Genomic DNA, 57,142 nt, shown 5'->3' on the forward strand with positions numbered 1-57,142 from the left:
CCGCCGCCGGCCGCCCGTGCGACCCGTGCCCCCCATGCGCCCCCGGCGCCATCAGGTGCAGCAGCCAGTTCTTCTCGTCCCCGCGACCGCCCTTCGCCCCCGTGTGCAGCAGCGCGTACCGCCGCGGCTCGCCGCCGAGCCCCCCGTCGGGCCGCCCCGTCAGCACCGCGATGACCTCCTCGCCCTCGCGCCACTTCTCGAGCGCGAACGTGCCCTCGTCCCAGATCCGCACCTCTCCGCCGCCGTACTCGCCCGCCGGGATCGTGCCCTCGAAGGTCGCGTACTCGAGCGGATGGTCCTCGGTCTGCACGGCGAGCCGGTTCGGATCGCCCTCGAGGGGCGGCCCCTTCGGCACCGCCCAGCTCACGAGTACGCCGTCGTGCTCGAGCCGGAAGTCGTAGTGGAGGCGCCGCGCGTGGTGCTCCTGGATCACGAAGGAGTCACCGGACGACGTCGCTCCGGTCCCGGGCTCGGGGACGGGCTCGGGCGTCTTCGCGGCGTCGCGCATGCTGCGGTAGGCGGCGAGGCGGTCGGCGGAGGCGTCGGTCGCCGCGAACCCGGCGAGGCGCTCCGGAGTCGGCTCGAGCCCCGCCTCCCGCGCGGCGAGCACGGGGCGCAGCAGGTCGCCGCTCTCGCGCAGGCGCTCGACGACCTCCTCCGGCGCGAGGTGGCGCAGTCCCTCCGCCCCGATCTCCTCCCAGGTGCGCGGTGCCGCGGCGAACGGGCGCAGCCGGCCCCGGAGGGAGTACGGCGCGATCGTGGTCTTCGCCGCGTTGTTCTGACTCCAGTCGACGAGGACCTTGCCTTCGCGCAGGGTCTTCTTCATGTCCGAGACGACGAGGTCGCGGTGGTCGGCCTCGAGCGCCTTCGCGAGCTCGTGCGCGACCGCCGAGATCTGATCGCTCGAGGCGGAGGCGTCGAGCGGGCAGTAGAGGTGGAGTCCCTTGCTGCCGCTGGTCACCGGGTAGGGCTCGAGCCCCATGCCCTCGAGCAGGTCGCGGGCGAGGAACGCGACCTCGGCGCACTCCGCGAGCCCCGCGCCCTCGCCCGGGTCGAGGTCGAGGACGAGGCGGTCGGGCGGGCGGCGCTCGCCGCCGGATCCCACCCGCCACTGCGGCACGTGCAGCTCGAGCGCGGCCTGCTGCGCGAGCCAGGTGAGGCCGGCGACGTCGTCGACGAGCGGGTACTCGACGTCGCGGGAGCTGTGCGCGAGGCGCGTGCGGCTCAGCCAGTACGGGGCGGAGGAGGGCAGGTTCTTCTCGAAGAAGACCTCGCCCGGGTGCTCGGCCGTGCCCACTCCATCGACCCAGCGCTTGCGGGTGACGGGCCGGCGGGCGAGGTGCGGCAGCAGGGCGTCGGCGACGGACGCGTAGTACGCGAGGACGTCGGCCTTGGTGAACCCCGCCTCCGGGTACACGATCTTGTCGAGGTTGGTCAGCTTCAGCCGCCGCCCGCCGACCGAGACGAGCTGCTGCGGGGATGCCATCCCCTCATGGTGGAGCCCCGCACGCACTGAGGGAACCCCGGCCCGCTCACGGAGGCCCCGGCCGCACGCACCGAGGGAACCCCGGACCGTCGAGGGAGCCCGGCGCAACGGGTTCCCTCGACCGTTCGGGATTCCCTCGGCGACGGCGGGTAGCGTCGAGCCACCACTTCGAAGGAGACCCCGTGCTCACCGACATCCCCCTGACCACCATCGACGGAGCCGCGTCGACCCTCGCCGACTACGCGCCCGTCAAGCTCATCGTCAACGTCGCCTCCCGCTGCGGCCTCGCTCCGCAGTACGAGAAGCTCGAGGCGCTGCAGAAGACCTACGGCGACCGCGGATTCACGGTCCTCGGCTTCCCGAGCAACCAGTTCCTGCAGGAGCTCAGCGACGAGGACAAGATCAAGCAGTACTGCTCGACGACGTGGGGCGTAACGTTCCCGATGTTCGAGAAGGTCAAGGTGAACGGCAAGTCCGCGCACCCGCTCTACGCGGAGCTGACGAAGGCCGAGGACGAGGCGGGCAAGGCCGGCAAGGTGAAGTGGAACTTCGAGAAGTTCCTGGTCACGGCCGACGGCACCGTCCACCGCTTCCGCCCGACGGTCGAGCCCGACGACCCGCGGATCGTCGAGCTGATCGAGGCGTCGCTGCCCGCGCAGTAGGCGCTGAAGACCACTGACCGACACGGGGAGGCGACGGCTGACAGTCGCTGCTTCCCCGGTGGATGGTGCGACGAGCGGGACCGGCCGCCCGGACCCCTCAGCCCGCGCGCAGCCCCGCCTCGACGCGCGCGTCGGCGGGCGCCGTGCCCTCGGGGCAGACGATGTCGGTGACTTCGAACGGCGTGCGCCGAGTGATCGGGATCATCTCGATCCCGTCCACGTGGCGCAGCAGCACGAGTCCGCCGTCGCCCGCCCGCAGGCTCCGGCGCACCTGGCGCAGGAAGATGCCGGCCATGTCGAGCTCGACGACGAAGCTGCGTCCGTTGATCGTGATCCGCGAACCGATGACCGGCTGCGACGAGGTCGACACCGAGTCCGGGAGCCGGCGCACGTCCGACGCGCCCTTCCGGGCGAATGGCGCAGGAGTGATCGAGGTGCTGCGTCCGGTCGCCTGTGCGGTGTCGGTCATGATCGTCTCCGTCCGTGACGCGCCCGGTGTGGATCTCGACGGGCGCTGTCGCCTCAGGCTATGATCCGGGTCGCCGCGGCGGGATGGGCTTGACGGATGCGCCGGCGCGAGGCAGCGGCGTCAGCCCCGCGACTCCTGCGGCTCGGGAGTGACGGCGAGCTCGCCGTGCATGCTCGCGGCGCTGAGCATCTGCTCGATCCACGCGCGGTTCAGCTTCTGCTGGTGCGTCTCGCGGAACCGGAAGTGCAGCGGCACCGCGGGGTGCAGCCAGACGGAGCTGCGGCCGTGACCGGTCGAGGCGTCCTCGGTCCAGGACAGGGAGAAGGCCTCGTTGCGCCGCAGCTTCGAGAGCACGGCGACCTTCAGATGGGCGAGGACGCGCTCCTCGAACTCGATCTCGAGGTTCTGCGGTCCGTAGGTGAGAGTGGCCACGGTCCCCCTTCGTGTCTGCGGGCGGCCCGGCGCGGACGGCTCCGCAGGGAAACTAACGTCTCGGGCGCCCGGGGCGGGAATCGGCGGACAGACACGCCGTAGGCCCATTGACGCCTCGCGGGGGATGCTGCAGTCAGCCCTCGTCCCACCCCGTCTGCGGAGTGGCGCAGGTGCCGCGGAACACGTACTGCGACGGCGCCTTCCGCTGATGCGAGGACCAGTCGATGGCGGGGCGCCGCTGCTCCGGAGGCAGGTAGCCGAGCCGGTAGACCGCCATCAGCTCGAGGTCGTCCGGCACCGCCAGGAGCGACTCGATCCTCGCCCAGGCGCCCGGCACCTCCATCGGGAACGAGACGAACTGGATCCCCATGCCGAGCTCGACCGTGCTCAGCCAGACGTTCTCCATCGCCGCGCCCATGCTGAAGACGGAGTAGAAGGACGACAGCTCGCCCGGCCGGTACTCGGCGCGGTCGAGCATCACGCCGAGCAGGAGCGGCGACCCGGCGACGAGCTTCCGGTTCTCCTCGCCGAGGGTCTGCGGCACGCGCAGCGAGTTCATCAGGAACTGCCCGCGCTTGGTGAACACCTGCTTGGTGAACGGGCGCAGCGGAGCCGGCAGCTTGTCGAACAGCATGCCGTCGCGGCGCTGCTCCATCTCCTCCGCGCTGAAGCGGAAGTAGGGCTTGTAGCGCTCGAAGAACGTGCCGTTCGACATGGCGGTGGTCATGCTGGCGCCGCTGATCTCGGCGATCCGCTCGATGGTGTCCCGCTCCTCGATCAGCACGAAGCGCCACGGCTGGCTGTTCAGCTGCGAGGGCGCGCGCCCCGCCACCTCCATCAGGAGGCGCTGGTGCTCCTCCGAGACCGGATCGGGCAGGAAGGGGCCGTTGGTGGTCGCGCGGCGGCGCACGACGTCGAGGAACTCCATGCCCTCATCCTGCCCACTCGTCCCGGGAGGGGGCAGGGGGCTGGACCGGGTACGATTTCGGAGCCCGCGCCTCGGCGGGCCGACAGGAGCGGCGCCCGATGAAGAACTCCCGAGTGGTCTTCTACCTCATCGGAGGCGTCCTCATCCTCGGCTCCGGCATCTCGTCGGCCATGCGGGGCGACGTCTCGGTCCCCGACCTCATCACGATCGTCTGCGGACTGGCGATCCTGGCGCTCGCCGCGTGGGAGTACTTCCGCACGCAGAAGCGCGGGTCGGGCTCGGACGAGCCGAAGGTCGGGCCTCCGCGCTGAGCGGCGTCCTGCGCTGATCTCCGCCTTCCTCCGCGAGTCAGCGCCGCGAGAGCACGACCCCGGCGACCACGAACGGAGCCGCGGCCAGCGCGATCGCCGGGTGCCGGCGTCCGTGCGTCCCCGCGAACGGTATGACCGCGAGCGGCACCACCGCGGGAGCGAGTGCCGCGGCCGCACGCGGATCCGACCGCAGCAGCGCGGCGAGGGCCGCGCCGGTCAGCGCCGACGTCGCGATGTACAGCGCGTGGTGGATCCAGTGCCAGCGCCCCGTCCGCACGGTGCCGGTCGCGACCGCGGTTCCGAGCGCGCAGTTGGCGGAATAACTGACGGCGGCGGCGCTCATCCAGCCGCGGGCGGCGCTCACTCCGCAGGGCCCCGCGTCAGCAGCAGCCGGTACGGAGCCGCCCGCTCGACCCGCCAGCCCTCCGGCACGACGGCGCGCAGCTCCGCCGCCGTGTAGCTGCGGCGCACCGACAGCGAGCCGTCGTAGTGCAGGAACGAGCCGGCGGCGAGCGGGCGCGTGGCGACGGAGTAGGCCGTGTAGGCCAGGCGCGAGCGCTCGATGTCGTTGTGCAGCGCGCGGGGAGCGAGGCGCTCGCTGTCCTCGAGGAGCGACGCGAGCGCCTGGGGAGTCAGGTGGTGCAGCAGGTGGTTCGACACGACCAGGTCGAACTCCTCTCCCTCGCCGACCAGATCGGCGCTGCTCGCCCGGCGGAACTCGACGCCCGGCGTGCCCGGTCGCGCGGTCGCGAAGGCGAAGGCGCGCTCGTCCGGATCGACGGCGGTGATCGCGAGACGGAGCCCGTCCTCGCGCGCCCAGCCCGCGAGGGCGAGAGCGACGTCGCCGCCCCCCGAGCCGATGTCGAGCAGTCTCGTGGGCTCGTGCTCGTCGAGCAGCGGGCGGAGGCGGGAGCGGTACAGCCCCCGCCAGCCCGACACCAGGCGGTTCACGGCGCCGAAGCGCGCGTAGGTCGCGTCCAGGAGCACCCGGTCGCACGCCGGGTCGTCCATCAGCTCCTGCGCCTCGAGCTCGCGGTGGCGGAGGTCCGGGGCGAGCGGCGCCCTCACTCCCCGCCCCGCTTCGTGAGCAGGCCCATCTCGACGGTGAGGCCCGGCCCGAACGCCATGGCGCCGATCCGCTCGCCGTCAGCCGCCTCGCCGTGCAGCAGGCGGCGCAGGATGAACAGCACCGTCGCGCTCGACATGTTGCCGGCCGTGCGCAGCACCTCGCGCGACGGGTGCATCTGCTCGTCGTCGAGCTCGAGCGCGGTCTGCACGCGGTCGAGGATGCTGCGCCCGCCCGGGTGGACGGCCCAGCGCTGCACGCCCTGCGCACCGGCCTCGCCGAGCAGCGGGGCCAGGGCGCCCGTGATGTTCTGGCCGATGATCGCCGGCACGTAGGTGCTCAGGCGCATCGTGAAGCCGTGGTCGCCGATCGTCCAGGCCATCTCGTCCTCGCCCTCGGGGGTGAGGGTGGTGTCGAGCGCGTCGATCTCGAGGACCGCGGTGCCCGGCTCCGGAGGGCGCGCGGTGACGACGGCCGCCGCGCCTCCGTCGGCGAACACCGAGGTGGCGACGATCTGCTCGGGATCGTTGGAGGACGTCAGGTGGATCGTGCAGATCTCGACGGCGACGACGAGCACGACCGCGTCCGGATCCGCGTCGCAGAACGCCTTCGCGGCGCGGAGCCCGGGGAAGGCGCCGTAGCAGCCCATGAAGCCGAGGTGGAAGCGCTGCGTCGACGGCGACAGGCCGAGGGCGCGGACCAGCTGGTAGTCGGGGCCCGGGGCGTAGAAGCCGGTGCACGAGACCGTGACGACGTGGGTCACGTCGTCGGCGGTCAGCGACGCCGCCTCGAGGGCGCGTCGAGCGGAGTCGGCGAAGAGCTCGGGTGCGCGGGCGGCGTAGAGCGCGTTGCGCGCCGCGGTGCCCGGGTTCAGCACGGCGTTCGAGCGGGCGTCGTAGAAGACGCTCGCCCCCTCCCGCACCTCGCGGTCGAGCTCGTCGACCACGGTGTGCCGGGTCTCGATCGCGGACGCGTCGAACGCGGCGCCGAGGAGCCTCGAGCCGAGCCGGCTGATGCCCTCCTGTGCGGCGAAGAGGTCGCGCACGTCCCCCTGGCGCAGCACCGTCGCCGGTACGGCCGTCTCGATGCTGCGGATGTGCACGCTCACCCGCAGGAACCTATCCCAGGAACCTGCGGGCGAGCGCTCCTCGGCGGAATCAGAGGATCGGCTTCCCGCCGGTGACGGCGATCGTGGCCCCGCTCATGTAGCTGCCCTCGTCGGACGCGAGCAGGACGTAGGCGTGCGCGACCTCGGCCGGCTGGCCGGGGCGGCCCAGCGGCACGTTCTCGCCGAACGAGGCGACCGCCTCCGGAGGCATCGTCGACGGGATCAGCGGCGTCCAGATGGGGCCGGGAGCGACCGCGTTCGCGCGGATGCCCTTCTCGCCGAGTGCCTGCGCGAACGAGCCGGTCATGCTGAGCATCGCCGACTTCGTGGCGGCGTAGGGGAGCAGCTGGTACGACGGCTGGTCGGACTGCACCGAGCTCGTCGCGATGATCGACGCGCCGGGCTGGAGGTGCGGGATCGCGGCCTTCACGAGGTGGAAGTAGGCGCTGAGGTTGGTCGCGATCGTGCGGTCCCACTCCTCGTCGGGGATGTCGGTGATCTCCTCGTGGCTCATCTGGAAGGCCGCGTTGCTGACGAGGACCTCGAGGTGGCCGAGGGTCTCGACGGTCTGCGAGACGGCGGCGCGGCACTGGGCGGGGTCGCGCAGGTCGCCGGGGAGCAGGAGCGCCTCCCGGCCGGCCTCGCGGACCCACTTCGCGGTGTCCTCGGCGTCCTCGTGCTCGTCGAGGTACGCGATGGCGACGTCGGCGCCCTCGCGGGCGAAGGCGATGGCGACCGCCTTGCCGATGCCGCTGTCGGCGCCGGTGACGAGGGCGACCTTGCCGCTGAGACGGCCGGTGCCGCGGTAGCTCTTCTCGCCGTGGTCGGCCTTCGGGGTCAGCTCGGCCTCGGTGCCGGGCGGGGTCTGCTCAGGGGATTCCGGAGTCATGACTCTCCCTCTCGTGTCGGTGGGTGGGTCGTTCCATGGAAGCCGACAGCGGGGAGCGAGCGCAGGGGGTTGACGCTCCTCGGCCGCCCCGCGACCGCCGCCGGGGCGGGATCCCGTCCGGCGCAGAACGCCGCGACTCCCCGTCAAGCCCGCGACATCCGAGGGCCGCAGGGCCTTCACTGGTCCTACCGCCGTCCCCTTCGGCGGTGATCCCCCAGGAGGTCGTCATGAGCATCCCCACCGACTCCGGTCGCGACAGCAGCGACCCGCGCCGCGACGACACGACGGCGCACGCCGCCGGAGAGACGCGCCGCTTCGAGACCGCCCCGCAGACCGGGAGCACCTCGAGCACCACCTCGTCGAGCACGTCGGACCGGTCCGACTCGTCGAGCGCCCCCGAGCACCGCGCGGCGGTCGACCCCGACTCCGCCGAGGCCAAGCAGGCCCGCGCGGCCACTCGCAAGGACATCCACGACCGCGAGCGCGAGCGCTTCGGCGGGCTGAAGATCGGCTGCGCCTTCTTCGGCTGGCTCGCCGCGACCGGCCTCGCGGTGATCCTCACCGCCCTGGTCACGGCGATCGGAGCGGCCGTCGTCGGCACGCAGGACGTCACCGCCGATCTCGCCGCCGACCCGGTCGCGTTCGGCTGGGCGGGCGGGATCGCGCTGCTGGTCATCCTCTTCGTCGCGTACTACTGCGGCGGCTACGTCGCCGGCCGCATGGCCCGCTTCAGCGGAGCGAAGCAGGGCGTCGCCGTGTGGGCGTGGGCCGTCGTGGTCACGATCCTCGTGGGCATCGCCTCCGCGATCACCGGAGGCACCCAGGTGCTCTCGGCCGTCAGCAGCTTCCCGCGCATCCCGCTCGACGGGAGCGACGCGACCATCGCCGCGGTCCTGACGGCGCTCGCCGCCCTCGTCGTCGCGCTGATCGCCGCAGTGCTCGGCGGACTCGCCGGCATGCGCTTCCACCGCCGCGTCGACCGCGAGGGACTGGCCGGCCTCACCGTCTGACCCTTCCCGCGAGATGCCACTCCGGTACGGTCCGCCCGGCGTGCCGCGTACCGGAGTGGCATCTCGCCTACGCTCGCGGAGTGATCCCCCGCGCCGCTGCTCTCGCCCACGACCTGCAGGAGTGGGCGGCCCCTGCTCCGCTCGTCGACCTCCGCGACGAGTACCTCGCGTTCCTCGCCGAGCACGGGGAGGCATCGCTCGAGCGCACCCTCGGACCCGAGCACATCACCGCGAGCTGCTTCGTGCTCTCGCCGGAGCTCGACCGGGTACTGCTCTGCTTCCACGGCAAGGGCCGCTTCTGGGTGCAGCTCGGCGGGCATATCGAGCCGGGCGACCCCTCCGTCGCCGACGCGGCTCTGCGCGAGGCGCGTGAGGAGAGCGGAGTCGCGTCGCTCGCTCCGCTCGGATCGCTGCCCCTCGACCTCGACCGGCACGGGTTGGGCGGCGGCTTCGGACGCTGCTCCCGGCACTGGGACATCGGCTACGGCGCGATCGCGGACCCGTCGGCACCCGTCGTGGTGAGCGACGAGAGCGAGGACGTGGCCTGGTTCCCCGTCGACGCCCTGCCCGAGGAGGTTCCGCCCGGGTTCGCCGAGAGGCTGGCGGGTGCGGTGCGGGCCGCTCAGGCCGTGGCGCGTTCGTAACGAAGGAAGGATCGTCGGGACCGCGGGACCGCTCCCACAGCGCTCTCCGACGAAACCGTCCTTCGTTGTGAACGCGCCCGCCCTCCGTTCCGGACGGGGCGCTCGTCGCCGGTGGGGCACGATGGGGCGATGAGCACCCCCCAGCGCCCCGTCGTCGTCGTCGCGGGAGCGAGCGGCTTCCTCGGCACCGACCTCTCCGGCCGCTTCGAGCAGGCGGGCTGGACCGTGCGTCGCATCGGGCGCTCGGGCCCGGACGCGCGTTGGGGCGACTCCGCGGGTCTCGTCAGTGCCGTCGACGGCGCGCGACTGCTCGTGAACCTCGCGGGGAAGAGCGTCGACTGCCGCTACACGCCGGCGAACCGCGCCGAGATCCTCCGCTCGCGCGTCGAGACCACTGCGGAGCTGCACCGCGCGGTCGCCGCGGCCGCGACTCCGCCGCCGGTCTGGATGAACTCGAGCACCGCGACGATCTACCGGCACGAGGAGGAGCGCGCGAACACCGAGCGCGACGGCGTGATCGGCGAGGGCTTCTCGGTCGACGTGGCCAAGGCCTGGGAGGCGGAGTTCTTCTCGGGCGAGACGCCCGGCACGCGCCGCGTCGCGCTCCGGATGGCGATCGTGCTGGGCGACGGACACGCGACCGGCATGCTGCTGCGCCTCGCACGCCTCGGCCTCGGCGGGCCGCAGTACGACTGCCGCTGGCCCGCGACGCGCGGTCGCCGGGCGGCGGGGGTGCACCACGAGTACCGGGCCACGCACGGCCGCCAGCACTTCAGCTGGATCCACGTCGAGGACGTGTTCCGCTCGATCCTGTTCCTGGAGGAGTCGTCGCTCGAGGGCCCGGTGAACCTCGCGTCGCCGAATCCCAGCGACAACACCGAGCTCTCGCGCCTGCTGCGCGCCGCCGTCGGCCGCCGTCTCGGCCTGCCCGCGCCCCGCTTCGTCCTCGAGCCCGCGATGCTGCTGCTGCGCACCGAGCCCGAGCTCCTCCTCAAGAGCCGCTGGGTCGTCCCCGGCCGCCTGGAGGACGCCGGCTTCGCCTTCGCCCACCCGGACCTGGCTGAGGCCCTCCGCGACGTCGCCGCCCCCGCCTGACCCGCCGTCTCCGTCCAAGAGCCTGCACAACGAAGGCCCACCGCCCCGCTCCGACGCTCTTCCCCGCTTCGGAGCCGCCCAGCCTTACTTCTGCACCTCCACCGTCGCGCGAGGCATCGGCCAAACGAGCCACCAGCCTCCGCAGGCACCAGTCCTGGGCTGCAACAGTCCCGGGAACCAGCAGTCCCGGGAGGCTCGGGTTCCGGGCTGCACCGGTCCCGGGAGGCACGCCTCCCGAATCCCCGCACCGCGACGAGGCGAAGCCGAGAACGCGTGCCAAGCGTTGTCGGCAAGCCGAACGCAGGACGCTCCTAGGAACGCAACCGTCTCTGCAAGCCGACTGCGCCGAGCCGCACAGGGGGCGGCTCGGGATGAGCGCCGTGCGCGTGCCAAGCGTTGTCGGCGAGCCGGACGCAAGACGCTCCTAGGAACGCAACCGCCTCGCAAAGCCGACCGCGCCACGCCGCACAGGGGGCGGCGTGGACGACATCGCGCCCCGCGACGCGCTACTGCGCGACGCGAAGCGCGATGTCGCGACGGTACTGCCCGCCGTCGAGGTGGATCAGGTCGAGTGCCTTGTAGGCGCGCGCCCGGGCCTCCGCGAAGTCCGCGCCGCGCGCGACCACGTTGAGCACGCGTCCGCCGGTGGCCACGAAGCGCCCGTCGACCAGCTGCGTCGCGGCGTGGGCGATGGTGACGCCGGGGACGGCCTCGGCCGCCTCGAGTCCACTGATGCCACGGCCGGTGACGGCGTTCTCGGGGTAGCCCTCGCTCGCGAGCACGACGGTCACGGCGACCTCGTCGGTGAAGGCGGGCCAGGGCACGGAGGCGAGCGAACCGGTGGACGCGGCGAGGAGCAGCGCCGAGAGGGGCGAGGCGAGGCGGGGCAGCACGACCTGCGTCTCGGGGTCGCCGAAGCGGGCGTTGAATTCGATCACGCGGATGCCGGCCTCGGTGACGATGAGGCCGCAGTAGAGGAGTCCGACGAAGGGGGTGCGCTCGCGCTCGAGCTGGCGGATGGTCGGGATGGCGACGGTGTCGATGACCTCGTCGACGAACGCGCGCTCGCTCGCCCAGCGGTCGGCGAGCCAGGGGAGGGGGGAGTAGGCGCCCATGCCGCCCGTGTTCGGGCCCTCGTCGCCGTCGCCGAGGCGCTTGTAGTCCTGGGCGGGCGAGAGCGGGACGACGTCGTGGCCGTCGGAGAGGAGGAAGAGCGAGACCTCCTGGCCGTCGAGGAACTCCTCGATGAGGACGTCGCCGGACTGCAGCCAGAACTCGGCGTGCGCGACGGCCGCGCTGCGCGACTCCGTCACGAGGACGCCCTTGCCGGCGGCGAGGCCGTCGGCCTTGACGACGTAGGGGGCGCCGAAGCCGTCGATGACGCGGGTCGCGTCGACCAGGGTCGAGACGCGCGTGGCTCGGCCGGTGGGGACGCGCGCCATGTCCATGACGCGCTTCGCGAAGGTCTTGGAGCCCTCGAGGGCGGCGGCGGCCTTGTCGGGTCCGAAGGTGGGGATGCGGCGCTGGCGCAGGGCGTCGGCGACTCCGGCGACCAGGGGCGCCTCGGGGCCGATGACGACGAGCTCGATGCCCTGCTCGAGGGCGAAGTCGGTGACGAGGCGGGGGCTGTTCGTGTCGAAGTGGATGACCTCGACGTCGCGCGCGATGCCCGCGTTGCCGGGCGCGGCGATGATCTCGTGCTGCTCCTCCTCTGCGAGGAGAGCCGTGATGATGGCGTGCTCACGGGCACCCGAACCGAGGACGAGGATCTTCACCTGAACAGGATAGGCCCGGGTCGTCGCGGGGCGGACTCACTCCGTCACGCCTCCTCCATGCCGGGATCGCACGCCCGCGAGATGCCACTCCGGTACGCCTCCTGCGACGTGTCCCGAGCGCGAGCGGCATCTCGCGGAGCGGGATTCCCGGGCGGTGGGCACGGCAGGATGGACGCATGGCCAAGGGGAAGATCGACGAGGCGTCCGGTCAGGGCGCGGTGCGCGCGGCGCTCGCCGGAGCGACGGACCGCACCACCACCGCGACCGCCGTGCGGTTCCTCCTGCAGATCATCGAGACGCGGGTGCCCGGCCGCAGCGTCGAGGTGCGCGTTCCTCCGTTCGGCGCCGCGCAGTGCGTCGAGGGTCCGGGGCACACCCGCGGCACCCCGCCGAACGTCATCGAGATGGACGCGGCGACCTGGCTGCGCCTCGCGACCGGCGACCTCCCGTGGGCCGAGGGCCTCGCGAGCGGCCGGATCCACGCCTCCGGGGTGCGGGCGGACCTCACGCCGTTCCTCCCCCTCCTCCGCGTCGGCTGACCGCGCCCGCCGGCTCCCTCCGCGTCGGCTGGGAGAACCCCGGCAGTCGTCGGATTAACTTCTCGTAAACGACCCTCGCGGACAGCGGACAGGCGTTTGACCTGCGGCCCACCCTGGGCTTGGCTGGGAAAGTTCCCCTCATGCGGCCGGAGACTCCTCCGAATCGCCGCTCGACGCTTGGAGATCTCGACCAGATGCGAAGCACTACCCCCGGCCGTCGACGCGGCCTGATCAGAACACTCTCGGTGACGGCAGTCGGTGCCGTCGCCGGTGCCGCGATGCTCGGCGCCGCTCCCGCGATGGCCGCCGAGGGCGACATCGCGATCGACGTCCTGTCGATCAACGACTTCCACGGCCGCATCGAGGCCAACGGCACGGTCGCCGGCGCGGCGGTCCTCGCCGGCGCGGTCGACTCCTACCGTGCCGCCAACCCGAACACGCTGTTCGTGTCGGCCGGCGACAACATCGGCGCCTCGACCTTCACCTCCAAGGTGCAGGACGACCAGCCGACCCTCGACGTCCTGAACGAGATGGGCCTGGACGTCAGCACGCTGGGCAACCACGAGTTCGACAAGGGCCGCACGGATGTCGACGGCCGCGTGAGCGACGAGTCCGACTTCCCGTACGTGAACGCGAACCTCTTCGACACCGCCACGGGCGAGCGCGCGTACGACCCCTACTTCCTCGCCGAGCAGGAGGGCGTCTCGGTCGCCTTCATCGGAGCGATGACCGAGGACCTCGGCACGCTCGTCAGCCCCGGCGGCATCTCGACGCTCTCGATCGAGCCGATCGTCGAGAACGTCAACGAGGTCGCGACCGCGCTCCAGGACGGCGACGACGCCAACGGCGAGGCCGACGTGATCGTCCTGCTGCTCCACGAGGGCGCCGACGCCGGTGCGGCCGACGCGGGCACCCCCGCCGCCGACCCCAAGTTCGGCGCGATCGTCACCGGAGTCGCTCCGAACGTCGACGCGATCGTCTCGGGTCACAGCCACCAGGAGTACAACGCGACCGTCGACGCAGGACGCGCGTTCCCGACGATCGTGTCGCAGACCGGCAGCTACGCCGAGAACCTCGGCCACATGGCGCTGACCGTGGACCCGACGACCAAGGAGCTCACCTCGCTCACCAGCGAGGTCGTGCCGCTGACCGTCGAGGTCGACGACCCCGAGTCGGACGACGCCGCCGACACGATCTTCGTCGGAGCCTTCGACGCCGATCCCGCCGTCACCTCGATCGTCGAGGCCGCCCAGGCCGTCGCCGTCGAAGAGGGCAGCGTGAAGGTCGGCACCATCACCGACGACATCTCCCGCGCCTACCGCGAGGACGGCCAGACCAACCGCGGCTCCGAGTCGACGCTGGGCAACCTCGTCGCCGACGCGCAGCTCTGGGCCACCAGCGAGCTGGGCACCCAGATCGCCTTCACCAACGCCGGCGGACTCCGCGACGACCTCCTGTTCGCAGGCGACGCCACCGTGCCCGGTGACGCCGACGGCGTCGTGACCTACGCCGAGGCGTCCGACGCCCAGCCGTTCGCCAACACGCTCGTCACGCTGCAGCTGACGGGCGCGCAGATCGAGGCTCTGCTCGAGGAGCAGTGGGTCGGGAGCGCCGCGCACCCGCAGCTCAAGCTCGCCACCTCGGCCGCGCTGACCTACGTCTTCGACCCGGCCGCCCCGCAGGGCGAGCACATCTCGGAGGTCTTCTTCGAGAACGTGCCCGTCGACCCGGCGCAGACCTTCACCGTCGTGACGAACAACTTCCTCTCGACCGGTGGCGACGGATTCAGCACCTTCACCGAGGGCACCGGCACCGCCGACTCCGGACGCATCGACCTCGACGCGTTCGTCGCCTACATCCAGGACCTCGGCACCGTGAGCCCGGACCCCGTCCAGCGCTCGATCGGCCTCACCGAGAACATCCCGGACTCGGGTGAGTACGCCGTCGGCGACACGATGACGGTCGACCTGTCCTCGCTCCTGTTCAGCACGGGTGCGCCGACCGACACGACGGTCACCGCGAGCGTCGACGGCACCGAGGTCGGCACCGCGCCGATCGACCCGACCCGGGCCGTCACCGACGACTCGACGGGCCGCGCCTCGTTCAGCGTCCCGATCGCCGAGAGCCTGGCGGGCGGCACGCACACCGCGTCCTTCGCCCTCGAGGAGACCGGCGTCACCGTGAGCGTCGACTTCGCGGTCGCCGACGCGGCCGTCGCGCCGGCTCCGGTCCCGGAGCGACCGAGACCACGGTCCCGACGACTCCCGCCGCGCCGACGAAGCCCGTCGCCGGCGGCCCGACCGGCGGTGGCGCGCACCAGCTCGCCGCGACCGGATTCGACACGACCCCGGCCCTGCTGGCCGGTGCCGTCGCCCTCCTGCTCGGAGCGGCGATGAGCGTGGCGCACCTGCGTCGCCGCACCGTCTCGAAGTAGCACCGCAGCGCACGACGAAGGGCCTCCGACTCCGGTCGGGGGCCCTTCGCCGTGCCGGGAACGCGGAAACGCCGCCTCCCCGAGGGGACGGCGGCGTTCGGGCGCGAGTGCTGTCGCGGAGCGCGGGGCTCAGTGCTGGGTCGGGACCTGACGGTAGCCGTCGCGGCGGGTGACGAGCACGGTCGCGACGGCGCCCCAGGCGGAGACTCCGGCGAGGAGGGCGACGATTGCGATGCTCATGACTGTTCTGCCTTTCGTTGCGGCGGAATCTGATCCATCCGCCGGGATGCTGTGTACAACGTCCACTCTGGCCAGTCCTGTTCCTTAGGACAATCGATGGATTCTTGCCCTGACGTGTAGCGTTGCTTCATGGACGTGCGGCGGCTGGAACTGCTCAGAGAGCTCTCGATGCGGCGCTCGATCACCGCGGTCGCGGAGGCGACGCACCGCACTCCCTCCGCCGTCTCGCAGCAGCTCAAGGTGCTCGAGCGCGAGGCCGGCGTGCCCCTGATCGAGCGGTCGGGCCGCGGAGTGGTCCTCACGGGAGCCGGCCGCGAGCTCGCCCGGAGCGCCACCGAGATCGCCATCGCGCTCGAGCGCGCGGACGCCGTGTGGCAGACCTTCAAGAACAACCCGATCGGCGAAGTGACGATCGCCACGTTCCCGACCGCCGGGCAGATGCTCCTGCCCGACGCGCTCGTGGCGCTGCGGAGCGTGGAGGGACTCGTCGTGCAGTGCGAGGACGTGGATCCGGGCACCGACGAGTTCGCCGACCTCACCGCCGACTTCGACATCGTGCTGGGCCACTCGCCCACCGGCCGGAGCGCCTGGGCGGGTCGGGGACTCGCGATGGCCGAGCTGATGGTGGAGCCGCTGGACATCGCGCTGCCGGTCGGCCACCGGCTCGCCGAGCGGGCCACGGTGACGGCCGCCGATCTGGTCGGCGAGACCTGGATCGGCGTGCCGGACGGATTCCCCTTCGAGAGCGTCATGCAGGAGATCGAGACGGCGTCCGGCGAGGCCGTGCGCGTCGAGCAGCGCTTCGCGTCGACCCGCGTGACGGAGGCGTTCGTCGCCGCCGGACTGGGCATCGCGGTGCTGCCGCGCTACACCGCGGGCGGCCCCGGCATCGTCGTGAAGCCCCTCCGCGGGGTCAGCTCGGTGCGGCACATCGTGGCGCTCATGCGTCCGGACCGCGCCGAGCGGCTGTCGGTGCGGACGGTCGTGCGCGAGCTGCGCGCGCAGGCGGGGCGCCTCGTCCACGCGATGTGAACCGCTCCTCCGCGGGTCGCTGCGACGGAGCGCCGGGCTGCGGAACGACCGGCGGACGCCCGGCCGCCGAGGTGCGGAGGTCGCCCGGTCGCCGAGGTACGGAGGGCGACCGGTCCCGGAACGGGGCCTGCAGCTGCGGCGGAGCCCGTTCGGCGTCCACTCGCAGAGTCGGCCACCGCTGAACGGTCGCGCAACGGGGCCTGCGGCATCGATGGAGCCCGTCAGGCGCCCCCTCGCGGGTCCGACGGGGTCGGGTGTGCTCGGGAGCGCGGCCCCCGCACCGCGCGCTGTTCGCCTGCACCGGACACGGTCCCCTCGACGGCGCGGACAGGGGAGAATGGAGTCATGACCGATCCGCTCGACACTCCGCAGCACTCCGACGACGTCGAGGTGACCCGCGAAGAGGTCGAGGTGCGCCGGAGCCCGCGCATCTGGCGCATCCTGGCGCTGGGCGCCGGACTCGGCGCGATCACGGCGTTCGTGCTGACCTTCGCCCTGCCCGAGACGCAGGGCTTCTCGCAGGGCCAGGTCTTCGGCTTCAGCCTGCTGCTGTTCGTGACGCTCTTCGGTGCGCTCGCCGGCCTGATCGTCGTGATCCTCGACCGCGTGGTCGGACGCCGGGTGGTCCGCCGCACCGCCGAGCGCACGGTCGCCCGCGAGAGCACGCCCGGCGACCCGCAGGCGGACGGCGGCTCCGAGCCGGAGCCGGGCACCGCCGTCCGCTGACGGATCGGCTCAGCGTCCCTTGCGCGCGGTCCTGCGCGCGGCGTTCTGCATCGTGCGCTTCGCCTTCTGCGACTTCGTCAGCTTGCGCGCGATGAACATCAGCAGGTAGGGGATCAGGCGGTAGATCACGGGAGGCTCCTCGTCTGCGCGCCCGGGTGGCGCACGCAGACGAGTCTGGACGCCGCGGCGCCGGCCGGGCACCCGGTTGCGGAGGCCCGGAGCGTGTGCTGGTGGAAGGCGAGCACACCTGCTCCCGTGCGCGGGATCAGCTCAGCTGCGTGCGCTCGACCCAGTCCAGGTACTCCGGAGTCACGGTGCCCGTGATGTACTCGCCCGTGAAGCAGCTGGTCTCGAGATCGGTGACGTCGGATCCCTCGAGGATCGCCGCCTTCATGTCGGCGACCTCCTGGTAGATCAGGTAGTCGGCGCCGATCGCCTCCGAGATCTCGGGGATCCGGCGGTTGTGGGCGACGAGCTCCTGCCGCGAGGGCATGTTGATGCCGTACACGTGCGGGTAGCGCACGGGCGGGGCGGCGGAGGCGAACGTGACGGTGTTCGCTCCGGCCGTGCGCGCCATGTCGACGATCTCCTTCGAGGTCGTGCCGCGCACGATCGAGTCGTCCACGATCAGCACGTTCTTGCCCTTGAACTCGCTCGACATCGCGTTGAGCTTCTGACGCACCGACTTCTTGCGCACCGCCTGCCCGGGCATGATGAACGTCCGGCCGACGTAGCGGTTCTTGTAGAAGCCCTCGCGGTACTCGATGCCGAGCTTCTGCGCGACCTGCATCGCGGCGGGGCGGGACGAGTCCGGAATCGGCATGACGACATCGATGGCTCCGCCCGGCGTGTACGCGGCGATCGTGTCGGCGAGGCGGTCGCCCAGGCGCAGGCGCGCCTCGTAGACCGAGATGCCCGACATCACGGAGTCGGGGCGCGCGAGGTAGACGTACTCGAACGAGCAGGGGATGAGGCGCGGGTTCTTCGCGCACTGGCGGCTCGCCATGCGGCCGTCCGGAGTGATGAAGATCGCCTCGCCGGGAGCGACGTCGCGCACGATCTCGAAGCCCTGGGCCTCGAGCACGAGCGACTCGGAGGCGACGACCCAGTCGTCGGTCGCGCCGACGTTGGAGCGGCGGCCGACGATCAGCGGGCGGATGCCGAAGGGGTCGCGGAACGCGAGGAGGCCCACCCCGGCGATCAGCGCGATGGTGGCGTAGGAGCCCTCGACGCGCTCGTGCACGCGGGCGACCGCGTCGAACACCTCGTCGGCGTCGAGGTCGCGGCCCGAGATCGACGCCTGCAGCTCGTTGGCGAGGACGTTGACGAGGAGCTCCGTGTCGGAGGTGGTGTTGAGGTGGCGGCGGTCGACGCGGAAGAGCTCCTCGGTGAGCTCGCGCGTGTTCGTCAGGTTGCCGTTGTGGACGAGGATGATGCCGTACGGCGCGTTCACGTAGAACGGCTGCGCCTCCTCCTCGCGCTCCGCGTTGCCCTTCGTGGCGTAGCGGACGTGCCCGAGGCCCATGGTTCCGAGCAGCGACCGCATGTCGCGGGTGCGGAACGCCTCGCGGACCTGGCCCGCCGCCTTCTTGATGTGGAGGGTGCTGCCGTCGGCCGTCGCGATGCCGGTCGAATCCTGACCGCGGTGCTGCAGGAGCGACAGGCTGTCGTAGATGGACTGGTTGACGGGTCCCGAGGAGACGATTCCTACGATTCCGCACATGCCGGATGGGCTCCCAATCGGGTAGCAGGGGGGGATGACGGTCCATCCTGACACGTGGGGGACGCATCCCCTAATGGTTCGCCCTGGGCGGATCGGCCGGTGCACGGCGGTGCGGAGGCGCCGTCTCGGGCGGATCCGCCGAGCCTCCGCCGGTGCAGCGAAGGCCTCTCGCGGACTCTCGGCGGGGCGGGCCAGTCGGTAGGGTCGTCGCGTGAGTGATGAGACGAGCAGCTACGCCCGCGCCGGAGTCGACACCGCGGCGGGTGATCTCGCGGTCGAGCTGATGAAGTCGGCCGTGTCGGCGACGCACGACCGCCACGTGCTCGGCGGGGTCGGCGGGTTCGCCGGCCTCTACGACGTGTCGTTCCTCAAGGACTTCCGCGCGCCGCTGCTCGCGACCTCGACCGACGGCGTCGGCACGAAGGTCGCGCTCGCGCAGGCGATCGACAAGCACGACACGATCGGCCAGGACCTCGTCGGCATGGTCGTCGACGACATCGTCGTGGTGGGCGCGCGCCCCCTCTTCATGACCGACTACATCGCCTGCGGCAAGGTCGTCCCGGCGCGCATCGCCGACATCGTGGCCGGCATCGCGCGGGCGTGCTCCGCCACGGGCACGGCGCTCGTCGGCGGCGAGACGGCCGAGCACCCGGGGCTCCTCGGGCCTGACGACTACGACGTGGCCGGAGCGGCGACCGGAGTGGTCGAGGCGGACGCGGTGCGCGGCGCCGACCGCGTGCAGGACGGCGACGTCGTGATCGCGATGGCCTCCTCCGGACTGCACTCGAACGGCTACTCGCTCGTGCGCCACATCCTCGCCGAGCGCGGCATCGGCTTCACCGACCGCTCGGCCGAGCTCGGCGGAGTCGTGGGCGAGGTGCTCCTCGAGCCCACCCGCCTCTACACCCGGCCGCTGCTGGACGTGCTCGAGCACGAGACGCTCGGCGCGGCCGTGCACTCGATCAGCCACGTCACCGGAGGCGGCATCGCCGCGAACCTCGCCCGCGTGCTGCCGCGCGGCTCCTGGGTCGAGGTCGAGCGGTCGACCTGGAGCCCGTCGGACGTGTTCCGCGCGCTCGCCGGGATGTCGGGCGCGACGCTCGAGAGCACCGAGGGCACGTGGAACCTCGGGATCGGGATGTTCGCCGTGGTCGACGCGGAGGCGGCTCCGTCGGTCATCGCCTCGCTCGAGGCGTCGGGCGTGCCGTCGTGGATCGCAGGGCGCGTGTCGATGAGCACCCGCTCGTTCGAGGGCTTCGAGCAGGGCGCCAAGGGCGTCGACGGCGGCGCGGTGCGCCTGGTCGGGATGTACGCGGGCTGACGCCGCGGGCAGTTCCTGCTGGTCGAGTAGCCGCCGCAGGCGGCGTATCGAGACCCGCGTCTCCAGGAGGGGCGGATCTCGAGACGCCCGCTGCGCGGGCTGCTCGATCAGCAAGGTGGGCGTCAGGCCGGGCGGTGGTGCTGCGAGCGTGCGTGCGCGCGCTCCCAGGCGTGCTCGTGGCGGGTCAGCAGCCAGGAGCCCCAGGCGCAGAGGGCGAAGGCGGCGGCCGTCGCCAGCAGCACCGTGATCCAGGTCGGAGCGTCCCGGCTGACCAGGAGGTTCGCGGCCGCGATGAGGACGCCCAGGGCCGAGCCCGAGCTCGTGCCGAGCACGAACGCGGAGTCGCTGCGGTTCACGGCGCGGACGGACACCATGCCCGCCACGGCGCCGACGCCGCCGCAGAGGCCGATGCCCGCTCCCGAGAGGACGCCCATCAGCATCCCGAAGCTCACGAGCGCCGACGGGTCGAGCGGACCGGACGCGAGCGCGGCCGGCAGGTAGAGCACCAGGGCGACGGCGGCGCCGACAGCGCCTCCGACGAGGACCGCACCCACCAGGAGGGCGGCGGTGACGTAGCTGAGCCGTGCGACAGGGTGCACGGATCCTTCGGGTTCGAACATCGCGGCTCCATCGACGCGAGCGCGCGGACCGTTCCGCGCGCCGTCCTCGGACACTACGCCGGGCGGAGTCGGCGCGGAACGGGCTTGCGGCGGCGCGCCCGAGAGTGCGTCTACAGGCAGCCGGGCATCGGTCGGACCGTGTAGTTCACCGACGACGACGTGAACCCTTCGACGAAGGAGCATGCGCCCTCGGCCGCGTCCTGGATCACGGGAGCCGGTCCGCTGGGCCTGGCCGTCCCGATCGTGTCGTCGAGTGTCGACGTGAAGGTGATGGGCTGCGACGGCGTCCCGACGGCGGAGATCGTCCCGCGGACGAAGCTGCCCTCGGCCAGTCTGACGACGACCCCCGGCTGGACGACGAGAGTGCCGTCGACCTTCCAGTACTCGACGCTTCCGCTGACGATGTCGTGGACCCACCCCTGGCCGAGGATCAGAGAGTCGCTCGCGCGGATCCGAGCGAGCAGGATGTGCGGGTTCGTCATGCCCGGGGCGGTGTTGCCCGCGAGTGCCGTGGACGTCTTGAGGAGTGCATCGTGGATCTCGATCGGCGTGGTCGTCAGCCCTCCCATGCCGGTGAAGACGTTGTTCCTCACGATGACCGGGTGCTCCGGCGGCAACCAGTCGCCGCGAGGTTCCGACGTGGGGACGGACACGTACACCCGCCCCCGGACGAACTCGTTGTCCTGGAGATCCACCGACGTTCCTCTCAGGCGCACCCCGCCCCAGATTTGCGAGTGCGAGATCCGGACGGCGCTCTCGGACTGGCCGCAGAAGACACCCGTTTCGGCGTACTTCACGACGAGGTACTGCGCATCCATGCGGCAGATCGTCGATTCGTACGGGTACTCGTCGTACCAGTAGTGCTGCTCGAAGACGTCGATTCCCTTCCACGGAGTCGCGCGGGCGGGCAGGACGGCGGTCGTCCCGTCCGTATCGCCGCCGACGGTGTCGTCGTGGATCGACGTGACGACGACGGGTGCGGTCGAGGTGCCCGACGCCTTGAGTGGAAGGTTCGCGGCGATGCCGTCGTAGACCTTGATGATCGTGCCCGCCTCGGCGGTCCATCTCACCGGCGCCTCCCCCTCTCCGGTGTCCTGGAGGTCGAGAGTGCGGGAGATCGTGTAGACCCGGGCTCCGCGGGGCGAGAGTTCGTACAAGTCGCGATGCCCTATCGTCGCGAGATCGAAGACGTCTCGTGGGCTGATCGTCGTCGTCGCCGCGCTCTCCCGCACGACGGGGGCGTAGCCCGTTCGCGTCCCCGTCACACGAACGGTCACCCGCGTGCCGGATTGCGCGATATCCGTCCTGAGCGTGGGAGCGGCCGCCCACTCGCCATAGCTGTCCTTGATCGCTGCCCCGTTCGCGTACCACCGGTACTCCAGACGCCAACCGGAGCTCCACGTTCCGGCGTTCGCCGTGAGCAACGAGTACACGGTGGGCGTGCCCGAGACGGTGGGCGTCGGAGCCACGAGGACCTTCGGCGCCAGGGTGACGGACCGCGCGGTGGTCGGCCCGCTCCCGACCGCGTTCACCGGAGTGACCGTGAGGCTGTAGGTGCCGCCGGGAACCAGGCTGATGTGCGTCACCGACCGCTTCTCCGGACCGTAGAGGTGCGACCACGCGCCCTGACCGGTCGAGTCGACGCCGTCCCGGGTGAGCCGGTAACCGGTGATCGCCGAGCCGCCTGTCGTGGCCGGCGGCTGCCAGGAGATCGTCGCGGTCGCCGCCGCATCGTCGACCACGGCGACGACACTCGTCGCCGCGCCGGGAGGACCGGGCTTGATCGTGGCGGTCGGAGCGGAGGTCTTCGGAGTGGTCGTGTAGCCGGTCCGGCTGCCCGTGACGGTGACGGTGAGCGTCCGTCCGGAGTCGGCGGTGACGGCCTTGTAGGTGGCGGCGGTGGCGCCGGTGATCGCGGTTCCCGAGCGCTTCCACTGGTAGGCGTACGAGGTGGGCACGGGGTTCCAGGTGCCGGTCTTCGCGGTCAGCACGGAGCCGACTCTCGTGGTGCCCGTCACCGTCGGGGTCGGCGCCGTGGTGAAGGCGCGCGGGGTGGTGATCGTGGCGGTCGGAGCGGAGGTGCGGGGGGTGGTCGTGTAGCCGGTCCTGCTGCCGGTGACGGTGACGGTGAGCGTCCGTCCGGAATCGGCGGTGACGGCCTTGTACGTGGCGGCCGTCGCGCCGGTGATCGCGGTTCCCGAGCGCTTCCACTGGTAGGCGTACGAGGTGGGCACGGGGTTCCAGGTGCCGGTCTTCGCGGTCAGCACGGAACCGACGGCGGCGGTTCCCGAGATCGTGGGCGTCGGCGCGGTCGTGAACGCGGTCGCGGCCGATGCCGGAGCTGCGGGGAGGAACGCCAGCAGCAGCGCGGCGACGACGATCACGGCGAGGCGCGCGAGGCGCGGAGTTCTGGGGGGCACGAGGAACCGATCGGTCGAGTGGCGGGAGCCGAGACGGTGCTCAGGGTTCCGAAGAGAGGAATTCGAGCGCTCTAGGGGCGGAGTCGCTCATTATCAGCACGGCATCGGAAGACGCACTATCCCCAGGGCGGGGACATAGGATCGGCGTCCTCCGCGCGGGTGATCCGGTGGCCTGGCGGATCGGCGCGATAGGTATTTCCCCGTCCTGCACGAGTCGTTCGTGACAACCGGTCCGCGGTGGCGCTCACAGCGGTTCCGGCGCCCCTCATCGCCGGCGCGGCCTGGAGAGACGTGCCGTCCTGACAGCGCGACGCCGGCCGCACGAGCGGTCGGCCTTCTCGGACCGACGTCGATCGGCCTCCGCTGTCACGGCGGGAACGACATCGCGGAGAGCGCTCACAGAAACGGCCGAAAGGGGGGTCAATCGTCCTCGCTTCGCGCAGATAAGTTGTGCCTCGCGCGATCGGAACGCTCGCCTCTCTCCTCGAGGTCCGTACTCCGACATCCGCGTCCCCACCCTCTCGCCTTGCGCTGATCACCCGATCGCAGCGGACGGCGCTCACCCGATGACTCGACGGCGCGCAGAGATGCGCCGCTCGTCGCGCACGCCGATTTGGAGACGAACCCATGGAGCGAAAGCCCCTCATCCCGCGATGGCTCACCGCCGTCGCCGCCGCCGCCGCGCTCGCGCTGGCCGCGCCCTCCGCGGCGGTGCCGCCGAGGCGGAGCCGACCACGCTGAGCACCGCCGCCGTCACGGCTCCGACCGAGGCGGCCACGTCGGCGGCCCGCGCCAGCACTCCGTGGGAGCCGCTGAACGTCTACTCCACCGCCGACGGCTCGGCGCGGTCGGCGACGCTCTACTGGGACGCGCCCGACTACGACGGTGGATCCGCCATCACGGGCTACCGGGTCTCGCGCGACGGGATCGACGCGTCCGGTGCCGGGCCCTGGTCGACCGTCGTCTCGGCGTCCGCCCGCTCGCAGAAGTTCACCAACCTCGAGTCGCAGTCGGGCTACTGGCTGACCGTCTCGGCGATCAACGCCTACGGCACCGGGTACGTCTCGGAGTCGTGGGTCTACATCCCGTACGTGACCTCTCCGGGGACCCCCACGAACGTGACCGCGACCAAGGACGACGGCGCGCGCACGGCCACCCTCACGTGGAGCCCTCCGTACGACGACGGCGGCGGAGCCATCACCGGCTACGAGGTCTCGCGCAACGGCGTCGACGCGGCGGGCAACGGCCCGTGGTCGACCATCGTCTCGGCGTCCACCCGCTCGCGCACGTTCTCGAACCTCGCGCTCGGCTCCACCTACACGCTCTCCGTCCGCGCCCTCAACTCGGCCGGCTCCAGCATCACGTCCTCCAGCTCGGTCCGGATGGGGAGCGCCGCCCTCACGGCCGCCACCCCGACCATCACCGGCACCGCGAAGGTCGGAGCGACCCTCACCGCGAACCCCGGCGCCTGGGGTCCGGCCCCCGTCGCCTACGCCTACCAGTGGAAGGCCGACGGCACGGCTCTGAGCGGGGCGACCGCCTCGACCTACAAGCCGAGCAGCGCGACGCTCGGCAAGCGGATCACCGTGACCGTCACCGGCAGCAAGACCGGCTACACCGCCGCGACCCGCACCTCCGCCGCGACCGCCGCGGTCGCCTCCGGCACCCTCACCGCCGTGAAGCCGACGATCACCGGCACCGCGAAGGTCGGCTCGACCCTCACCGCGAACCCCGGCGCCTGGGGTCCCGCCCCGGTCTCGCTCGTCTACCAGTGGATGTCGAACGGCACGGCCATCAGCGGCGCCACGGGATCGACGTACAAGCCCACGAGCGCCGTGCTCGGCAAGACGATCACCGTCACAGTGACCGGCAGCAAGACCGGCTACACCCGGGTGACCCGCACGTCCGACGCGACCGCCGCGGTCGTCGCCGGCACGCTCGTCGCCCCGACGCCGACCGTGTCCGGCACGGCCAAGGTCGGCTTCACCCTCACGGCGAACCCCGGCGCCTGGGGTCCGGCTCCCGTCACCCTCACGTACCAGTGGAAGGCGAACGGCGTCGCGATCAGCGGAGCGACGTCGTCGACCTTCAAGCCGACCAGCAGCACGGTCGGCAAGAGGGTCACCGTCACCGTGACGGGCAAGAAGACCGCGTACACCACGGTCTCGCGCACCTCGGCGGCGACCGCCGCCGTCGTCAGGTAGCAGCTCCGGGCCCGCGGTCCTCCTCCCGTCGCAGCGGAGGAGGACCGCGGGCCCGCGTGCGCCGCACGACCCCGTTCCGCTCCACTCCGATCTCGATGCGCCGGCCCGTGCGGTCGACGTGGAGGCACCTGTGCGCCCGCTCCCCTTCCTCCGCCGCGGACTCGCCGCGCTCGCCGCGGTCGTCCTCGTCGCCGTGCTCGCTCCGGCTGCACCGGGAGCCGATCCCGCGAGTGCCGTTGTCTCGGCGAGCGCGTCCGTCTCGGCGAGTGCGTCCGTCTCGGCGAGTGCGTCCGTCTCCACGGGCACCGCCGTCTCCGAGCGCAGCGCCGGCACCACGAGCGCCGCCTCCTCCACGAGCAGCGCCGCGGCCGCGGGCGCCGTGATCCCGGCGAAGTTCACCGACACCCTGGTCGCCGACGTCCCCTCGCCGACGGCGCTCGCCTTCGCCCTCGACGGGCGGGCGCTCGTCGCCTCCCGCGGCGGGCCCATCCGCATCGTCAAGAACGGCGTGCTGCTGGCCACTCCGGCGATCGACCTGCGCGCCAAGATCTGTGCCAACGGAGAGCGCGGCGTGCTCGGGCTCGCGGTCGACCCCGACCCCACGACCCGGGCGGTCTTCGTCTTCTACACGGCACGCGGATCCGATGCGGCCTGCCCCACGAACGCGAACGGCACGAAGATGCCGACCGGAGCCCCGCGCAACCGCGTCTCGCGGTTCGTCCTCGGCGCCGACGACCGGATCGACCCCGCCTCCGAGATGATCCTACTCGACGGCATCTACTCCCCGGCCGGGTACCACAACGCCGGCGACCTCGCCGTCGGCAAGGACGGCCTGCTCTACGTCAGCATCGGCGACGGCGGCTGCGACTACCGCGGCGGTGTCGGCTCCACCGGCGGCAGCGGCTGCGGCGGCAAGAACGACGCCGCGCGCGACCGCAACATCCTGAACGGCAAGATCGCGCGGATCACGAGGACCGGCGGTGTTCCCGCGAGCAACCCGTTCCTCGGAACCGGGACCGCCTCGTGCCGCCTCGCCCCCGCGGCGAGCGGCACGGTCTGCCGCGAGATCTTCGCGCAGGGCCTGCGGAACCCGTTCCGGATGGCGTTCGACCCCGACGCGACCGGCACCGTGTTCCGCATCAACGACGTCGGCCAGGACGCGTGGGAGGAGATCGACGCCGGCATCAAGGGTGCCGACTACGGCTGGAACACCCGCGAGGGGCACTGCGCCCAGACCGGCTCGCCGACGAACTGCGGAGCGGCGAAGCCCGCCGCGTACACCGATCCCGTCTTCGACTACTCCCACGCCGACGGCTGCGCCTCGATCACGGGAGGCGCGTTCGTGCCGAACGGGGTCTGGCCCGCCGCGTACACGGGCGCGTACCTCTTCGGCGACTACGTCTGCGGCAAGATCCGGGCGCTCAGCCCCGGCGGCACCGCGACCGACCTCGTCAGCGGACTCGGCACCAGCAGCGCCGTCGCCATGGCGTTCGGACCGTCGCGGGGCACGCAGGACCTCTTCTACACGACCTACGCGAACGGCGGCCAGCTGCGCCGGCTCGCCTACACCGGCACCGCGAACCGCGCACCGACCGCCGTCCTGACCGCCTCGCCGGCCTCCGGATCCGCGCCGCTCGCCGTGACGCTGAAGGGCGCGGGGAGCAGCGACCCGGACGGCGACGCGCTCACCTACCTCTGGTCGTTCGGCGACGGGACCGCGTCGAAGACCACGACGGCCTCCAGCTCCACCCACACCTACGCCCGGGGCGACTGGACGGCGACCCTGCGGGTCCGCGACTCCGCGGGCGCCGTGTCCGCCCCGGTGACGCAGCGGATCTCGTCCGGGAACCGCGCCCCGACCGTCTCGATCACGTCGCCGGCGGCCGGGTCGACCTTCACCTCGGGCACCACGTACCGGCTGCGGGCTACCGCGACGGACCCGGAGGACGGCGCCCTGCCCGCGTCGTCGCTGTCGTGGACCGTGCAGCGCCGGCACGCCGAGCACACGCATCCGTTCTTCGGGCCCGTGACCGGCAACGACGTGCCGTTCACCGCGCCGGGCCCCGAGGATCTGGCGGCGGCCGGGAACAGCGATCTGCTCGTCACCGTGACGGCGACGGACTCGAAGGGCCTCGTGCAGACGTCGACCCGGGTGTTCGCGCCGAAGAAGGTGTCGGTGACGATCGCGACGAGCCCCGCCGGTCGCACGGTGCTCGTGAACGGCACGCCGTTCACCGGGCCCGCCACCGTCGTCTCGTGGGCGGGATCGCCGCTCCAGCTCGAGGTGCCGGCCCAGTCGACCGCGTCGGGCACGCCCTACGTCTTCTCCCGCTGGTCGGACGGCGGCGCCGCGGCGCACAGCATCACGACACCGGGCGCGGCCGCCACGTACACGGCGACGCTGCGGCCGGCCGTGCTGGCGGGCCCGCCGACCGCGGTGACCACGACGGCCTCCGGAGCGGGGACGGCCGTGCTGTCGTGGGCGCCGCCCGCGGGCGGGCCGACCGTGACGGGGTACCGGGTGTCGCGCGACGGGGTCGACGGGAGCGGCGCGGGACCGTGGGCGGCGGTGGTCGCCTCGACGAAGCGCTCGCAGACCTTCACGAACCTCGTCCCGGGCGGCACCTACCGCCTGTCGGTGCAGGCGGTCACGGCCGACGGCGCGGGGGCGGCGGTCGGCGCGACGGTGCTCGCGAAGTAGCGGGCGTCAGCGGCGCAGCGTCTGCCGGGGCAGCTCGCCGAAGCGCTGCGCGTAGTGCTGGGCGAAGCGGCCGGCGCCGACGAAGCCCCAGCGGGCGGCGACGTCGCCGACGACGAGCTCACCGGGGGCGGCGGTGCTCAGCTCGTCACGGGCGCGGTCGAGGCGCACTCCGCGCAGGTAGTGGCGCGGAGTGGTGCCGAAAGACCTCTGGAAGGCGAGCTGCAGGCCCCGGATCGTGAGGCCGGCGGCCTCGGCGATGTCGGCCACGCCGAGGGGCAGATCGGCGTTCGCGTGCACGAACTCCACGGCGCGGCGCAGGCGCCGGGCGCTCACCGACGGCGGAGTGACGGGCATCGGCACGATCCGGTGGGCGAAGGTGCGCAGAGCCGCCTCGGCGGCGAACCGCGACGCGGAGTCGCGCTGCAGCTCGGTGGGGGCCTTCGCGACGGCGAGCGTGTCGCGGAGTCGGCGCACGGCGACCCACCAGGGAGCCTGGTCGCCCGCCACGGGAGCGAAGCGGATCGGGCCGGGCTCGCTGCCGTGCAGCTCTGCGGCGGCGCGCTCGAGGTAGGAGCGTCGAAGTGCACGAGAGCGTCGCGGTACTCGTGGGCCTCGAAGCCGAAGGGCCGCCCGGTCGGGAACATCGCGGGGCGGCCGACGACGAGGCGGTTCTCGTCGCGCCCGAGATCGACCGAGGCGCGGCCCTGCGTGAGCCAGAGCACGACGTAGACGCCGGCGGGGTCGACCGTGCCGCGCACACGGCCCAGGAACGAGGCCGAGTGCAGGCTCACCGGGCCGCCGCCGGTCGAGGCGTAGCGGTACTCGAACGGGGTCGTCGTGCGCTCGGCGCGGAAGCCGGAGCCGTTGTACCCGCGCTGGTAGAAGTCGCGGGCCTCGTCGAGATCAGCGCCGCGCCGCTCGCTGCGCCACACCGGGAGGCGCACGCCGCGGGAGCCGCCGGAGGGCGCGCTCGGAACGGCGACGGGACTCATCGTGTCAGCGTGGCAGAGACCACCGACATCGACCGCCCGGAGCGGGTCAGGGCCCCGGAATCGGGGCGGATGTGCACCGGAAGGGCCGATCCCGGTGCGGATCCGCTCACGGGACCAGGCCGCGGTCCATCCAGAAGAGCCCGAGCGCCGCGACCGCCGCGGTCTCGATCATCGCGCCGCTGCGGATCAGCTCGGCGACCTCGTGGTCCGGGAACCACCGCTGCACCATGTCGGACTCGGTGGCCTCGCGGGCGTGCTCGCCGTGCTCGAGGTCCTCGGCGAGGAAGACGTCGACGGACTGGGCGACGAAGCCGTACGCCTCGCTCAGCCGGCCGAGGTGCCGGAGCCGCCCGGCGCGCAGGCCCGTCTCCTCGCGGAGCTCGGCGCGGGCCAGCGCAGGGGCGTCGCCACCGGGGGAGCCGTGCGGCCAGCCGCCCGCCGGGAACTCCCACGCGCGTCGTCCGATCGGGTAGCGGAACTGCTCGACCAGCCAGAACCCGTCGCCCTCGCGGGGGAGGATCAGGGCGTAGTCGTCGCGCTCGACGACGGAGTAGACGCCCGTGCTCCCGCCGGGCCAGAGCACCTCGTCCTCGCGGACGCGGATCCACGGGGTCTCGTAGGCGACCCGCGTCGAGAGCTGCTCGACGCGGGCGGCGGACGCGGTTCCCGAGGGGTCGCCGGTCACCGGCACGGCACCGGAACGCAGAGCGGGGCCGCCCGAACCGGACGACCCCGTCGACGACGATGCGTCACGCACGCTTCTGGTGCTGCTCCTCGACGAAGTCCGTGTCGTCGCCGTCGTCCTCGGCGTCGATCCACTTCGAGTAGTCCGGCTCGTCCGGGTGGCTGAGCTCTCGCTCCAGCGCGCTGTAATCGACCGCCGGGCTGAACGACTTCAGCTCACGGGCGATCTTGGTGTTCTTCGCCTTCTGACGGCCGCGCCCCATGGGTGACCCCCTCACGATGACAGGCCAGACGGGCGATGAAGCCGGCTGGGGAAGTGGTTATCAACGACGTGGTTACGAACGATGAACTGAGAACAGTGAAATCTACCCGGTAGTTTAGCAGACGGGGCACACGCCACTCCGGGCCCGGGGCATCCGGATCGAGGCGGCCCCTCGACGACGGGGGGAGCAGCGTGGACCGACCCTCCGCGCCGCGGTCCGTCGTCGTGATCGGCGCCGGTCAGGCCGGTCTCGCGGTGGCCTACTACCTGCGGCGTCTGGGGCTGGAATCCGGCCGTGACCTGGTGATCCTCGACCGCGGCCCCCTGCCCGGCGGCGCGTGGCAGTTCCGGTGGGAGGCGCTGCGGCTGGGGTCGGCGCACCGGGTCCACGATCTGCCCGGCATGGACCGGATGGGGCTCTCCTTCGCGACCGCCGATCGGCGGCGCCCGGCGCGCGATGTGGTCACCGAGTACTACGGCGACTACGAGCGCGCCTGGGACCTGCCCGTCCGGCGCCCCGAGGCGGTGCGGAGCGTCACGAGTGCGATGCCGGGCGACCGCTCCTCCGCCCTGGTGATCGAGACGGACCGCGCCGTCGAGCACGCTCGGATCGTCGTGAACGCGACGGGGACCTGGGGGTCGCCCTTCGTGCCGTACTACCCGGGCCGCGACCGCTTCAAGGGCGTGCAGCTCGACACCACCGAGTACGTGCGGGCCGAGGACTTCGCGGGCAAGCAGGTCGTCGTCGTGGGCGGCGGCACCTCGGCGATCGGCTTCCTGCTCGAGCTCGAGCGGGTCGCGCGCTCGGTCACCTGGGCGACGCGGCGCCCGGTCGAGTTCCGCGACGGCGAGCAGCTCGCCTTCGAGTCGGCGGTGGAGGCGGTGGCCGAGCAGGACCGCGCGGCGCGCGCCGGCCGGGCCCTGCCGAGCATCGTCGGCGGCACGGGCGTGCAGCGCACCCGGAGGGTCGTGGCCGGGATCGAGCGCGGGGTGCTCCGCGAGCGGGGCGTGTTCCGCTCGATCGAGGAGGACGGCGTGCGCTGGCCCGACGGGAGCTTCACGCGCGCCGACGCGATCATCTGGGCGACGGGGTTCCGACCGGAGCTGCGCCACCTGGCGCCGCTCGGGCTGCGCGAGCGCGAGGGCGGAGTCGCCGTCGCGAACGGCGCGTCCCTCACCGACCCGCGGGTGTTCTTCGCGGGCTACGGACCGACGGCCTCGACGATCGGGGCGAACCGCTCGGGGCGCACGATCGCGCGCGCGGTGGTGGCGCGGCTGCCCTGAGGCTCAAACGCGCCCGTCCCAGTCCACCGGCACGACGGACCCGCGGTGGCGGATCCCGTCGACCCGGATCGGCCCGGCGAGGGCGGGCGAGATCGGAGCGACGACCAGCGTCTCCCCTCCCGGCGCGAGCCCCAGCGCCGCCGACAGCACCGCGACGGCCGAGGCCGCCGACCAGGCCTGCGGTCGGCAGGCGGCGGGATACGGCACCGGCGCGGGCGCCTCGGCGGCGGAGTCGCCCGAGTGCAGCTCGGGCATCCGGTAGCCGAAGCCCTCGGCGGCGGCGAGCAGGCCGCGCGCGAGCGTCGTCGCCTCGGCGCCGAAGCCCGTCGCGGGCCAGCCCCGTGACGGCGATGGCGGTGTCGTGCGCCCAGACCGTTCCTCCGTGGTACGAGAGCGGCCAGTAGCCGTCGGAGTCGGTCGACATCGTGCGCAGTCCGTAGCCGGAGGAGAGCTCGGGCGAGACCAGCAGCTCGGCCACGCGCGCGGCGCGCTCGGCCGGCAGGATCCCGGTGCCCAGCAGGTGGCCGATGTTGCTCGTGACCGTGTCGACGGGCCGCTTCCGCGCGTCGAGGGCGATCGCGGGGTAGCCGCCGGCGGCCGTGTCGATCCAGAACGACTCGGCGAACCGCGACTTCAGCGCCGCCGCCCACTCGCGCCACGCGGTGCCGTCGCGGCCGAACCGCTCGAGCAGCGCAGCGCCTCCGATCGCCGCCTCGTAGGCGTAGGCCTGCACCTCGCAGAGTGCGATCGGACCCTCGGCCAGGGTGCCGTCGCGCCACTGGATCGAGTCGCCGGAGTCCTTCCAGCCCTGGTTGGCGAGGCCGTGCCCGGTCGTGTCGACGTACTCGAGCAGGCCGTCGCCGTCGGAGTCGCCGTGGTCGCGGAGCCAGTGCAGCGCCGACTCGAGCGCGGGCAGCAGGGCCTCGACCTCGACCTCGGGGAGTCCCCAGCGCCAGGCGTCGTGCAGCAGGCAGATCCAGAGCGCCGTGGCGTCGACGGTGCCGAAGTAGAGCGGAGGGAGCGAGACGCCCTCTCCCGGGATCTCGAGGGTCGTCGAGCGCAGCTCGTGCATGATCTTGCCGGGCTGCTCGGCGGTGCCGGCGACGTGCTCGGTGCCCTGCAGCCCCGCGAGCACGCGCAGGGTCGAGCCGGCGATCCCGGTGCCCAGCGGCAGGAGCATCCGCGCCGCCCAGATCGAGTCGCGGCCGAAGAGGGTGAAGAACCAGGGGGCGCCGGCGGCCAGGAACGGCTCGTCCGGACGGTCGACGGTGACCATCCGCAGGGCGTCGAGGTCGTCGAGGGCGACGCGGCACCAGGACGCGAGGCGGGAGTCGCCCGCGTCGACCGTCGTGCCGCTCCACTCCGCGGGGTCGGGGGCGCCGGCGACGACCGCGGCGGAGTCCTCCATCGCGACGCTCCACTCCACCTCGACGGCGCCGCGGGCGGGGACCACGACGTCCCAGGTGAACGTCGTGCTCGCTCCTGTCGCAATCGCGGCGCCCGGCGCACGCACGTCGGCGCGGACGGTGCCCGAGGTCCACACGACGGAGCCGTCGCCCGCCTCGGTGCGGACGTCGGCGTCGTCGCGCAGGCCGGCTTTCACGACGTGCACGAGGGAGAAGTCGGGCTCGAGGGCGAGGTCGAGTCGCGTGGCGACCTCCTCGGGCAGGGCCGACTCGAGGCGGATGCTCTCGCGGAGCGATCCGGCCGCGACGGTGCGCGTGCGGACGACGCGGAACCGCGGGTCGGCCGACGAGTCGTCGAGGCGGCGGGCGAGGCCGGTGAAGCGGGCGGAGGAGGCTCCGTCGCGGCCGGCGGCGATCGGCTCGAGGGGGAGCCCGCCGACGAGGAGGGAGGCTGCGGCGAGCACGCGGACGTCGCCGTGGTAGAGCCCGTGGATCGGCTGCGGGCCCAGCTCGCCCGTCTCGTCGCACCACAGCTGCGAGGGCGCGCGGAGGAGGACGACGGCCTCGTGGAGGAGGGGCTGGAGGGGCGTGCTGCTGCGGTCGTCGCGCTCGGTCGTCACGGTCGACTCCTCACTGAATCGTCGGTGCGGGCCGCGTCGTGCAGCGCCTGCGGGATCGGACCGTCGGTGGCTGCCGGTTGACAGCACCGCGGTCGGAGGTAATGTAGCACTCGCATTTGATCGATCAAATCGGCGCTCGGCGCCTTCTTGGAACGATCGAACCGCATCCGGACCCGTCGAGGAGGACGCATGGCACTGCCGACCGTCGAAGACGTGGCCCGCGCCGCCGGAGTCTCGCGGCAGACCGTCTCGAACGTGCTCAACAGCCCGACGATCGTGCGTCCGGCCACCCGCGAGCGGGTCGAGAAGGCGATCGCCGACCTGAAGTACCGGCCGCACGCCTCCGCCCGCCGCCTGCGCACCCGCAAGTCGGGCACCATCGGCGTCCGGATGGACCGCGTGCTCGACGGCATCTCGGGCAGCCTGCTCGACCGCTTCCTGCACGCCGTGACCGAGCAGGCGGATGCGCGCGGAATGCGCATCCTGCTGTACACGGCGAGCACCCCCGAGGACGAGATCGCGCAGATCGGACGGCTCCGCGACGGCGCCGACGTGGACGCCTTCGTGCTCACCTCGACCTTCTACGGCGATCCCCGCACCGCATGGCTCCGCGACCAGGGCGTGCCCTTCGTGACGTTCGGCCGCCCCTGGGGTCTGGACGACCAGGGCGATCCGCAGCACCTCTGGGTCGACGTCGACGGCGCCTCCGGGGTCGCGCAGGCCAGCCGGCACCTCGCGGACCAGGGGTGCTCGACCGTCGCGTTCTTCGGCTGGCCGAGCGGATCCGCGACCGGCGACGACCGCCGCAGCGGCTGGGAGCGGGTCATGGGGGAGCGGTTCCCCGGAGTCGCACTGCTGCGAGCCGAGGCGGAGGACGACGTGCAGCAGGCCCGGTCCGCCGCGATCGCGTTCCTCGAGGCGAACCCCGCGGTCGACGGTCTGGTCTGCGTCTCGGACTCCCTCGCGCTCGGCGCCTCGATGGCCGCCGTCGCCGTCGGCCGCCCCGACCTCTCGATCGTCGGCTTCGACAACACCCCGGTCGCCGCCGCCGTCGGCCTCTCGAGCGTCGAGCAGGACCTCGGCGCCGTCGCGGCCGGCGCCCTCGAGCTCCTGCTCGGCGAACGGGGCGACGACATCGTGCACCGCGAGCTCGCCGCCGGAGAGGCCCACCGCCTCATCGAGCCGCACCTCGTGGTGCGGACACCCCTCCACCTCTGACTCCCACAGCCCCGAGCACCTCCCGGTGCACCTCCCGATCACGAAAGGTCAGGCCATGACATCCACCTCCACCGCGGCACGCTGGGGTGCCGCGATCCTCGCGAGCGGCCTCGCGGTCACGCTCGCCGCCTGCTCGAGCGGCGGCTCCTCCTCCGACTCCTCGTCCGACGCCGGACTCACGGTGATGATCGGCTCGTCCGGCGACGCCGAGACGACCGCGGTCACCGACGCGGTGAACGCCTGGGGCGAGGAGAACGGCACGACGGTCGAGGTCGTCGCCGCCAGCGACCTGACGCAGCAGCTCGGCCAGGGCTTCTCGGGCGGCAACCCGCCCGACCTCTTCTACATGAGCTGGGACCAGTTCCAGACGTACGCCAGCAACCGCTACCTCGAGCCGTACGCCGAGGACGCCGGGAACGCCGACGCGTTCTACCCGGCGCTGCGCGAGGCCTTCACCTACGACGACCAGTTCTACTGCGAGCCCAAGGACTTCTCGACGCTGGGTCTCGTCATCAACACCGACCTCTGGGCGGCCGCCGGTCTCACCGACGCCGACATCCCGACCGACTGGGCGGGCCTCGAGTCCGCTGCCGCGAAGCTGACCGCGAACGGAGCGACCGGTCTCTCCTTCGGCGCCGAATACGCGCGCATCGGCACCTTCATGAACCAGGCCGGCGGCTCGCTGCTGTCCGAGGACGGCGAGACCGTCACCGCGGACACCCCCGAGAACGTGGCCGGACTCACCGAGGTGAAGAAGCTGCTGACCGACGGGACGCTGAAGTTCCCCGCCGACCTCGACTCCGGCTGGGCCGGTGAGGCCTTCGGCAAGGGCGCCGCGGCGATGGTCATCGAGGGACCGTGGATCAACGGCGCGCTCGAGGCCGACTACCCCGACGTGAACTACACCGTCGCCGAGCTCCCCGCGGGCCCCGGCGGGAAGTCGACCTTCACCTTCAGCAACTGCTGGGGCATCCCGGTCGGCAGCGAGACGGCGGAGCAGGCGCAGTCGCTGGTCGAATCCCTCACCGCCGACGAGCAGCAGCTCGCATTCTCGGACGCGTTCGGCGTGATCCCCTCGACCGAGACGGGCGCCGCGGAGTACGCGACGAAGTACCCCGAGAACGCCGCCTTCGTGACCGGGAACGACTACGCCGTCAGCCCCGTCGCCTTCGCCGGCGCCGCCACCGTGATCACCGACTTCAACTCGGCCCTCGAGGGCCTGGCGTCGGGCGATCCGGAGGCGATCCTCGCCGACCTGCAGACGAACCTGCAGGACGCGCTCGACACGGCGAACGCGAAGTAGCCGCGCGCCGGAGGCGTCGGGGCCCGACCCGCCGCCTCCGGACGCCTGCACGATCCGCAGGCACCCGCGCGGTCTGCAGGCATCCGCACGAACTGCAGGCATCTGCACGGTCTGCAGGCATCCGCACGATCTGCAGGGGATCCGCGAGATTCCGACTCCTGCGAGCGGAGGAACGTGCTCTCCCGCGAGGATCCCCTGCAGATCGCACGTCGATCCCCTGCAGACGGCGCGAAGTCCTGCAGATCGGCACCCCTGCAGACCGCACCGACACCTGCAGATCGCACCTCCGAGCCCCGCCCCCGACACGTCGAAGGAGACGCATCGATGACCGCCCCCGCACCCGCACGCAGGCGCCGCTCCGGCATCCGCGGGCACGAGGCCCGCTACGGCTGGCTCTTCACCCTCCCCGCGATCCTCGTCATCGGCGTCTTCCTCGTGCTGCCCATCGGCCTCGCGCTGTGGGTCAGCGTCAGCAACTGGAACGGCCTCGGCTCGCCGCTGGGTCCGACCGCGCAGTTCGTCGGCGCCGACAACTACCAGGCGGTGCTCACCGAGCCGGGCCTGGCGCAGAAGGACTTCGGCACCTCGATCCGCAACAACCTCTACTACGTGCTGCTCGTCGTGCCGCTGCAGACGGCCCTCGCGCTGTTCCTCGCGGTGCAGGTGAACCGGCGCATCCTGCGCGGGCGCGGATTCTTCCGCACCGCCTTCTACTTCCCCTCCGTCACGTCGTCGATCGCGATCACCGTGATCTTCCTGTTCCTCTTCAGCGCATCAGGCGTCGTGAACGCCGTGCTCGGCTGGTTCGGCGCCGACGGCCCCACCTGGATGGCCGACCCGTCCGGGATCCTGCACAGCGTCCTCGGCGCCGTCGGAGTCGACGGCTCCGGTCCGCTGGCCGCCGCCGCTCCGCTCGGGCTCACCTGGTGGGACTGGCTGTCGGGCCCCTCCGTCGCCATGTGCGTGCTGATCACGATGGCGATCTTCACCACGTCGGGCACCTTCATGCTGCTGTTCCTCGCGGCGCTGCAGAACATCGGCGCCGAGATCGACGAGGCGGCGCTGATGGACGGCGCCGGGGCGCTCCGCAAGTTCTTCTCGGTCACCCTGCCGATGCTCAAGCCCACGCTCTTCACGGTGCTCACCCTCGGGTTGATCGGCACCTGGCAGGTCTTCGACCAGATCTACCTGACCGGAGGCGGCTCACCCGGCAAGACGCTGCTCACGCCCGCGTTCCTCGCCTACGAGTCCTCGTTCACCGACCTCCGCTGGGGGCAGGGCGCGGCGATCGCGTTCATCCTCTTCTTCATCATCGTGGTGCTCACGCTGCTGCAGCGGGCGCTGCTGCGCGAGAAGGGCGAGCCCCGCAGCCGCCGCCGCGCCGCCCGGGCCGACGCCGCCACGACCCTCACCACGGGAGGTGTGCGATGAGCACCCTGATCGACTCCGGCACACGGGCCGTCGACGAGACGCCCGCCGCGCCGCTCCCGCGCCGCCGCGTGCAGCTCGGGGCCCGCGGACGCGCCTCGCTGATCGGCGGCTACCTGCTGCTGATCGCGCTCGCGCTCGTCTACATCTACCCGTTCCTGATCTCGGTCGCGTCGTCGTTCAAGACCGACGCGGATGCGACCTCGAACCCGCTCTCCCTGCTCCCGGCGACCTGGTCGTTCGCCTCGTACGAGCGGCTCTTCACCGACGTGCCGCTGCCGCTGTGGACGCTGAACTCGGTCATCGTGACGGTGTTCGTGACCATCGGGCGCGTGTTCTTCGACTCGCTCGCGGGCTACGCGCTGTCGCGGCTGAACTTCCGCGGGCGGGGCTTCCTGTTCGCGCTGTTCATCGGAGTGATGAGCGTGCCGGCGGTCGTGCTGCTGATCCCGCGGTTCCTGATCCTCAAGCAGCTCGGGCTCTACGACAGCTACGCGGGGATGATCGTGCCGCTGATCGTGGACGCGGCGGGCATCTTCATCATGAAGCAGTTCTTCGACTCGATCCCGCTGTCGATCGAGGAGGCCGCGCGGATCGACGGGGCCGGCGTGTTCCGCACGTTCCGCTCGATCGTGGTGCCGATGGCGCGTCCGGCGATCGTGACGCTGTTCATCCTGTCGTTCCAGGGCTCGTGGAACGAGTTCTCGCACTTCGTGGTCTCGCGGCAGTCGCCGGAGCTGAACACGCTGACGACCGGAGTCGCATCGCTGGTCTCGGGGCAGCTGGGCACCGGCAACCAGTACCCGCTGCAGCTGGCGGCGGCGGTGCTGATGTCGATCCCGGTGGCGGTGCTGTTCTTCGTCTTCCAGAAGCGGATCATGAACACGACCGAGGGCGCGGAGAAGGGCTGACGCGGCGACTGCGGGCGGCGGCGGATCTCGAGACGGCCGCTGCGCGGCCTGCTCGACGCCTGCTGGTCGAGTAGCCCCGGAGGGGCGTATCGAGACCCGCGTGCTCCGGGGGTCGGGGATCTCGATACGGCCGCTGCGCGGCCTACTCGATCAGCAAAGGAGAGGCTGCGCGGCCTACTCGATCAGCAGGGGGGAGGCGGCGCCGCCTACTTCGCGAGGAACTCGAGGACGCGGGCGTTCCACTCCTCCGCGTGGCTGACGTTGACGCCGTGGGGGCCGCCCTCGACGACGTGCAGCTCGGAGCCGGGGATCGCGGCGTGCGTGCGCGCGCCCGAGCCCTCGAAGGGCACGGTCGCGTCGCTGTCGCCGTGGATGACGAGCGTCGGGAGGGTGACGAGCGGCAGGTCCTCACGGAAGTCCGTGGTCGCGAACGCCGTCATGCAGGCGAGCGCGGCGACCTTCGACGACTGCTTCGCGAGGGCGAGCGCGTCCTGGCGCTGCTCCTCCGAGACGACGAGCGTGCCCTTCGCCGAGAAGAACTGGGTGGTGAAGTCGTCGTAGAACGCGTCCTGGTCCTTGGTGAGACCGGCCGTCATCTCGGCGGCCTGGGACTTCTCGAGCGGGCCGTCCGGGTTGTCGGAGCCCTTCATCAGGTACGGCGGCACCGCGGAGGCGAACACGACGCTGCGCAGGCGCTCGGTGCCGTACTTCGAGAAGTAGCGGGCGACCTCGCCGCCGCCCATCGAGAAGCCGACCAGCGTCACGTCCTGCAGGTCGAGCTCGGTGAGGAGCGCGTGCAGGTCCTCGGTCAGCGTGTCGTAGGTGTAGCCGGTGAGCGGCTTGTCGCTGCGGCCGAAGCCCCGGCGGTCGTAGGTGACGACGCGGTAGCCGGCGGCGGTGAGCGCCGGGACCTGCTCGGACCAGGACTCGCCCGAGAGCGGCCAGCCGTGGATCAGGACGATCGGGCGGCCCGAGCCGCCGGTGTCGTCGACGTGGAGGTTCGTGTCCTTGAAGAGGCCGTGGTGCGCGGTGATCTCGGTCATGCGGGTTCTCCTTCCGGCGCCGTCCGTCGGCGTCGATGGTGGTTCGAAGGAGACTAGGCAGCCGGATGGGGAGAGCGCCCCGACGGCGGGGAGGCTTGACAGCGGCCTCCCCGCCCCGGCGGGAGTCACGCCAGGTCGTCGACCGCCGCGAGGATCTCGTCGGTCTCGGTGCGGGTCGTGTAGTCCACGTGCACGTCGGCGAAGCGCACGACGCGGCCCGCGTCGACGACGAGCACGGTCGGGAACGGGATCGCGGGGGTGTCGTCCGCGTTCGAGTCCTTCACCGCGAATCCGAGGGAGGTGTGCGCCTCGATCGCCGCGTCACTCGGGGCCGTCACGATGCCCAGGCGCCCGGCGAGGGTGTTGCCCGGGTCCGAGACGACGGTGAAGCCGAGCTCGCCGTCGCCGGTCGAGCGCGAGCCGTCCGCGGTCTGGGGGCTGATCGCGACGAACGCGACGCCGCGCTCGCGCAGGGCCGGGGCGAGGGTGGCGTCGTAGTGGCGGAGGGTGAGGTTGCAGTACGGGCACCAGGCGCCGCGGTAGAAGACGAGCACGGCGGCGCCCTCGCCCAGCACGGAGGACAGCGCGACGGACTCGCCGTCGACGGTCAGGACCGTCGCATCCGGCAGCTCGTCGCCCGCGGACACGGCGTGGTCGGGGACTCCGGCCGAGACGAGGTCGGCCTGCTCGCCGGCGAAGACCGCCGCGAGGTCGTCGCCGATGGCGGCCGTGAATCCGGTGGTGAACTCGGTGGACTGCTGGCCGATCGTGGGGGTCGCGTTCGTGGTGGGCATCGTCGTCTCCGTCCGGCGCCCGCTGCTCGGCCGCTCCAGCGGTGATCGTAGGGTCACCACCCTGACACCCGCAGGGGGGACGTCATGCTTCGTCACAGGCGGGGCGGCCGGGAACGACGGGCGCCGCCCCGGCCGAAGCCGGGACGGCGCCCTGGAGGAGTGCGGACTACTGGAATCCGCCGCCGCGGTCCTCGTGGTCCTCGATGGGGTCGGAGTCGGGGGCGTCGAGGGTGAAGGTCACGTGGACCGACTCGCCGACCTCCTTCGCGGCGACGGCGGTGTAGACGAGGTGGGTCTCCTGGCCGTCCACGGCCGCGTAGACGTCCACCTCCTTCTCGTAGCCGCCATCGGTGCTGACGCGGGTCTCGGTCTGCCCGTCGAAGGGGCCGCCCTGGAAGAAGGCGAGGTAGCTCTCGCCCTCGGCGAGTTCGCGGATGTCGTTGCTCATGGTCCAGGTCTACCACTCGCGGTCGGGCGTCCGCCGGGCCTCGGGCCTGGTGAACACGATCTCGCGTGCTCCGCTCGTCCTGATCGCACGATCTGCGGCGTCGGGAATCTCGACCACTGCCCGCAGTGGCCTTCGCTTCCCTCCTTGCAGCTCGCACGATCAGGCCGTGCTCGCGACGGCGATCTCGTGCTCACCAGGCCCTCGCGGTGGCGCCCGGCGAGCGGGCAGGGGTGCGCGAGGATCCCCGGGTGCGCCGAGGGCGGCGCTCGGAGGCGAGAACGTAGGATGTCGGGGATGACGATCGGACGCCGCACCTTCCTCTCGGGAGCCGCCACGGGGGCCGGCCTCCTGGTCCTCGCGGGCTGCACGCCGCCGCGTCCGACGCCCACCCGCTCGGTGACGAAGGCGCCCGTGCCCACCCCGAGCACCACCGCCGTTCCGACCCCTTCGGCGTTCGTCCGCTCCGCCTGGGGCACCGATCCGTACGCGCTCGGCAGCACCTCCTACCTGCCCGTCGGAGCGACTCCCGAGCACCGCGACGACCTCGCGCAGAACGTGCTCGACCGCGTCTTCTTCGCCGGGGAGGCGACCGACTCGTCCGAGCCGGGCACCCTGCAGGGCGCCTGGAACTCGGGCGTCCGCGCCGCCGGCGGGATCGCGGCGGTCGCGGCCGACGGCGAGCGAATCGCGATCGTCGGAGCGGGGCTCGCGGGCGCGATCGCGGCCCGCCGCCTCATCGACGCGGGCTACGACGTCACCCTCGTCGAGGCGCGCGAGCGCACCGGGGGCCGCATCGCGACCACGCGGCCCGACGGCTGGCCCGTCGCGGTCGACAGCGGAGCCTGGGCGCTGACCGGCGCCGGCCCGGCCCTGCGCGAGAGCGTCCTCGACGCGGGAGTGGGCACCACTCCGATCGACCTCGCGGCGATCCGCTCGGTCGCGGCCGACGGCTCCGTCCTCGACGTCGGCACGACCGGCGCCGACGCGCTGACCCGGGCGCTGGAGTGGGGGGCCGAGCAGTCCGAGGACGTGCCGCTCGCCGAGGCCTTCGCCGGATCCGGTGCCGCCGATCCGGCCGAGGCGGAGGCCGGCAGCGGCGACGGCGAGCCCGAGCGGGTCGCCGCCTACGTCGCTGGAGGCGCGGCGCTCACGACCGGCGCCGCCCCCGCGGAGCTCTCGTCCTGGTACGGGCTCGGCGACGCCTCGGCCGCGACCACGGCCCAGGAGCTCGACGACGACTCCGAGCGCGCGGACGCCGTCCTGACCGACGGCCTCGCTCCGCTCGTCGCGTCGCTGCTCGAGGACGTCGAGGTCTCGCTGCGCGCCGTCGTCAGCGGCATCGGCTACGACGAGGAGGGCGCCAGCGTCCGCCTCGCCACGGGGGAGTCGTTCTCGGCCGACCGCGTGCTGGTCACGGTGCCGATCGGGGTCCTCAAGACCGACGCGATCGTGTTCGACCCGCCCCTCCCGTTCGCGCACCGCGCCGCGATCGCGGCGATCGGCTCCGGAGTCGTGGAGACCCTCTGGCTGCGCTTCGACGAGTCGTTCTGGGATGCGGACGCCGAGGCGGTGTCGGCCGTGCGGTGGTCGCTCGTGGGCTCGGAGGCGGGCATCACGGAGTGGGTGAACCTGCAGCCGGTCGCCGGCGAGACGGTGCTGATCGGCCTCGTCGGCGCCGATCAGGCCTTGTCGCTGCAGGGGCTCAGCGACGACGAGCTGCTCACGGTCGCGGTGACGGCGCTGGAGCCGTTCGCCGTCGTCCCCGACTGACCAGCTCGCGCAGCCTCGCGAACGGGCCCCGCCACTCCGCCGTGTGCGACTCGCCCAGCGGGCGGACCCGGCTGAGCGCGACGACGAACGCCGCGATGCCCGAGATGAGCCCGAGCACGATCACGTCGTAGACGACGTACATCACCGGGCCGTCGACCTGATCGGGGTCGAGGAAGAAGTACGGGTACCAGCCGATGAGGGCGCCGCGGACCAGCGTGATGACGCCCCACACCACCGGGAAGCCGAGCACGGTGAGGGTCGAGCGCCACGGCACGGGACGCCGGCCGGGTCCGAGGATCCAGTCGAGCATCGCCAACGTCGGGATCACGAAGTGCAGCAGTGCGCTCGACCACGGCACGTCGACGCGGACGCCGCGGTTGCCGGCCTCCACGGCGATGAGGCCGAAGACGATGCCCGAGACCACCATGTAGGTCAGCACGAGGGCCCGCACGGTGCTGAGCCACCGGGGCTCGCGGACGCGGGCGAGGGCGACGAGCCCCGAGAGGCCCAGCAGGACGACTCCGGCCATGTTCGACTGCGTCGTGAAGTAGGCGAAGAAGTTGTCGATCTGGAACGCGCGGAAGCCGAGCGTGTAGAAGAAGTCGGCGACCAGGCCCACGGCGCCCAGACCCGCGAGCGCGAGCCGGAGGATCGCGAACGCCTTCCGCACACCCGCTCCGATCCGTCGTCACCTGAGCCCGGCGGGCCGGACGTCCGTGCGATTCTACGGTCGTGCTCCTCCGAGCTCCCCCCGGGCGGGTGGGGAGGGGAGGGACCGGCTGTCGCTTCCCGACGCCCGCCTGCGCCGCCGGGATACCGTGGAGCATGCCGTTCACTCCGAGCCACGCCGTCGTCGCTCTGGCCTTCAGGAACGGCCGCATCCCCGCGAGCGCCGTGGCCTCCGGCGCGGTCATGCCCGACATCGGGATGTACCTGCCGTGGGAGGGTGCGCGCACCGCGACCCACTCGCTCCTGGGCGTCGTCACGGTCGACCTGGCGCTCGGCGCCGTCGGGCTCGCCCTCTGGATCGTGCTCCTCGAGCCCGCCTGGCGCGACCTCGCGCCGCGGGTCGTCCGCATGCGCTTCCGCCCCCGCCGACCGGCTCCGCGGGGCGCGCGCGCGTGGGTCGCGGCGCTGCTCCTCACGGCGGCGGGCATCGTGATCGGAGCCGCCACGCACGTGCTCTGGGACGCGTTCACCCACCTGTCCGGCGCGGGCGTCGTGGCGATCCCAGCGCTCGAGCGGGAACTCGGGCCGTTCCCGGTCTACAAGTGGCTGCAGTACGCCAGCGGGGTGCTGGGGCTCGTGGGCCTCGGCATCGGAGCGCTGGTCTGGTACGTCTCGCGCAGGCCCCGCTCGATGGCCCCCGACGGGCGCACCTCCGTCCGCCTCGCGGCCTGGTCCGTGGTGCTCGCCGCGGCCGTCGTGCCCATCGGGGTCGTCCTGGCGGTCGCCGGCTTCGATCCGCTGGCCCCCGAGTACCGCTCGGAGGTCGTCGACGCCGCGGTCCTCACCGTGATCTGCACGGCGTGCGCGGCCCTCGCCATCGCCGTCCTGCACCGGCTCGTCGTGTCCCCCGCACCCCTTCCCGCGGCGGGTGCGGATCCGTCGTGAGGAGGATGCGCAGGTCCATAGCCCGCCGATAACGTCGAGAACGGCCCGTTGGGGCGGGCCGCCTTCGGGGGAAGGCACAAGGGGAAATCGAGGGCTCGCGGCCGATGGCCGCGGGCCCTCTATCCGTTCACGGGCTTCGTCGTGCTCGGAGGACCTCAGTGGCGTCGTGCTGGGAGGACCTCAGCGGCGTCGTGCCGCAGGACCTCAGCGGCGTCGTGCCGCAGAACCTCGGCCGGGAGTGCCGCTCAGCCACGATCGTGAACGACGCCCCCTCTCGGCAGAGGTCCTGCGCCGGGTCAGCGGCGCTTGCCGCCCTTCTTGGTGCGAACCGAGGCCGCGGTGCGCGAGTTGCTGCGCGGAGCACCCTCGCCCGCGGCGCCCTTGGGCAGCACGGACGCCGGAGGGATCGGGCGGCGGGTCACCGGGCGCACCGGCTCCCCGCGGCGGGCCTGGCCCGGGATCGGCCGCGAGCGGCGGCCGTAGATCAGCTCGGAGGAGTCGAGCAGCCACGGCACCAGCGCCACGGTCACCCCGTGCACGAGCAAGAGCTTCTGGCGGATCCGGCGCGACTTGTGGTTGTGGAGGAACGACTCCCACCAGTGGCCGACGATGTACTGCGGCATGTAGACGGTGGTGATCTCGGAGCCGTGCTCAAGGCGGTGCGCCTTGATGTACTTGATCAGCGGGTACGAGATGTCGCGGTAGGGCGAGGCCACGCAGCGCAGCGGCACCTGGATGTCCATCCGCTCCCAGTCGGCCTTCAACTGGGCCGTCTGGGCGTCATCGATGGAGGAGTGGACGGCCTCGAGCGTCTCGTGCCGAGCCGCAATGGCGTAATCGAGCGCCTTCAGCGTGGGCTTGTTCATGCGGCCCACGAGCACGATCGCGTGGTCGCCGTTCGCTCCGAAGGTCGTGGTCGGGTCGACCTCGATCTCCTTCTCGACGTCGCGGTAGTAGCGGTAGACGCCGGCCATCAGGACGCCCAGGATCGGCATCACCAGGTAGACCAGCCAGGCGCCGTGCGTGAACTTCGTGATCGTGACGATCACGAGGACGACGAACGTCAGGGCCGCTCCGAAGAGGTTGATGCCCAGGCTCGTGTAGACGGTGCGGGAGCCCTCGCCCTGCTTGATGAGCCGGATCCAGTGCTTCACCATGCCGGTCTGCCCGAGGGTGAACGAGACGAAGACGCCGATGATGTACAGCTGCACCAGGCTCGTCAGCGAGGCCTGGTAGACGAGCAGGATGATCGCGGCGACGAGCGCGAGGATGATCACTCCGTTGGAGTAGATCAGGCGGTCGCCGCGGGTGTTCAGCGACTTCGGGGCGAAGCCGTCGCGGGCGAGCACGGAGCCCAGCAGCGGGAAGCCGTTGAAGGCGGTGTTCGCCGCGAGCAGCAGGACCGCCGCGGTCGCCGCCTGGATCACGAAGAAGAGGATCGAGCCGTTGCCGAAGGTCGCGGCCGCGACCTGCGCGATCACGGAGCGCTGCGGAGTGTCCTCGCAGCCCGCGAAGCCGACGAGGTGGCAGGCGTCCTCGGCGTAGTGCACGTCCGAGACGAGGGCGAGCGCGGTGAGTCCCACGAAGAGCACGATGGCGATGGAGCCCATCGCCACGAGGGTGCGCTGCGCGTTCTTCACCTTCGGGGCGCGGAATGCGGGCACGCCGTTCGAGATGGCCTCGACGCCCGTGAGGGCCGCGCATCCGCTGGCGAACGAGCGCAGCAGCAGGAGCACGACCGCGGCCTGGGTGAGCTCCTCGGCGCGGACGGTGTAGCCGGCCGACTCGGCCACCGGGGCGTCGCCCAGCAGGGTGCGGACGAGGCCGACGACGACCATGACGAAGACGCTGACGACGAAGAGGTAGGTCGGGATCGCGAACGCCCTGCTCGACTCCGAGACGCCGCGGAGGTTCACCGCGGCCAGCAGCACTACGAAGAGGATCGCGAGCTCGACCCGCAGCGGCGCGAGCTCGGGGACCGCGGAGATGATGTTGTCGACTCCCGAGGCGACCGAGACCGCCACGGTGAGCACGTAGTCGACCAGCAGCGCGGAGGCGACCGTGAGGCCGGCGGTCTCGCCGAGGTTCGTGCGGGCCACCTCGTAGTCGCCGCCGCCCGAGGGGTAGGCGCGGATCAGCTGGCGGTAGCTCAGGACCACGACGAGCAGCAGGACGACCACGCAGGCCGCGACCCACGGCGCGAAGGTGAGGAAGGAGAGCCCGCCGAGCAGCAGGATCATCAGCAGCTCCTGCGGCGCGTAGGCCACGGAGGAGAGCGGGTCGCTGGCGAAGATCGGGAGCGCGAGCCGCTTCTTGAGCAGCTGGCCCTCGAGCTTGTCGCTCGAGAGGGGCTCCCCGATGAAGAAGTGCTTCGCCGTCCGCAGTTCGCCGGCGTCGGAGGCGGAGGCCAGCGCGTCGGACCCGGGGCCCTCTTTTGTCACGAGCGACGACATTACTCCGTGCGCAAGGCGAGTCAAGCCGTCGGGAGCGCAGCCGTGAGCGGGCTGATCCGTCGCTGTGACCGGGGCTTTTCCGACAGTCGTCGGGCAGAGGTCGGGGCGGGCGTCGGGCAGACCTCAGGGGCGGGACGCCGCTCCGATGAGACGGGTGAGGGAGTCGCGGATCGCGACGAGGTCGTCGAGGGGCAGGTCGAGGCGCTCGACGATCTGCGGAGGCACGAGCAGGGCCTCCTCGCGCAGGGCCGCCCCGGACGGGGTGAGGGCGACGTCGAGGCGCCGCTCGTCCTCGGTGCTGCGGGTCCGGGTCACGTGCCCGTTCGCCTCCAGCCGCTTCACCAGGGGGCTCAGGGTGGCGGGCTCGAGGTGCAGCGCCTCGCCGAGGTCGCCGAGCGAGCGGGGACTGCGCTCCCAGAGGGCGAGCAGGACGAGGTACTGCGGGTGCGTGAGGCCCATCGGCTCCAGGACGGGCCGGTAGAGCCCGATGACGGTGCGCGCGGCGACGGCGAGCGAGAAGCACACCTGGTTCTGCAGGGCGAGCGGGTCCGGTTCCACGCGCTCATCCTGCCACTCGTCGCGGCACGAATGATTCGTGCCCTCACGGATTCGCGCGGCCGATCCAGGTGGCCGCGAGACGCACGTCCCCGTTCGGGGGTCACCGGTTCCGCCCCGGAGAGGAACAGGATGAGCCCATGAACCGTCTCCGCTCCGACTCCGCCCGTGTGGTCCAGTACTCCCGCTTCGGCGGGGTCGACGTGCTCGAGGTCGCGGAGGTCGAGAGGCCGGTGCCCGGCCGGGGCGAGGTGCTCGTCGAGGTGCTCGCCGCGGGCGTGAACCACATGGAGGCGTTCATCCGCGAGGGCCGCTTCGACTCCGACCACTCCGCCGTCTTCCCCATGCGCCAGGGCACCGACCTCGCCGGCGTCGTCGTGGGCCTGGGCGAGGGGGTCACCGACCTCAAGCTCAAGAGCGACGTCGTCGGCCACGCGCTCGTGGGCTCGCACGCCACCCACGTGGTCGTGCCGCGCGAGAACCTCGTGCCCAAGCCCGCCTCGGTCAGCTGGGAGGTCGGCGGCGCGCTGTTCCTCGCCGGCGTGACCGCGTGGCGTGCGCTCGAGGCGGTGCACGTCGCCGCGGGCGACACCGTGGTCGTCTCGGCCGCGGCGGGCGGGGTCGGCAGTCTCGAGATCCAGCTCGCGAAGCTGCGCGGGGCGACGGTCATCGGCACCTGCGGCGAGCGCAACTTCGACTACCTCCGCCAGATCGGAGTGAAGCCGATCGTCTACGGCGACGGCATCGCCGAGCGCATCCGCGAGGCCGCTCCGGGAGGCGTCACGGCGTTCCTGGACAACTTCGGCGGCAACGACGAGCTCGCCGCGTCGCTGGGCATCGAGGGCAGCCGGTACCACTCGAGCGACGACCGCAAGGAGATCGAGCTCCGCGCCGTCTGGCCCGACGCCGAGACGGCGGCGCAGGACACCGAGATCCTCGGCGAGCTGGTCGGCCTCGTCGCCGCGCAGAAGCTGCGGGTGCTCGTCTCGGGCTTCTACCCCTACGGCTTCGTGCAGGACGCGTTCGACGACCTCGAGAAGCGGCACTCGCGCGGCAAGATCGTGCTCGGCATGAACCCGGTCGACTCGGCGCGGGTGATGAAGGCGCGCGACGTGCACGACGCGCGCCGCTGACGCGGCTCGGCTGATCCGGGAGGCTCCTCCGCGGCCCGTTCCCGCGCGCCATGATGGTGCGCGGAGGCGCGCCGCCCGCGCCCCGGGGAGGGGCCCTGTGGAGGAGCCGGTCGTCGCGATCGTCTGGATCGTCTCGTTCGTCGTCGTCACCGTCCTGGTGACCGGGCTCTCGGGCCGGGTGAACTGGTCGGCTCCCGTCGCCCTCGTGGCGGTGGGCGCCCTGGCCTCGTTCGTGCCCGGGATCCCCGAGGTCGTGGTCGAGCCCGACGTGGTGCTGTTCGGGATCCTTCCGCCGCTGCTCTACGCGGCGGCGCTCCGTACCTCCGTGCTCGACGTCCGGGCGCGCGGCGACAGCATCCTGCTGCTCTCGGTCGGCCTGGTCGTGTTCACGGTGCTCGTGGTGGGCGCGGTGGCCTGGGCGGTGGTGCCCGCGATCTCGATCGCGGCGGCCCTTGCGTTCGGGGCGATCGTCGCTCCGACCGACGCGGTGGCGGTCACCGCGATCGCCGGACGGCTCCGCCTGCCGCGCCGCATGCTCACGGTGCTCGAGGGCGAGAGCCTGCTCAACGACGCGACCGCGCTCGTCGCGCTGAACGCGTCGATCCTCGCCCTCGCCAGCACCGTCACTCCGGGCGGGGTCGCCCTCGACTTCGTGCTCGCCGTGGTCGTCGGCGGAGGCGTGGGCATCGTCGTCGCCGTGGTGCTGGGGGCCGTGCGCAAGCAGGTGCAGTCCTCGGTGCTCGACACCAGCCTGTCGCTCGTGACCCCCTACCTCGCCTTCATCCCGGCGCAGCTGCTGCACGGCTCGGGAGTGCTCGCGGTCGTGGTCGCCGGGCTCTACCTGGGCTTCCGGGCGCCGGTGATCCAGTCGGCGCAGGCGCGCATCGCGGAGTCGCTGAACTGGCGCACGATCCAGTTCCTGCTCGAGAACGCGGTGTTCCTCTTCATCGGGCTGAGTCTCGCGTCGGTCGTCGAGGCGACCGCCGACTCCGGGATCGGGCTCTGGCAGACCGTGGGCATCAGCGCGGCCCTGCTCGCGACGCTGATCGGCAGCCGCGTGCTGTGGATGATCATGACGACCGTGCTCTACCGGCACGGTCCCCGGCGGCTGCAGCAGCGCGGCTGGACCTGGCCGACGGCGATCGGCGTCTCGTTCGCGGGGATCCGCGGCGTCGTCACGCTGGCCGCCGCGTTCCTCCTGCCCGAGGAGACGCCGCAGCGGGAGTTCCTGCAGTTCCTCGCCTTCGTGGTGGTGGCGGGCACGCTCGTCGAGGGGCTCGCGCTGCCGAGCCTCATCCGCGTGCTGAAGCTGCCGCCGCCCAACGACATGCAGGAGCACGTCGAGAAGCAGATGCTGCTCGCCGAGGCGCAGACGGCCGGGCTGGCTCGGCTCGACGAGGAGCCGCAGGACGGGGTGGAGGAGCGGGTGCTCGACCGGCTGCGGCGCAACGCCACCTTCCTCGCAGACGCGCTCGAGAACCCTCCCGCGGCCGAGGACTCGGAGCCGCTGACCCACTCGTACAACCGGCTCCGGCGCGTGATGATCGCGGCCGAGCGGGAGGCGGTGCTGCGGGCGCGCGCCGAGGGGCGCTACCAGGAGCCCGCCGTCGTGAGCGCGCTCGCGTTCCTCGACGTCGAGGAGGAGGCGCTGGCGGTGGGGCGGGAGTAGGCGCGCCGGCTGGCGCGTTCGAGGGCGGAGAATGGGGTGTCCTGCGCGTGCGGACGCGGAGGAGGAGCATGACGGGCCCGGAGGCACTACCCGAGACGACCGCGGTCGTCGCGGCGGCTCCCGCCGACCGCCTGCGCGCGACGGTCGCCGACACCTACGAGCGCGGCGTCCTGCTCATCGGACTCGGCGTGCCGATCAGCGTGCTGGTGGTCCTGGGCAAGATCGCCCTGACCGTCGCCGCCCCGTCGCTGTTCCTCTTCGCGAACGTGCTCGTCACAGCCGCGGTCGCCGTCTCACGGGTGCTCGTCCTCCGGGCCCACCACTCCCGGCGCGGCGTGCGGGTCGACTTCGCCGTGCAGCGGCGCCTCTACCGGATCATCGGGCGGATGATCGCGATCAGCGCGGTTCTCTACACGGCGGCCTCTGCGTGGGAGTTCGTCGACGACTCGCCCGAGGCGGCGTTCCCGCAGCCGATCGCGCTCGCCCTGGCGGTCATCGCGCTGACCGAGCTGACCTTCGCGATCGTGGGCACGATCACCGCCCGGCGCCAGCGGGCCCTGCTGCTCGAGGCCGCGCGGCTGGCGAACATCGCGGCGGCCCTGGTGCTGCTGGTGCTCGCGCAGACGGCGCTGCTGAGCCTGGTGCACGCGGAGTCGCAGGGGCGGATCGACGCGGTGAGCGGCATCGTGATGGGCTCGGCGGCCGCGCTGATCGGCATCGGGATGCTCGTGCGCTCGCGGATCCCGCGCGGACGCTTCTCTCCGGATCCGCTCGAACGGGCGCGACTCGACGACTGAGACGCGCTGAAGGGCGGGGATCCCTCACGGGTTCCCCGCCCTTCAGCGGTGTCCTGCGGGTCGCGCCGGGGTCAGCTCAGGGTCGAGCGGACGGAGGCGCGGGCCTGCTCGAGAGCGGACCGGAGGGCGTCGACGCTGGCCGGCGTGACGGAGCCCTGCGAGGCGGCGGTGCGGAGCTCGGCCCGCAGCTCCTCGCGGAACTCGGTGAGCAGCACCTCCGCGTCGCGCAGGGCGAGGCGGGAGGCGGTGCGCGCGTCGGTCGGCGCGGGGGTCGACTCCCGAGCGGGCTCGGCGGCGGGCTCGTCCTGAGTGCGCGGGGGCTGCTCGGCCGAGTGCTCGGGAGCGCGGTCGCCGCGATCCCCGCGGGCGTCGCGGGCCGCGCTGGCGAGATCGGCGCGGAGGCTCTTCATCGCCTCCGCGACGCCCAGGCGGACCTCGTCGGCGAGGCGGCGGACCGAATCCGTCAGCTCGTCCTCGATGTCGCCCAGATCGGTGGCGCGGTTCGCGAGCTCGGCGCGGCCCTCGTCGGTGATCGAGTAGACGGTCTTGCGGCCGTCGGCCTCCTTCGTGACGAGCCCCTCCTCCTCGAGCTTCGCGAGGCGCGGGTAGACCGTGCCGGCGCTCGGGGCGTAGGTGCCGCCGAAGCGGTCGCTGAGGGCCTGGATCAGCTCGTAGCCGTGCTTGGGCGCCTCGGCGAGGAGGCTGAGCAGGTAGAGGCGCAGGCGGCCGTGCGCGAAGACGGGGCTCACAGCGAGCCTCCGTCCATCGGGCGCTGGTCGTCGGTCGGGGAGCCGGCGTCGGGGGAGCCCCAGCCTGCGCCCTCTCCGACGGAGGCGGGGGCGGTGGCGCCCGCGGTGCTGCGGCGCACGACGACGACGTCGCCGGTCACCGAGTTGGCGGCGATGTCGACCCACTTCGAGTCGAGGGACCCGGTGGTCGAGGTGTAGCCGCGGCCGAACGTGCCGCGCACGACCGAGCCGTCGAGCTGCAGGGTGCCCGAGACGGTGTTGATGCGGTAGCGCGCGCCGAGACCCTCGTCGATGCGGACGGTGAGGTCGCCGCTGACGGTGTTGGCCTGGATCTCGTCGGGGGTGCCCTCGGCGTCGACGAAGACGCTGCCCGAGACGCCGTCCACGGTGAAGCGGGTGAGGGCGCCGGCGGCCGTGACGTCGCCCGACACGGTGTGCGCGGCGACGCGGCCGGTGTGGTTGCGCACCGAGAGCTCGCCGTGGACGGTGTTCACGTCGATGTCGCCGTGCAGGCCGTCGATCACGACGTCGCCGCCGACGGTCGAGACGCGGGCGTCGCTGTGCAGGCCCGAGACGAGTCCGTCGGCCGAGACGGTGTCGAACTTGAGCGCGACACCGCGGGGGACCAGGAGGCTCACGTCGGCGCGGTCTCCGCGGCGGCCGAGGCCCTTCACGACCTCCACGATCGAGTCCCAGCGCAGCTGGATGTGGTCGATCTCGAGGCGGTCGCCGTCCATCGAGACCTTGAGCGGGCGTCCGCCGACGCTGTGGACCTCCACGCGGGCGGTCGGCTCGTCGTGCGCGATGACGTCGATCTGACCTCCGACCAGGGCGATCTTGACGGAGCGGACGACATCGAGGTCGATGACCTTCGATTCGCCCGCCTGCACGAGCCATTTCTCGAGTGACATGGTCTCCTCCTTCTTCTTTCGCCCCGGAGCGGAGCGGATGCGTGTGACGCGATATATCGCGAGTGGTGAGAGTCACGATATATCGCGTCTTGCGCCCGCAGCAAGAGCGCACAGCGATTCCGAAGAGTCGTCGCTCCGGAACCGGCCGAGCGCGGTCTTGCCGTTGACGCAGCGTCAACCCGTACGGTCGCTCCTGTCGGCGGATCGGGGTGGTCCGAGCGCGGAGGAGGTCGTCGTGGAGCAGGAGTGGTCGGTGCAGGAGGTGGCGCGGCTCGCGGGCACGACGAGCCGCGCGCTGCGGCACTACGGGGCCGTGGGCCTGCTGCCGCCCAGCCGGGTGGGGGCCGGCGGTCTCCGCTACTACGACGCCGCCGCGCTCGTGACGCTGCAGCGGATCCTGCTGCTGCGCGACCTCGGCCTCGGGCTCGCCGAGATCGGGCGGATCCTGCGCCGCGACACCGAGCCGCTCACCGCGCTCGAACGGCACGTCGACGTGCTCGAGGAGGAGCAGCGGCGCCTGGGCCGCCGGATCGCGGCCGTCCGCCGCACCATCACGACGATGAGAGAAGGGAACGGGCCGATGGCCGAGGAGATGTTCGACGGTTTCGACCACGCGGAGCACCGCGAGGAGGTGGAGCGCCGCTGGGGTGCGCCGGCCTACGCCGAGGGCGACCGCTGGTGGCGGTCGATGGGCGCGGAGGAGAAGGAGCGGTGGCGGCTCGCGCAGCAGGACCTCGCCGCCGACTGGATCGCCGCCGCCTCGAGCGGAGCGGATCCCTCCGGCGCCCGGGCGCTCGCCCTCGCCGAGCGGCACCGCGCGTGGCTGGCGGGGATCCCCGGCACTCCGCGCGACGCCGACGGCGGGCCGAGCGACGAGTACCTGCTCGGGCTCGGTGAGATGTACGTCGCGGACGAGCGCTTCGCCGTGCACTACGGAGGCGTCGAGGGCGCCCGGTTCGTCCGCGACGCCCTGCAGGCGCTCGTGGAGCGGAAGGGGTGAGCGGCGGCTCCGGTGTCTGGTAGACCGGGGTCATGGATCCGATCGCGGCGCTGCAGGAGATCGCGACCCTGCTCGAACGGGAGCGCGCGTCGAAGTACCGCGCGAAGGCGTTCCGCAAGGCGATCGCGGTGCTCGAGGGCCTGTCGGCGGCGGAGCGCGAGGACCTCGGTGCCGTGCGCCGCGCCGCGGGCATCGGCGACACGACCTTCACCGTGATCAGCCAGGCCAGGGAGGGGCGGGTGCCCGACTACCTCGCGGACCTGCGCGGCAGCAGCCCCCTGCCGACGAGCGCCCTCCGCGCCCGGCTGCGCGGCGATCTGCACAGCCACAGCGAGTGGTCGGACGGAGCGACTCCGATCGCCGCGATGGCGGATGCCGCTCTGGCGCTCGGTTACGAGTACCTCGCTCTCACCGACCACTCGCCGCGGCTGCGCGTCGCGCACGGGCTGAGCGCGGAGCGGCTCGAGGAGCAGCTCGCGCACCTGGCGACCCTCGAGACGGGCTCGCTCCGGCTGCTCAGCGGGATCGAGGTGGACGTGCTCGAGGACGGCTCGCTCGATCAGACCCCCGAGATGCTCGACCGCCTCGACGTGGTCGTGGCGAGCGCCCACTCGAAGCTGCGGACTCCGCGACGCGAGATGACCGCGCGTCTGGTCGCCGCCGCCTCCGATCCGCGGACCGACGTGCTCGGCCACGTGACCGGACGGCTGGTGAGCGGGGAGCGCGGCACGCGGCCGCCGTCGGAGTTCGATGCGGGGGCCGTCTTCCGGGCCTGCGCCGATCACGGGACCGCCGTCGAGATCAACTCCCGCCCCGAGCGGGAGGACCCGCCGGACGAGCTCATCGCCCTGGCGATCGAGGCGGGCTGCCTGTTCTCGATCGACAGCGACGCGCACGCTCCGGGGCAGCTCGGGCTCCTCGACTACGGGGCCGAGCGCGCCGAGCGGCTCGGCGTCCCCGAGGAGCGGATCGTGACGACCTGGCCGGTGGAGCGACTGCTGGAGTGGACCTCGCGCTCCTGAACAGACCGGCTCGCGCGCGTGGAGGATGCAGATCGGGGCCGGTAGCCCCTTGACAGTGCGCACATCACGGGGGTCTGCGCAAGTGGTGAAATCCCAGGACCCGGCGCGGCATGCTCGTACTCGGTCCGCCGACGCCGCGATCCGGGGAGCCCGACGGCTCCGAAGGACGATCGGAGTGGGCGTGCTGCTCCATCCGTCCCGACGAGACCAGGTGAACCGTGGCCACCCAGACCGTTCTCGATGCCGTGCGCGGCGCACCGACCCTGCTCGAGGCCGTCCGCGCCGCTGACGAGCTCACGATCGCCGCCGTGAGCGACGGGGGCGGACGCGCCGTGCGCCTGCTCACCCGCGCCGCCCTCGATCCATCGGACCAGCTGACCGCCATCGCCGCCGTGCACTCGCTGGCGCAGGTCTTCGACGAGGAGGCGGACCTCGCCCTCCTCCGCCTGCTCGCCGACGAGCGGGCCTTCATCCGCGAGCACGCCGCCTGGGCCTTCGGCGGCCGGCTGCCGCGGCCGAGCGCGATCGGACCGCTCCTGCGGATGGTCGGGGCGGGCGGCTTCGTCGGCATGCTCGCCCAGCGCACGCTGCTGCTCTGGGGCTCCTCGACTCCGGAGCCGCTCTCGCTCGCCCTCGAGGGAGCCCTGATCGGCGAGCGCGATCCCGCCGCCCGCTCCCGGTTCGTCGAGACGCTCGGCCTGGTGCCGGGCCCGATCGCCGAGCGCACCCTGCTCGAGCTCGCCGCCGACGAGGCGGAGGGGTTCGACGCCCGGGCCGCCGCGATCGACGCGCTGGGCGAGCGCCGCTCGGACGACGCCGAGCTGCTGCTCTCGCGCCTGACCGCCCTGGAGGGACCGCTGAGCTCGATCGCCCGCGTCGCCCTCCTCGACCACGCACCGGCTCCGCTCGCCGACGCCAGCCCCACGGTCGCGCAGCTCTTCCTGCACGCCGACATCGACGGCACCCTGACCCGGGTCGCGCCGGCGACAACGGAGGCATCGCGACGCTGCTCGTCCGCCTCGGCGACGCCCTCGGAGGAGAGGACGGCATCGAGCGCGTGCTGACCCTCTCGCGCGGCACTCCCGCGGAGGCGGAGCGCGCTCTCGCCGACCTGCCCTCGGCCGGCCACGGGTTCGCTCCGGTGCCCTTCGCCGGTTCGGCCGTCCCGATGCCCGAGGCCTGGCCCCGCCGGATCGCCGCCGAGCGCGGCATCCGCCGGATCCTGCGCGCCGCGGGCCGGGTCGACGTGCTGCACCTGCGCATGGCCGACGTCGGCTCGCTCGCCGCTGCCGCGGTCGCCCGCGAGCTCGAGATCCCGGTCGTCTTCACCGTCGCGCCCGACCCGCACGCCCTCATCGCCGGCCTCGACGCCGCGGGCACGCTCTCGCGCGCCGACTTCGGCGACCGCGACTCCGCCGAGCACTTCTGGTTCCGCGTGCGACTCGTGCAGCGCCTCGCCGCCGACGCCGCGCACACTGTGCTCTTCCCCCGCGCCGACCTGGCGCAGAGCATGCGCGAGCTGATCGGGATCGACATCACCGCGCATCCGGAGCGGCACACGATCGTCCCGGAGGGGATCGACGTGCGCCTCGTCGAGCGCGGCGAGCAGGCCGCCCGCGCCTCCGCGGCGGGCGAGGACGTCGCGATCGACGTCGGCGACGACCTCTCGGCCCTGGACGACCTGCTCGCGGGCCTGCCCCCCGAGCGGCGCGAGCTGCCCCTGCTGCTCAGCGTCGGCAGGCTGCACCGGGTGAAGGGCATGGCGGCGCTCGCCGAGGCGTGGGCGGGCGACTCCGCCCTGAGGAGCCGCGCGAACCTCGTGCTCGTGGGCGGCGACCTCGCCGACCCGAGCCCCGACGAGCGCGAGCAGCTCGACCGCATCCTCGCCGCCGGAGGGGCGGAGGACGGACTGCTGCTCGCCGGGCACCGCCCGAACGGCACCGTGGCCCGCTGGCTCGGCGCGGTCCGGCACGGCCGCCCCGGGCTCGCCGCCCCCGGAGGCGCGTACGTCTGCGCGAGCGTCAAGGAGGAGTTCGGCATCGCCCTGCTCGAAGCGCTCGCCGCGGGCCTCGTCGTCGTCGCCCCCGCGACCGGCGGCCCGGTGACCTACGTCGAGGACGGCGTGACCGGCTTCCTGATCGACACCGCCGACGCGACGGCGCTCGCCGGAGCTGCGACGTCGGCCCTCGAGCTCGCCGCGGGCCCCCTCGCCGAGCACGCCGCCGAGCGCGGCCGCGCGATGGTCGCCGAGCGGTACACGATCGAGGCGATGGCGCGCGCCCTCGCCGGCGTCTACGCGCAGGCGACCGCCGACCAGGAGCGCCCGCTGCGCTCCGACCTCGTGCTCGGAGCGTCATGACCCTGCTGATCGTCAGCCCCGACTACGCCTCCCACCTGCTCCCGCTCGCGACGCTCGGCACCGCCTGGCGCGCGGCCGGCGAGCGCGTGGTGGTCGCCACGGGCGACGCGACCCGCGCGATCGTCGACGACTTCGGCTTCGAGCACGTCGCGCTCCGACTCGGACGCGGCTCGAACCCCGGCACGATCCGGGCCGAGGAGCAGGCTCCCGACGAGGGGGAGTCGCTCCGCGGATTCTTCGCGGCGACCCGGCAGGGCATGGTCCCGACCCTCGCCTACCAGGCGCGCGAGCGGCTGACCGACCTGCTGTGGGACCCGGCCGGAGTCGCCGCCCGGCTGCGCGAGATCCTCGACGAGGTGCAGCCCGATGCGATCGTCGTCGACCACCTCGCCTTCACCGCGCGCGTCGCCCTGCGCGCGCTCGGCGTGCCCTACGGCGACGTCGTGCTCGGGCACCCCAGCGCCCTCACGGTGCCCGGCGAGGTCTACGGCTTCCCGCCCGTCTGGCCCGACGCCTTCGCTCCCGACCCGGACGACCTGGCCGCCCTGCGCGCCCTCTGCGACGAGGTCCGCGACTCCTTCACCGCCGAGTGGAACGCCGCCCTCGCCTCGCTCGACTCCGCCGCCCCCGCCAGCCAGGACGCGTTCGCCGAGTCCGGCGACGTGCTGCTGCTGAACTACCCCGGCGAGCTGCACGACCCGGCCCGCACCGCCCAGCTGCCGCCGCACGCGTTCCTCGGCTCGGCGGTCCGCTCCGAGCCCGTCGACGCCGAGGTCGAGGAGTGGCTGGCCGCCTCGGACGACCCGGTCGTCTACGTCAGCTTCGGCAGCTTCCTCTCGGTGCGCGACGACGTGCTCGCCCGCGTCGTCGCCGCCCTCGCCA

The 57,142-nt window shown here is 72.6% G+C and carries 52 protein-coding genes (1 of these 52 cut by a window edge); 27 read left to right on the forward strand and 25 right to left on the reverse strand.

Features of this window, described 5'->3' with window-relative positions:
• The coding region (gene ligD / locus B0T42_RS08405; protein WP_201788509.1) for a non-homologous end-joining DNA ligase at nt 1–1,486 on the reverse strand (1,486 nt) is incomplete at its 3' end.
• 182 nt (nt 1,487–1,668) lie between these two features.
• Here ligD and B0T42_RS08410 point away from each other — a divergent pair.
• Nucleotides 1,669–2,148: a glutathione peroxidase gene (locus tag B0T42_RS08410; protein ID WP_236720182.1), complete on the forward strand. Its 480-nt coding sequence runs from the start codon at nt 1,669–1,671 to the stop codon at nt 2,146–2,148.
• A 97-nt stretch (nt 2,149–2,245) separates the two neighbouring features.
• Here B0T42_RS08410 and B0T42_RS08415 read toward each other — a convergent pair whose 3' ends face one another.
• The 3 genes from B0T42_RS08415 to B0T42_RS08425 all read right to left on the reverse strand — a co-directional run bounded on the left by B0T42_RS08415 (nt 2,246) and on the right by B0T42_RS08425 (nt 3,977).
• Nucleotides 2,246–2,617 carry a hypothetical protein gene (locus B0T42_RS08415; protein WP_077222766.1) on the reverse strand — a complete coding sequence of 124 codons (372 nt, stop codon included), beginning with the start codon at nt 2,615–2,617 and terminating at the stop codon, nt 2,246–2,248.
• Between the two features lie 120 nt (nt 2,618–2,737).
• Nucleotides 2,738–3,049, reverse strand: a complete 312-nt coding sequence (locus B0T42_RS08420) for a DUF7882 family protein (protein ID WP_077222767.1) — start codon at nt 3,047–3,049, stop codon at nt 2,738–2,740.
• A gap of 133 nt (nt 3,050–3,182) precedes the next feature.
• The gene (locus tag B0T42_RS08425; protein ID WP_077222768.1) at nt 3,183–3,977 is read right to left on the reverse strand and encodes a nitroreductase family protein; all 795 of its coding nucleotides are present in this window, start codon (nt 3,975–3,977) and stop codon (nt 3,183–3,185) included.
• A gap of 98 nt (nt 3,978–4,075) precedes the next feature.
• Here B0T42_RS08425 and B0T42_RS08430 point away from each other — a divergent pair, with 98 nt between their 5' ends.
• Entirely contained in the window at nt 4,076–4,288 is a 213-nt protein-coding gene (locus tag B0T42_RS08430; RefSeq protein ID WP_077222769.1) for a hypothetical protein, read from the forward strand.
• Between the two features lie 37 nt (nt 4,289–4,325).
• Here the strand turns inward: B0T42_RS08430 and B0T42_RS08435 are convergent, their stop codons facing one another.
• The 4 genes from B0T42_RS08435 to B0T42_RS08450 are packed head-to-tail and all read right to left on the reverse strand — an operon-like array spanning nt 4,326 to nt 7,351.
• On the reverse strand, nt 4,326–4,652 hold the full coding sequence (locus B0T42_RS08435) for a hypothetical protein (RefSeq protein ID WP_236720183.1): 327 nt from the start codon (nt 4,650–4,652) through the stop codon (nt 4,326–4,328).
• Nucleotides 4,649–5,356 (reverse strand): class I SAM-dependent methyltransferase, encoded by a 708-nt coding sequence (locus tag B0T42_RS08440; RefSeq protein WP_236720184.1) that lies wholly within the window; start codon nt 5,354–5,356, stop codon nt 4,649–4,651. Before B0T42_RS08440 ends, B0T42_RS08435 begins: the two co-directional genes overlap by 4 nt.
• Nucleotides 5,353–6,462, reverse strand: coding sequence for a type III polyketide synthase (locus B0T42_RS08445; protein ID WP_077222771.1), 1,110 nt, complete (start codon nt 6,460–6,462; stop codon nt 5,353–5,355). Before B0T42_RS08445 ends, B0T42_RS08440 begins: the two co-directional genes overlap by 4 nt.
• A 49-nt stretch (nt 6,463–6,511) precedes the next feature.
• Nucleotides 6,512–7,351 carry an SDR family oxidoreductase gene (locus B0T42_RS08450; RefSeq protein WP_077222772.1) on the reverse strand — a complete coding sequence of 280 codons (840 nt, stop codon included), beginning with the start codon at nt 7,349–7,351 and terminating at the stop codon, nt 6,512–6,514.
• Nucleotides 7,352–7,578: 227 nt separating this feature from the next.
• On the opposite strand from B0T42_RS08450, the gene B0T42_RS08455 reads away from it, so the two are divergent.
• The 3 genes from B0T42_RS08455 to B0T42_RS08465 all read left to right on the forward strand — a co-directional run bounded on the left by B0T42_RS08455 (nt 7,579) and on the right by B0T42_RS08465 (nt 10,100).
• Nucleotides 7,579–8,361: a hypothetical protein gene (locus B0T42_RS08455; protein ID WP_094742712.1), complete on the forward strand. Its 783-nt coding sequence runs from the start codon at nt 7,579–7,581 to the stop codon at nt 8,359–8,361.
• Nucleotides 8,362–8,441: 80 nt separating this feature from the next.
• A complete protein-coding gene (locus B0T42_RS08460; RefSeq protein ID WP_236720185.1) occupies nt 8,442–9,005 on the forward strand; it encodes an NUDIX hydrolase in 564 nt (187 codons plus the stop codon).
• 129 nt (nt 9,006–9,134) lie between these two features.
• Complete coding sequence (locus B0T42_RS08465; RefSeq protein ID WP_077222773.1) at nt 9,135–10,100, forward strand: epimerase; 966 nt, start codon at nt 9,135–9,137, stop codon at nt 10,098–10,100.
• Nucleotides 10,101–10,606: 506 nt separating this feature from the next.
• On the opposite strand, the gene purD is transcribed toward B0T42_RS08465, so the two are convergent.
• On the reverse strand, nt 10,607–11,875 hold the full coding sequence (gene purD / locus B0T42_RS08470) for a phosphoribosylamine--glycine ligase (protein ID WP_077222774.1): 1,269 nt from the start codon (nt 11,873–11,875) through the stop codon (nt 10,607–10,609).
• Between the two features lie 176 nt (nt 11,876–12,051).
• Between purD and B0T42_RS08475 the strand changes: the two genes are divergently transcribed.
• The 4 genes from B0T42_RS08475 to B0T42_RS20640 all read left to right on the forward strand — a co-directional run bounded on the left by B0T42_RS08475 (nt 12,052) and on the right by B0T42_RS20640 (nt 16,846).
• Complete coding sequence (locus B0T42_RS08475; RefSeq protein WP_055789224.1) at nt 12,052–12,414, forward strand: sterol carrier family protein; 363 nt, start codon at nt 12,052–12,054, stop codon at nt 12,412–12,414.
• A 245-nt stretch (nt 12,415–12,659) separates the two neighbouring features.
• Nucleotides 12,660–14,810, forward strand: a complete 2,151-nt coding sequence (locus tag B0T42_RS08480; protein WP_158078079.1) for a bifunctional metallophosphatase/5'-nucleotidase — start codon at nt 12,660–12,662, stop codon at nt 14,808–14,810.
• A gap of 407 nt (nt 14,811–15,217) precedes the next feature.
• Nucleotides 15,218–16,120, forward strand: a complete 903-nt coding sequence (locus B0T42_RS08485) for a LysR family transcriptional regulator (protein WP_077222776.1) — start codon at nt 15,218–15,220, stop codon at nt 16,118–16,120.
• 345 nt (nt 16,121–16,465) lie between these two features.
• Nucleotides 16,466–16,846 (forward strand): hypothetical protein, encoded by a 381-nt coding sequence (locus B0T42_RS20640; protein ID WP_201788510.1) that lies wholly within the window; start codon nt 16,466–16,468, stop codon nt 16,844–16,846.
• 265 nt (nt 16,847–17,111) lie between these two features.
• Here B0T42_RS20640 and purF read toward each other — a convergent pair whose 3' ends face one another.
• Entirely contained in the window at nt 17,112–18,569 is a 1,458-nt protein-coding gene (gene purF / locus B0T42_RS08495) for an amidophosphoribosyltransferase (protein WP_077222777.1), read from the reverse strand.
• Between the two features lie 211 nt (nt 18,570–18,780).
• Here purF and purM point away from each other — a divergent pair, with 211 nt between their 5' ends.
• Nucleotides 18,781–19,890 (forward strand): phosphoribosylformylglycinamidine cyclo-ligase, encoded by a 1,110-nt coding sequence (gene purM, locus B0T42_RS08500; protein WP_077222778.1) that lies wholly within the window; start codon nt 18,781–18,783, stop codon nt 19,888–19,890.
• 122 nt (nt 19,891–20,012) lie between these two features.
• On the opposite strand, the gene B0T42_RS19140 is transcribed toward purM, so the two are convergent.
• Complete coding sequence (locus tag B0T42_RS19140; RefSeq protein WP_055789243.1) at nt 20,013–20,510, reverse strand: hypothetical protein; 498 nt, start codon at nt 20,508–20,510, stop codon at nt 20,013–20,015.
• A gap of 110 nt (nt 20,511–20,620) precedes the next feature.
• Complete coding sequence (locus tag B0T42_RS08510; protein WP_077222779.1) at nt 20,621–22,930, reverse strand: fibronectin type III domain-containing protein; 2,310 nt, start codon at nt 22,928–22,930, stop codon at nt 20,621–20,623.
• 653 nt (nt 22,931–23,583) lie between these two features.
• Here B0T42_RS08510 and B0T42_RS08515 point away from each other — a divergent pair.
• Nucleotides 23,584–25,134 carry a fibronectin type III domain-containing protein gene (locus tag B0T42_RS08515; RefSeq protein ID WP_158078080.1) on the forward strand — a complete coding sequence of 517 codons (1,551 nt, stop codon included), beginning with the start codon at nt 23,584–23,586 and terminating at the stop codon, nt 25,132–25,134.
• A 130-nt stretch (nt 25,135–25,264) separates the two neighbouring features.
• On the forward strand, nt 25,265–27,835 hold the full coding sequence (locus tag B0T42_RS08520; RefSeq protein ID WP_201788511.1) for a PQQ-dependent sugar dehydrogenase: 2,571 nt from the start codon (nt 25,265–25,267) through the stop codon (nt 27,833–27,835).
• A gap of 6 nt (nt 27,836–27,841) precedes the next feature.
• Here the strand turns inward: B0T42_RS08520 and B0T42_RS08525 are convergent, their stop codons facing one another.
• The 4 genes from B0T42_RS08525 to B0T42_RS08540 form a co-directional block, all read right to left on the reverse strand.
• Nucleotides 27,842–28,189, reverse strand: coding sequence for a helix-turn-helix transcriptional regulator (locus B0T42_RS08525; RefSeq protein ID WP_077222781.1), 348 nt, complete (start codon nt 28,187–28,189; stop codon nt 27,842–27,844).
• Nucleotides 28,165–28,827 carry a hypothetical protein gene (locus B0T42_RS19970; RefSeq protein ID WP_077222782.1) on the reverse strand — a complete coding sequence of 221 codons (663 nt, stop codon included), beginning with the start codon at nt 28,825–28,827 and terminating at the stop codon, nt 28,165–28,167. Before B0T42_RS19970 ends, B0T42_RS08525 begins: the two co-directional genes overlap by 25 nt.
• Nucleotides 28,828–28,933: 106 nt before the next feature.
• Nucleotides 28,934–29,512: an NUDIX domain-containing protein gene (locus tag B0T42_RS08535; protein ID WP_077222804.1), complete on the reverse strand. Its 579-nt coding sequence runs from the start codon at nt 29,510–29,512 to the stop codon at nt 28,934–28,936.
• 64 nt (nt 29,513–29,576) lie between these two features.
• Complete coding sequence (locus tag B0T42_RS08540) at nt 29,577–29,774, reverse strand: DUF3073 domain-containing protein (protein WP_055789263.1); 198 nt, start codon at nt 29,772–29,774, stop codon at nt 29,577–29,579.
• A gap of 191 nt (nt 29,775–29,965) precedes the next feature.
• Here B0T42_RS08540 and B0T42_RS08545 point away from each other — a divergent pair, with 191 nt between their 5' ends.
• A complete protein-coding gene (locus B0T42_RS08545) occupies nt 29,966–31,057 on the forward strand; it encodes an NAD(P)-binding domain-containing protein (protein WP_077222783.1) in 1,092 nt (363 codons plus the stop codon).
• On the opposite strand, the gene B0T42_RS08550 is transcribed toward B0T42_RS08545, so the two are convergent.
• Nucleotides 30,948–33,083, reverse strand: coding sequence for a glycogen debranching N-terminal domain-containing protein (locus B0T42_RS08550; RefSeq protein WP_342418223.1), 2,136 nt, complete (start codon nt 33,081–33,083; stop codon nt 30,948–30,950). The two genes, B0T42_RS08545 and B0T42_RS08550, sit on opposite strands and share 110 nt — an antisense overlap.
• Nucleotides 33,084–33,272: 189 nt before the next feature.
• Here B0T42_RS08550 and B0T42_RS08555 point away from each other — a divergent pair, with 189 nt between their 5' ends.
• From B0T42_RS08555 to B0T42_RS08570, 4 genes are all read left to right on the forward strand, one after another.
• Entirely contained in the window at nt 33,273–34,301 is a 1,029-nt protein-coding gene (locus B0T42_RS08555) for a LacI family DNA-binding transcriptional regulator (protein ID WP_077222784.1), read from the forward strand.
• Nucleotides 34,302–34,356: 55 nt separating this feature from the next.
• Nucleotides 34,357–35,604 (forward strand): sugar ABC transporter substrate-binding protein, encoded by a 1,248-nt coding sequence (locus tag B0T42_RS08560; protein ID WP_077222785.1) that lies wholly within the window; start codon nt 34,357–34,359, stop codon nt 35,602–35,604.
• 324 nt (nt 35,605–35,928) lie between these two features.
• On the forward strand, nt 35,929–37,035 hold the full coding sequence (locus B0T42_RS08565; protein WP_077222786.1) for a carbohydrate ABC transporter permease: 1,107 nt from the start codon (nt 35,929–35,931) through the stop codon (nt 37,033–37,035).
• Nucleotides 37,032–37,943: a carbohydrate ABC transporter permease gene (locus tag B0T42_RS08570; RefSeq protein ID WP_077222787.1), complete on the forward strand. Its 912-nt coding sequence runs from the start codon at nt 37,032–37,034 to the stop codon at nt 37,941–37,943. Before B0T42_RS08565 ends, B0T42_RS08570 begins: the two co-directional genes overlap by 4 nt.
• Nucleotides 37,944–38,149: 206 nt before the next feature.
• Here B0T42_RS08570 and B0T42_RS08575 read toward each other — a convergent pair whose 3' ends face one another.
• From B0T42_RS08575 to B0T42_RS19485, 3 genes are all read right to left on the reverse strand, one after another.
• Entirely contained in the window at nt 38,150–38,986 is an 837-nt protein-coding gene (locus B0T42_RS08575; RefSeq protein WP_077222788.1) for an alpha/beta fold hydrolase, read from the reverse strand.
• Nucleotides 38,987–39,111: 125 nt separating this feature from the next.
• Nucleotides 39,112–39,780, reverse strand: a complete 669-nt coding sequence (locus B0T42_RS08580) for a peroxiredoxin-like family protein (RefSeq protein ID WP_077222789.1) — start codon at nt 39,778–39,780, stop codon at nt 39,112–39,114.
• Between the two features lie 166 nt (nt 39,781–39,946).
• Complete coding sequence (locus B0T42_RS19485; protein WP_055789301.1) at nt 39,947–40,228, reverse strand: hypothetical protein; 282 nt, start codon at nt 40,226–40,228, stop codon at nt 39,947–39,949.
• A gap of 294 nt (nt 40,229–40,522) precedes the next feature.
• Here B0T42_RS19485 and B0T42_RS19490 point away from each other — a divergent pair, with 294 nt between their 5' ends.
• A complete protein-coding gene (locus B0T42_RS19490) occupies nt 40,523–41,998 on the forward strand; it encodes an NAD(P)/FAD-dependent oxidoreductase (protein ID WP_158078081.1) in 1,476 nt (491 codons plus the stop codon).
• Here B0T42_RS19490 and B0T42_RS08590 read toward each other — a convergent pair.
• A complete protein-coding gene (locus tag B0T42_RS08590; protein WP_077222791.1) occupies nt 41,949–42,668 on the reverse strand; it encodes a Pr6Pr family membrane protein in 720 nt (239 codons plus the stop codon). The genes B0T42_RS19490 and B0T42_RS08590 overlap by 50 nt on opposite strands.
• A 155-nt stretch (nt 42,669–42,823) precedes the next feature.
• Between B0T42_RS08590 and B0T42_RS08595 the strand changes: the two genes are divergently transcribed.
• On the forward strand, nt 42,824–43,612 hold the full coding sequence (locus tag B0T42_RS08595; RefSeq protein ID WP_077222792.1) for a DUF4184 family protein: 789 nt from the start codon (nt 42,824–42,826) through the stop codon (nt 43,610–43,612).
• A gap of 296 nt (nt 43,613–43,908) precedes the next feature.
• Here B0T42_RS08595 and B0T42_RS08600 read toward each other — a convergent pair whose 3' ends face one another.
• Together B0T42_RS08600 and B0T42_RS08605 are read right to left on the reverse strand one after the other, a co-directional pair.
• Nucleotides 43,909–46,065, reverse strand: coding sequence for an APC family permease (locus B0T42_RS08600; RefSeq protein WP_077222793.1), 2,157 nt, complete (start codon nt 46,063–46,065; stop codon nt 43,909–43,911).
• Between the two features lie 123 nt (nt 46,066–46,188).
• A complete protein-coding gene (locus tag B0T42_RS08605; RefSeq protein ID WP_201788512.1) occupies nt 46,189–46,623 on the reverse strand; it encodes a MarR family winged helix-turn-helix transcriptional regulator in 435 nt (144 codons plus the stop codon).
• 137 nt (nt 46,624–46,760) lie between these two features.
• Between B0T42_RS08605 and B0T42_RS08610 the strand changes: the two genes are divergently transcribed.
• The 3 genes from B0T42_RS08610 to B0T42_RS08620 all read left to right on the forward strand — a co-directional run bounded on the left by B0T42_RS08610 (nt 46,761) and on the right by B0T42_RS08620 (nt 50,219).
• Complete coding sequence (locus tag B0T42_RS08610; RefSeq protein ID WP_077222794.1) at nt 46,761–47,753, forward strand: NADP-dependent oxidoreductase; 993 nt, start codon at nt 46,761–46,763, stop codon at nt 47,751–47,753.
• Nucleotides 47,754–47,850: 97 nt separating this feature from the next.
• Nucleotides 47,851–49,422, forward strand: a complete 1,572-nt coding sequence (locus B0T42_RS08615; protein ID WP_077222795.1) for a cation:proton antiporter — start codon at nt 47,851–47,853, stop codon at nt 49,420–49,422.
• Between the two features lie 68 nt (nt 49,423–49,490).
• Nucleotides 49,491–50,219 (forward strand): hypothetical protein, encoded by a 729-nt coding sequence (locus B0T42_RS08620; RefSeq protein ID WP_077222796.1) that lies wholly within the window; start codon nt 49,491–49,493, stop codon nt 50,217–50,219.
• Between the two features lie 71 nt (nt 50,220–50,290).
• Here B0T42_RS08620 and B0T42_RS08625 read toward each other — a convergent pair whose 3' ends face one another.
• Nucleotides 50,291–50,968, reverse strand: a complete 678-nt coding sequence (locus B0T42_RS08625) for a PadR family transcriptional regulator (protein ID WP_077222797.1) — start codon at nt 50,966–50,968, stop codon at nt 50,291–50,293.
• Nucleotides 50,965–51,879, reverse strand: a complete 915-nt coding sequence (locus tag B0T42_RS08630; protein ID WP_077222798.1) for a DUF4097 family beta strand repeat-containing protein — start codon at nt 51,877–51,879, stop codon at nt 50,965–50,967. Before B0T42_RS08630 ends, B0T42_RS08625 begins: the two co-directional genes overlap by 4 nt.
• Nucleotides 51,880–52,114: 235 nt before the next feature.
• On the opposite strand from B0T42_RS08630, the gene B0T42_RS08635 reads away from it, so the two are divergent.
• The 5 genes from B0T42_RS08635 to B0T42_RS08650 all read left to right on the forward strand — a co-directional run.
• Nucleotides 52,115–52,879, forward strand: coding sequence for a MerR family transcriptional regulator (locus tag B0T42_RS08635; RefSeq protein ID WP_236720186.1), 765 nt, complete (start codon nt 52,115–52,117; stop codon nt 52,877–52,879).
• Between the two features lie 32 nt (nt 52,880–52,911).
• A complete protein-coding gene (locus B0T42_RS08640) occupies nt 52,912–53,901 on the forward strand; it encodes a PHP domain-containing protein (protein WP_077222799.1) in 990 nt (329 codons plus the stop codon).
• Between the two features lie 218 nt (nt 53,902–54,119).
• On the forward strand, nt 54,120–54,965 hold the full coding sequence (locus tag B0T42_RS21215) for a hypothetical protein (RefSeq protein ID WP_236720187.1): 846 nt from the start codon (nt 54,120–54,122) through the stop codon (nt 54,963–54,965).
• Nucleotides 54,950–56,260, forward strand: a complete 1,311-nt coding sequence (locus B0T42_RS21220) for a glycosyltransferase (RefSeq protein WP_342418224.1) — start codon at nt 54,950–54,952, stop codon at nt 56,258–56,260. Before B0T42_RS21215 ends, B0T42_RS21220 begins: the two co-directional genes overlap by 16 nt.
• Nucleotides 56,257–57,142 carry the 5' portion of a glycosyltransferase gene (locus B0T42_RS08650; protein ID WP_077222800.1) on the forward strand. 443 nt of this gene lie beyond the right edge of the window, so 886 of the gene's 1,329 nt are visible here — the first part of the coding sequence; it begins with the start codon at nt 56,257–56,259; its stop codon lies off the right edge, out of view. The genes B0T42_RS21220 and B0T42_RS08650 overlap by 4 nt, the downstream gene beginning before the upstream one ends.

This window comes from Rathayibacter rhapontici (genome assembly GCF_001995175.1).
Classification (GTDB): Bacteria; Actinomycetota; Actinomycetes; order Actinomycetales; family Microbacteriaceae; genus Rathayibacter.

Coding starts and splice junctions, on each gene's coding strand:
- B0T42_RS08640 (WP_077222799.1), top strand. CDS start 52,912: ATGGATCCGATCGCGGCGCTGCAGGAGATCGCGACCCTGCTCGAACGG.
- B0T42_RS08425 (WP_077222768.1), bottom strand. CDS start 3,977: ATGGAGTTCCTCGACGTCGTGCGCCGCCGCGCGACCACCAACGGCCCC.
- B0T42_RS08560 (WP_077222785.1), top strand. CDS start 34,357: ATGACATCCACCTCCACCGCGGCACGCTGGGGTGCCGCGATCCTCGCG.
- B0T42_RS08575 (WP_077222788.1), bottom strand. CDS start 38,986: ATGACCGAGATCACCGCGCACCACGGCCTCTTCAAGGACACGAACCTC.
- B0T42_RS08630 (WP_077222798.1), bottom strand. CDS start 51,879: ATGTCACTCGAGAAATGGCTCGTGCAGGCGGGCGAATCGAAGGTCATC.
- B0T42_RS19970 (WP_077222782.1), bottom strand. CDS start 28,827: ATGAGTCCCGTCGCCGTTCCGAGCGCGCCCTCCGGCGGCTCCCGCGGC.
- B0T42_RS08455 (WP_094742712.1), top strand. CDS start 7,579: ATGAGCATCCCCACCGACTCCGGTCGCGACAGCAGCGACCCGCGCCGC.
- B0T42_RS08610 (WP_077222794.1), top strand. CDS start 46,761: ATGAACCGTCTCCGCTCCGACTCCGCCCGTGTGGTCCAGTACTCCCGC.
- B0T42_RS08595 (WP_077222792.1), top strand. CDS start 42,824: ATGCCGTTCACTCCGAGCCACGCCGTCGTCGCTCTGGCCTTCAGGAAC.
- B0T42_RS08620 (WP_077222796.1), top strand. CDS start 49,491: ATGACGGGCCCGGAGGCACTACCCGAGACGACCGCGGTCGTCGCGGCG.
- B0T42_RS08555 (WP_077222784.1), top strand. CDS start 33,273: ATGGCACTGCCGACCGTCGAAGACGTGGCCCGCGCCGCCGGAGTCTCG.
- B0T42_RS08525 (WP_077222781.1), bottom strand. CDS start 28,189: ATGCCCGTCACTCCGCCGTCGGTGAGCGCCCGGCGCCTGCGCCGCGCC.
- B0T42_RS19140 (WP_055789243.1), bottom strand. CDS start 20,510: ATGTTCGAACCCGAAGGATCCGTGCACCCTGTCGCACGGCTCAGCTAC.
- purF (WP_077222777.1), bottom strand. CDS start 18,569: ATGTGCGGAATCGTAGGAATCGTCTCCTCGGGACCCGTCAACCAGTCC.
- B0T42_RS08540 (WP_055789263.1), bottom strand. CDS start 29,774: ATGGGGCGCGGCCGTCAGAAGGCGAAGAACACCAAGATCGCCCGTGAG.
- B0T42_RS20640 (WP_201788510.1), top strand. CDS start 16,466: ATGACCGATCCGCTCGACACTCCGCAGCACTCCGACGACGTCGAGGTG.
- B0T42_RS19490 (WP_158078081.1), top strand. CDS start 40,523: ATGACGATCGGACGCCGCACCTTCCTCTCGGGAGCCGCCACGGGGGCC.
- B0T42_RS08450 (WP_077222772.1), bottom strand. CDS start 7,351: ATGACTCCGGAATCCCCTGAGCAGACCCCGCCCGGCACCGAGGCCGAG.
- B0T42_RS08570 (WP_077222787.1), top strand. CDS start 37,032: ATGAGCACCCTGATCGACTCCGGCACACGGGCCGTCGACGAGACGCCC.
- B0T42_RS08515 (WP_158078080.1), top strand. CDS start 23,584: ATGGCTCACCGCCGTCGCCGCCGCCGCCGCGCTCGCGCTGGCCGCGCC.
- B0T42_RS08430 (WP_077222769.1), top strand. CDS start 4,076: ATGAAGAACTCCCGAGTGGTCTTCTACCTCATCGGAGGCGTCCTCATC.
- B0T42_RS08465 (WP_077222773.1), top strand. CDS start 9,135: ATGAGCACCCCCCAGCGCCCCGTCGTCGTCGTCGCGGGAGCGAGCGGC.
- B0T42_RS19485 (WP_055789301.1), bottom strand. CDS start 40,228: ATGAGCAACGACATCCGCGAACTCGCCGAGGGCGAGAGCTACCTCGCC.
- B0T42_RS08415 (WP_077222766.1), bottom strand. CDS start 2,617: ATGACCGACACCGCACAGGCGACCGGACGCAGCACCTCGATCACTCCT.
- B0T42_RS08475 (WP_055789224.1), top strand. CDS start 12,052: ATGGCCAAGGGGAAGATCGACGAGGCGTCCGGTCAGGGCGCGGTGCGC.
- B0T42_RS08600 (WP_077222793.1), bottom strand. CDS start 46,065: ATGTCGTCGCTCGTGACAAAAGAGGGCCCCGGGTCCGACGCGCTGGCC.
- B0T42_RS08485 (WP_077222776.1), top strand. CDS start 15,218: ATGGACGTGCGGCGGCTGGAACTGCTCAGAGAGCTCTCGATGCGGCGC.
- B0T42_RS08565 (WP_077222786.1), top strand. CDS start 35,929: ATGACCGCCCCCGCACCCGCACGCAGGCGCCGCTCCGGCATCCGCGGG.
- B0T42_RS08580 (WP_077222789.1), bottom strand. CDS start 39,780: ATGCCCACCACGAACGCGACCCCCACGATCGGCCAGCAGTCCACCGAG.